Origin of the sequence: Coleofasciculus sp. D1-CHI-01 (assembly GCF_040218875.1) — a bacterium.
Classification (GTDB): Bacteria; Cyanobacteriota; Cyanobacteriia; order Cyanobacteriales; family Coleofasciculaceae; genus Coleofasciculus.
Genome location: NZ_JAVJQP010000030.1, coordinates 1 through 55147 on the forward strand (window position 1 = coordinate 1; position 55147 = coordinate 55147).

The following is a 55147-nucleotide window of genomic DNA, read 5'->3' on the forward strand; positions in this document are numbered from 1 at the left end:
GCCAAATTGGGATGCTCCCCAGGTAACTGACTAATTATCTCAAGGTATCAACCCTCAGTAAAGTGAGTATTTATGCTTATTCTTCTCAGAGACTTTTCTGTAGTCTATCGTAATACACCTTGAAGTGCGGAGTGTGGGATATAAATACTCCTCAAACCCTTACAAATGACGAATGACGAATGACGAATGACGAATGACAATCTCCGCCGTTAACTTTAATTGTCCCCACCTACTTATACCTTTTGTTTCCAATACTTAAATGCTTTGACCTGACCTAATTCTAATAGGTGCGAGTCTCTTAGGGTGAGGGTAAGAGTTGGCGGCGAGGGTTCAACTCCCAAGGCGGCGATGATTTGATCACCTAAGACTCGTCCGAGTCGTGGCGGTACAGCATTCCCTACCTGTCGAAATCCATGCCATTTCGTAACATGAAAGCGAAACCAGTCCGGAAATGAATGTAAACGTGCGGCTTCTCGTACTGAAATTACCCGTGGATATTCAGGATGAATGGGACGGGGGGAAGTATAGCTACCCCGATCATATCCAGTACCTGCTCGTAGAGTGTAGCAGGGTTTGCCCCAGTCTAGGCGTTGTAGACGACTAATTGCTTCCAATTGACCCGGTGGTGTTTGATTAAACCGTTCAATAGAGGCTGGATTGTGTCGGGTTCGCTTAGAACTGGTTAACAAGGATCGATTCCATTGGCGGGGATGGGCAAAATTAAAGGGATCGGTGATGATATTTCGTAGTTTTTCTACGTAAGGCATGGCTAATGCCTGGAGTAATTTTAACTGGGGAAGTGTCAGTTCTACCCAGTCTGAGGTTTGGAGTTCAGGAAAATCATCTAAATTCGGTAAATCCGCGATCGCATCCCGAACGGTACAAAATTCAGAGGGTGATTGCAATTGAGGCTGAGGATAGGTTAAAGGTTTAACTCCCACCTGATTTCCCAACACAAATAACCGTTGTCGCTGCTGGGGTACACCAAAATTAACCGCGTTTAGGACTTGTATCGGTTGAGTTATCTCATAGCCGGCGGCGTTAAACTCCCATTGCAACCGATTCAATAAGTCTTGGTATTTTTTCCACCCTAAACCCGGAACATTCTCCATCAGAAAATAACGAGGCTGGAGTTCTTTGATCAAGCGACAGAACTCAAAGACTAAAAGGTTCCGTTTGTCACAAACCTGACGTTTCCCCATCCCAGAGAATCCCTGACAGGGCGGTCCACCAAATACTAAGTCTATGTCCATCCTGTCGCGATCGCTCACCCGAACAGGACGTTTTTGGCGATCGCACCAATTCCGCAAGGCTTTCTGGATATGTGTTCCCGTCAACTCAGTCACATCAGCGCACAAGACATGAGTCTGGGGAAAATTAAACTTATAGACAGCCGCGTGAATCGGGTCTTTTTCCACTGCGATCGCCACATCAAACCCCGCCTGTTCGATTCCCAAGGAAAACCCACCAACACCTGCAAATAAATCAATGGCGACAGGTCGATACCCTAATTTTGCCATCCCCTCATCCGTTGTTTTATACCAAGTTGCAGTCTAATGTACAATCTTCTGCCTTTTTATCCTAACCTTCAGACGTTAGAGGTAACGTCTCCATCTGACTGATAATTTCCAATAATAAAAGTCCCAAACTCTTATTCAACGCCGCATTACTTTCAGGACAACTGTGCTGCATCAAACAGCGAGGACAACCCTGATCACAGTCACACCCTTCTGCTAACACCTTAGCTTTGAACGCAAAGTCCCAGAAGCGATGAAAAATAGCCTCAGATACCCCATTTCCTCCTGGTGTTGTATCAAACCAATACCCAATTGTAGGTAAGGTGTGTTGACGGTTGGGTTTATTCACGATTAGACTATTTACCTCCTGAGTCTCACTCAAAATTAATAAGGGTACAGCCAAATTAATTTGGTGGGTAATAGAATGTAATGCAATCTGTTCTGGCGGGCAAGACCAAAGACAGGTATAATCACTAGGAATATTCTTCCCATACTGCTGAACCAATTTTTGTTTGATTCCTTTAACCTGTTGAGTCAAATAGTTCTGAATCGGTTGATTAACTTCAATTTGCAGTACAGGTGCTTCCAGTCGAGTTAAATAAGGCTGCTCAAAATTCACCGTTTTAATCCGTTTCTGGATTTCAGCAAACCGTGTTCTGCGCCGACAGGCTGGACATTGAGCTTCTTTGACAGGTGTATGATACCGCCGACATTGGAAATTTTGGCAGGTTTTGTCGTATTCTAAACTGTAGAGTGTATATCCATTAACGTAATCGGTAATTTCTCCCCAACCCAGAATTAAACGTATTCGTCCTTCCGGAATTCTTGTTGGCAAAATCTTCGGTTCAGCCAAGTGAGCTTTGAGTTCAATCTCAGTTTCTTGTTCCGCACGAGTTAACTGCTGGGGATCTTCAGCTAGAGGTTTTAAAATTGCCTGTTGATTTTCCAAATCCAGACTTTGACAAGAATACCAAACCCGATCGCCCCAAGGTGACTGATGCTGATAAATTGCCTCAGGAAAGACTTCTCGCTGGGCGTGCTTTTCATCCAATTCCTCAAATTCTTCCCCCGTCTGTTGATCTACTAATGTCACCGTAAAATGGTTCGTTCCTCGCATTTGCACGTCTTTATGGGGATAAGGTTTCGTCCACAAGTGCTGGTGGCGAGAGAGGGATAACTGGTGTTGATTCATCAACTGAATAGCAATGTCTGCGGCAGACTGACCAAAATACTGATAGAATTTCTCCAACGGAATCCCACTCTCACAAGCCCCACAAAGTAAATGCTGTTTGAGGAAGACTTGATAGTCAGGATTACATACCGCACTTTCAACTTCACCTCTTAACAATAAATCCGGGTTATTCCCATAAAAATAATCCAAGGCGTTTTGGGCAATGGGCAGAAAAATCACTAAACCAGGGCTTTTTCGTCCCGCCCTTCCCTGACGTTGCCGTAACTGCATCAGTGAACCGGGATAACCGCGCAGTAAACAACAATCCAATTCCGGAATATCAATCCCTGCTTCTAAGGCTGAGGTTGCCAGAATAATGCTAATTTCTCCCCCACTCAGTTGCTGAATAATTTGGCGACGATGATGAGATTTCAGCGAACCATAAAATATCCTCACTTGAGATTTAAGGTAACCTTGTCCTCGTTGCTCTAAATGTTCTTGGATCTGATTTAAGAGAGATTTGAGGGAAATGCGACTATTACAAAAAACAATCCCCTTCAATCCTTGCTCTAACCAAGACAAGACAATCGCACAAGATTCAATATTGGCATACTTAGATGGTGCTAAACAGAGGGTTGTCCGCGCCGCCGTTGCTGCACCACTGTTCTCGATTAGCGATAAATTTCCCTGTCTTCCACTAAAGGTTTCGGCTAATTCCCCTGGATTGCCAATCGTCGCCGTGGCAAAGATATGTTGTAATTGAGTGGAATCTCCACCACTTTGATCGATCGCTAATCGTAATCGTCGCATTAGATTGGCAAAGTGGGCACCAAAACTACCGCGATAAGTATGGGCTTCATCAATTACCAAATAACGCAGATTTCTCAGAAACCCTTGCCACGATTGCCATTGCGGTTTAAAAAGTTTAAAAAGTTGATGGTGGAGTAAGTCAGGGGTGATACAAACAATTTGCGGCGATTGTTCTAATAATTTAATCCGTTCCGCCATGGGAACATCTCCCGTCAGCATCACTACATTAATCCGCTGAAACTTCGGGATTAGGTCAATAATGTCGTGAATTTGCCGCAACTGATCCACCGCCAACGCTTTCAAGGGAAAAATAAATAGGGCGGTGGTGCGGGGATTGATCAGACAGGTTTCCAGAATCGGGAGAAGAAACGCCAGAGTTTTGCCACTGGCTGTTGGGGTGGAGAGTAAAATATCCCCCCCTTGACGCAACGCCTGTAATGAGGCGTACTGATGGGACCACAGAGAGTAGATGCCAATGGCATTTAAGGCGTAGTGGAGAACCTTGGGTAAATCTTGGGGTAAGGGTTCCGCCTTTTCCTGGGAAGCGGGAGTAATTTCTACAGCGGTTAACTTTTCCCCGTCGAGTAGGCTTTGAGCGATCGCACGAAATGCAGGGGGTTGAATCGCGGCGATGTCGGCTTCACTGACTTGGGGGGTTGCCGACGGAGACGATGCAGGGGTTGAGGATAAGATAGGATGGCTGGGTTCAATTGACTCATGCTGTCGAATTTCTAGGTAGGCGCATTCCAGATGGGTTTCTATCTCGGCTCGTTGATCGGGAAACGCGGCGGTGTAGACGGTTAAAGCGGCTTCCAATCGTTGAATGGCTTGGCGTAGGTTCTGAATGCGATCGCCTTTATTGCGCTCTATGTAAATTAACCCCAAATAATAGTTAGTTTCCGCCCAATCCTGGGGATCATCAGCCTGAGTGAAAACCTGAGCCGCAATTTCGTAGCCAATGCGGACAATTTCCAGATTATCCGTGCGATCGCCGCCAGGAAACTGGTTAATAAACTGACTAATTCCCCGCAGGCGTCTCGCCAGATCCGGCTTGTGACGATCATCCAATTCAGCCAAACTTGCGATCGCCCATTCCTGTAGCACCAGGGCAAACGTCTCATTCAGCTTATCAGAGTTCTCTGCCAGGAACGTATGCACCACAGATACATCCTCGTTGCTGGGTAAAGTAATCAACAACAATTGGTGGAGAAACGTCTTCAGGGTTTCCCAGTTTGGATCAGCCATGATCTAAGCCAGCATTCTGCCAGCGCGTTATTCCTATCAGGTCTGCTTGTTCAATTATTGTACAGTAGGGGATAAGGAAAGCTTCGGTTAACCTTCAATCCCACCAATAGGACATCACCACCGCGTCGCGATCGCGTATAAAATTGCTATGATAGTCAGTCGATGGGACTACTATAACATTGGTTCAGCCATCAAATCCGATGCTGTTCCAGGCGTAGTCGGTTAGGGAAGCATCTCAATTCAGCACAATTATTGGTAGTGGAAGCATTGTGTCCCCTAGAATTTATGACTTATGTACGCCTCTACAGAACCCCGACAATTGAATAAGGGCGGGTTTTGCTGTTCACTTATCGGTGAGAAAGGGCGGGTTTTGCTGTTCACTTATCGGTGACAAAGGGCGGGTTTTGCTGTTCACTTATCGGTGACAAAGGGCGGGTTTTTCTGTTCACTTATCGGTGAGAAAGGGCGGGTTTTGCTGATCAGTTATCGGTGACAAAGGGCGGGTTTTGCTGATCAGTTATCGGTGACAAAGGGCGGGTTTTGCTGTTCACTTATCGGTGAGAAAGGGCGGGTTTTGCTGTTCACTTATCGGTGAATAGCTGACTTTAGTCCCTAAACCCGCCCCTACAAAGTCCCTAAACCCGCCCCTACAAAGTCCCTAAACCCGCCCCTACAAAGTCCCTAAACCCGCCCCTACAAAGTCCCTAAACCCGCCCCTACAAAGTCCCTAAACCCGCCCCTACAGAGTCCCTAAACCCGCCCCTACAGGGGAATACTTGGCTCCGAAGACAAATGACGAATGACAAATGACAAATAAAATGCGCCGCCTATCTTTTTTTCGGAATTGGACGATTGTAGTCCTACTATTGCTTTGGTGTACAAGCTGTTCATTTCAAGACTCACAAGATATCAATTTAACACTCAACGCCCAAGCCGCAGGTCGTCCTGGGCTCTACAGCTTGAGTGGCACAACTAATCTCCCTGATCAAAGTCAAATTACCGTAGCCGCAATTCGCGATTTACGGTTTCCGGATCAGGCGGTTTATCGCGATGAATCGTATTCTCCTTATTCCATTCTGGATCGTCAAGTGGTTAGAGTTGAGGACGGCAAATGGCAAGCCACGCTAAATTTATGGCAGGTAGCGCCCGATGGATATTTCCGGGAAGCATGGCAACTGGATCAATCGCCCATTGGTGACTCCTTGCAACCCTCTGCTGATGTATCATTTGTGGCATTATTTGATCCACAGGGTCAACTGCCAACTGTAGAAAATCAAACCATCCAAACACCCGAACTTGAAGGTCAACTGGTTCGCTTTACGAACGAAGGTCAGCCTTATGTTAAGGTTACTCAAAGCCAACGGATTCCTCTGCCAACGGGTCGAAAAACTCCCCCTGTGGTTAAACCTGAAGATAGGAATTGGGGTTGGGGAACGCAGCGCTATGAACTTCCATCAAAACCCCCAACGCCTGAGAATGTACGTCCGCCGACGTTGAAAACTGAACAAACAAATCAACCGCTTTTGCCTTCAGAATTTGTGCGCTGATGGGCAACAGGAGGCATTAAGTCAATTGTAGGGGCGGGTTTAGCCATTCAATTGGCTTGTCATCGATAACTGATCAACAAAACCCGCCCTTATTCCAATCCTCTGATTTTCCCAATTTCCCCAAAGTTATTCTCGTCGCTCAATCACGAGTTTCAAACGAGCAACAAGCGCCCCGATCGCACCGACAGCCGCGATGACGGGAAACAGCGTCACCCCAACGACTCCACCCACGACGCCAACGGTTAGGGGAATTTCGATTAAGATTTGATCTTCTTCGTTCTTGACGATAATCCGGCGAATGTTACCCTGATGGATCAGTTCCCTCACTTTACCCACTAAGTCATCGCCACTAATGGTGAATTCTTCGACATTGACTTGGGTTGTGGTATCAACGTCGGGTTCAATAGACTGTAACTCATTTTCTAGAGGAACGGTGTTAGCGTTAATCTCTTCGACGCTTTCTTCGGTGCGAATTGGTTCGTTCATGGTTAAGCTTCTGTATATCACTATCTTTCAGGGTAACGAACTCAGTTGCTAGAGAGTTCACCAGTTAGGTTGAATTGATTGGATGATTCGGGACTATATAAAGAAATCTCTACCGTAGAGTTTGGCACAATACATCTATAGGCACTTGACAAATAAAGGAAAAATGCACTCAAAAATCTTGGTAATGGTTTTTTTCCTGACTGGATTAGGAGTAGCGACTCCTATCCGGGCAGAAAATGCGGATCAGGTTCGCCAATTATTGGAAACTGGAGCCTGTCGCCGATGTGCTTTAGAAGGAACAAATTTGAGAGAGAAAGACTTGAGGCTCGCTGATTTGAGAGATACTGATTTGAGAGATGCGGATTTGAGAGGGGCTGATCTCAGAGAAGCCGACTTGAGACGGGCAGATTTGACCGATGCGAATCTCAAAGGGGCTGATTTGAGGGGGACTTATTTGAGATTAACAAATTTGACTGATGCGAACCTAAAACGGGCGAACCTTTGCGGTGTGATTATGCCCGATGGTGAAACCTCTGAGCAGGGATGTGAGTAAGCCCGAAAACCCGCCCGGAACCCGGAGTAGCCCGGAGTAGCCCGGAGTAGCCCGGAGTTCAAACTCCGGGCTAAAAGCTCAAGTCCATTAAAATGGACTAATACCAAGTCGCGTTCTATCATGTCTAGGAAGAGCGAAGCGTGAAGCTTTCGCTATAGCGAGGAACGAGATACGAGAATCTGGACAGATGCGCGAGCGTCATTCCGTTTCACTGCATTCTGCTCAGAATGACAGATTCTACCTTAGACTGCAACTTGGTATAACTTCAGGGAAAACCCTAAATATCCCGTAGGGTGGGCATTGCCCACCAGCCTTAATTGAGTACCATTCCACTTAAGCGCTTTCTTCGGATGGCTCAGTCTTAACTCATCTAACTTTCACCACCGTTTCAGAACCCAGTAATATTCTAGTCATTAAGTGAGAAAATCAGTTCCAGAAACACCAGCATCAATGAAAATTACCTACTTAACCTTCGCCTCTATTGTCTTGCTGGGCTTAACTGCTTGCAATAATGCCAATACAACTCCCTCTGCTAACGTGGAGAGACAAACTCAACAGAGCAATCCTAGCCCTGTGGCTAATCCTGCTAACAAGTTCCCTCTTGAACTAACTGATGTCCTAACGTATTTCCCTGTTAAGAGTTCCCTCTTGGACTAAGTGATGTCCTAACGTATTCCCCAGGCTAAGAGCATCTCAATTAGGCTTCGGGAAGCTTTCCCTTGATCACCTACGCTCTTACCTAAAAACGAGATAAAATTAAATCGGAGATCCTCTGTAACGGAATAGACCATTGCACGAACTGGGAATCACACAAAATATCGTTGATATCGTTGCCGAACACGCGCAGGGGGCGAAAGTGCGACGAGTCTGCCTAGAAATTGGTCAGTTAGCGGCGATAATGCCCGATGCGGTGCTATTTTGTTTTGATGTTTGTAGCAAAGACACTCCCTTAGAAGGGGCAACCCTGGATATCATTGAAATTCCGGGTATTGGTCGCTGTCGTCACTGTAATGCTCAAATTCCCCTCGATCAACCTTTTGGTCTCTGTGAATGCGGTAGTGTAGAACTGGATATAATATCGGGTCAAGAACTGAAAATTAAGGAAATGGAGGTCGAACCATGTGTGTAACCTGCGGCTGTTCTGATGGTGCTGAAACGACTCTTACCAACCTGGAAACGGGGGAGGTTGTCGCCATGGCTAACTCCAATCATGACCAGAGTCATACCCATACTTTACCCGATGGGACTGCGATCGCGCACTCCTCCTCATCTAGCCATTCCCATACTCACACTTTGCCCGATGGTCGAGTTATCACTCACACTCACACTCACGACTCGTCGGGGAATCACCACGATGAAGCCTCCCAGGTTCACGCCCAGGTTCACGGTACCAAAATCTCCTTGGAAGAGGATATCCTGGCAAAAAATAATCTAATCGCTGCCCAAAATCGGGGATGGTTTAAAGGGCGTAATATTTTGGCGCTAAATCTAGTTAGTTCTCCGGGGGCGGGCAAAACGACGTTATTAACCCGCACGATTCAGGATTTACAGGCAAAATTACCGATTAATGTAATTGAAGGGGATCAAGCGACGGCGAATGATGCCCAGAAAATTCAAGAAACTGGGTGTAACGTTGTCCAAATAAATACAGGCACCGGGTGTCATTTGGAAGCAGCGATGGTGGAACGGGGTTGCACTCAACTCAATCCTCCCCTCAATTCTGTGGTGATGATTGAGAATGTGGGGAATCTTGTTTGTCCCGCCTTATTTGATTTGGGTGAACAGGCGAAGGTGGCGATATTATCGGTAACAGAAGGCGATGATAAGCCGATTAAATATCCTCATATCTTCCGTGCTAGCCAAGTGATGATTCTCACCAAAATTGACCTGTTGCCTTATGTGGATTTCGATGTGGAACGCTGTATTGAGTATGCGCGAACAGTTAATCCTCAGATGCAGGTATTTCAGGTTTCGGCAAAAACCGGAGTTGGGCTAGAGGGTTGGTATGAATGGTTAAACTCTCAGTTGCAACCCTTGCAACCATTAAATTGGGATACCTAAAGCCCTGAAAGGCAACAGGCAACAGGGAAGGAATTATCGGTTCCGTTTTTGTTACAATTCTTTACTTAAAAAATCAGGGTTTATCATCGATTCTTACAGACAAAATCTAAGATTTTGATTAAAATCTTGGTGTGGCTTAAGAATATTTTTAGAATTTGGTAAATTTATGATACTTACAGAAAAAATACAACGACGGGACGTTAACCGCAGCTCATCTCATTTAGCCATAGTGTTTGCCCAAACCATGCAAACAGGACAAATTAGCTTCTCGCAGTGGTATGAGTTAATGACGGCACCGTTAGAAGATGCATTGAGTCCTGAGGCTGAGGATGCCATTACCCGTTTAATTTATGGAGTACGTCATGGATTGATCCGAGTCATCTAATATCGGTATCTGGAAAGTACGATAGAGACAGAGCATGGCGCGTCTGCCAACTGTAGAGACGTAGCAGCATTTGTCAAAATGGTAAGTCTTCATCCTCTGGCTCAGTAATCGAGAGTCGCCAAGTCGTTTTATTCTCTTCTTCTACAGGCAATTCCTCCATTACCTCCCCTAACTTCTGTTGTAGGGATTTAGTCAATTGTACCGATAAATCTAACTCAATCCCTAGTTTTTGGGTAACTTCTGCTAATTGATGAAAAGCAACTTTTTTACTGGTGCGATTTTGACTAGATAAGCGGAATCCATTGACGTTTTTCAGCTTTTGTGCTTGCATCGCCGCTTTCAACCGTTCCTTAATTTGCTGAATTTCCGTATCCAGTTGCTTCCAGCGATGCTCGATTTGGCGATATCGTAGGGTTAGGGCTTCAATATCCTCTGTGGCGGGGTCAGGTTGAGCCAGTTCTAACAGACAACGGTGAACCTGAGCTACATAGACGACATCCTTAGCGGCGTAATCCAGTTGGCGGGGGGAGAGGGGGCGTTTCCTCCAGTCGCCTGTTTGCTCCCGTTTATCAACATGGGGGGAAATGCCAAAATATTCAGTTAAGGTTTTCAGTTGATAATTGGGAACTGGGAGGCGATAGTAGGGAATGGTTTTTGCTAGTTCTAGGGTACAGGTGACATTTTTGGCTTTGCGTTTACCCAAAAATTTTCGGTCATAGCTGGCGTTGTGAAAGACTTTCTCAATCGCCGGATTGTACATAATTGTAGCAATAAACTCATCGGCGAGTTCCGGCTGATATAGCACATCGAGAATTGAGACAGACTCACCAGTGAAGTCATTTCCATCTGCCAAGACTTGGATTAAAGACAATTGGGGTGTATCAGTTTTGTAGTCAGCAACTTCCGTATCTAACCAGAGGATAGAGGCTTGAGTGCAGCGTGCGATCGCACGCTTAATGTCTTGGGCTTGGGTCAGGTATGGCATCAGTCAATCGAGCAGCTATCTTATCCTACATGCTAAAGGGGTAAAAGTGGGATGAAATTTATCGGAATTGACCTCGGTTGGACATCAGGCGCGAGTGGTTTATGTTGCTTAAGTTGGTCAGATGGACAGCTTCAGCTATTAGAATTAAACCGCAAACAAGCCACAGTTGATATCCTCAATTGGATTGACAATTGGACAGCCGCCACTGAACCCGCCCTTATCGCCGTAGACGCTCCCACGCTGATTCCCAACGCCACCGGAATGCGCCTCCCGGATAAACTTAGTCATCGGTATTTTCATCGCTACCACGCGGGTTGTTATCCCGCCAATCGCCAGCGCCCTTTTGCCCAACGCACAATAGAGTTTGGTTTGAGTTTGGAAACACGGGGGTTTATTCACGCCCCCCAGATAACGCCTCAAAGCCTGGGACGCTACCAAATCGAGGTGTTTCCCCATCCCGCGATTGTACATTTATTTGGATTAAATCGGATTCTGAAATATAAGAAAGGAAAACTGGCAGAACGTCAAGGGGAATTATTAAAACTTTATCATTTGATTAGGGAGGAATTGCCGAGTTTAGAACCCAAACTTGATGGGATTGATGGTTTAAAGGATAGTTTTTCGGAACGCTTGACTGGGGCGACGCTGAAGGAACTAGAAGATAAACTGGATAGTTTAATCTGTGCCTATATTGCGGCTTACTGGTGGTATTGGGGGATTGAGCGGAATTGGGTATTGGGTGATGTCAGTACGGGTTATATTATTGTCCCTGCACCTGTCGTGTCAACTTAAGCCACAACCCCCTCTCCCCCAACCCCTCTCCCACCGGGGGAGAGGGGAGTTCTTTTTGCATTCCAAAAAATCACTCAATAGGATTATGAATGCGATCGCACTCCCCAAACAACCCACCGCCTCCACCCAACACCCAATCCCATCCTGTCATTCTGAACGCAGCGAAGCGGAGTGAAGAATCTCTCTAATGTTGAGACTGATGAATCCGATGATGAATGCGATCGCACTCCTCCAGCAACCCGCCACCTCCACCCAACACGCGGCTATGTCATTCTGAACGCAGCGAAGCGAAGTGAAGAATCTCCTCCAATGCTGAAGCTAATCCTATCACTGAATCAGATTAGGGATACATTACAAACCCCAGCCTTATACCAAATCCGGGGAACGCTACCCCCGTTATAACCTAGTCCGCGCAGGCGGACTTTGTTTGTGTAGCTGCGATTTCAATCGCCTCCTCTTGCAGGGGGTAATAAAGGCGGATTTGGTATGACGAATGACAAATGACAATCACTGATTCCGCAGCGACTCTAACTCCTCTGGCGTGAACGGATTCTCCCCATCTTTTAACGCCTCAATCCAGCCTTGACGTTTGGCTTTTATTTTCTCCCAATAGTCTATCCAGTCTTGGCGTTCTGCTACAATATCCTCCCGGAAATCAAATTGACTTTCAGGTTGGGATTTTTCTTGTTCGATATTAATCCAATCAATATATGCCTGAAAGTCTTTAATCGCTCCCTGAGTATCACCTGTTAACGCCCTAGCTAAACCTCGGCTATCTTGATAGTTAGGACGGTCATTGTCTGAGGCAAGTTCTACCGCTTTTTCACAGGCAATTATCACATTTTGAGCATCACCATTGATACTACCAAACCAGCAGATTTGATTCCAAGCTTGAGCAGGAATTTCAACTGTGGAATCGAGGGTTTGGGCTTGGCTATAAGCGGCGAAAGCCTCCATAATTTGATCCTCATCCGCCAGACGCTGACCCTGTTCAACTAATAGAGAGGCGGTTTTTGTTTCTGGCTTAACGTCTAAGCTGGGGTCAAGTTCTCTAGCACGATCAAATGCTGTAACCGCTTCATCAATCTTGCCCTCTCGTGCAGCCGATTCTCCCTGTTTAACTAACTCTGAGGCTTCCGCTAATTGCTCGGCTTTTTGTTGAGGATTGAGGTTGAAATTGGGATTCCAGGCTAAGGCTTTGCCGAAGAGTTCCACGGCTGGCTCAATATTCCCGGTTCTGGCTTGGGTTTCACCCTGGTAAACCCAAAATTGGGCGGCGGCGGTTTTGTTGGCGGGGGTTTGGCAAACCGCTAATTTTTCTAAGTCTTGGGGGTTGAAAATTAGATGCTGATTCAACCAGTCACAGCCTCGCGCTAACAGCGAGTCTAACCCATCCGCCCGCCACACCCGGGCGGTTTTATCAACTGAGGCAGTGACAATCCGCTCTCCATCGGGGCTAAAATTGGCGCTGGTGACATAACCCTGATGCCCCTTGAGTTCGGTGAGTAGGTTCCCCTGCCTATCCCACACCCGGGCGGTATTATCAGATGAAGCGGTAACTATCCGCTGCCCATCGGGGCTAAAGTTAGCGTTGGTGACATAACCTTGATGCCCCTTAAGTTCAGTGAGCAGGTTGCCCTTTTTATCCCACACCCGGGCGGTATTATCAGATGAAGCGGTAACTATCCGCTGCCCATCCGGGCTAAAATTGGCGCTGCCGACAGGATACTGATGCCCCTTAAGTTCGGTAAGCAGGTTGCCCTTTCTATCCCACACCCGGGCGGTATTATCCAAAGAAGCGGTAACGATCTGCTGCCCATCCGGGCTAAAGTTGGCGCTTCTGACAGTACTCTGATGCCCGTTTAGCTGAACTCGTTCCTGGATATTGTCCAGAATCGTTTGCAACGCCAGCATCGGGCTAGTGGCGGGATAGTCTTTCAGGGGGCGATTTTTAACAATTTTCTGTAAATCTTGTCCCGCTTCCATGGCAGCAATTAGCGCATTGAGCGGTTGATATTCAAATTCTTTAATAGCATTCGTCCCCTCTCGTTCCAGTCTCGTTCCCTCCTGGGCTTCTTTCTGAGCGATTTGGGCGGCTTCCTGGGCAGTTCGGGCTTCGTTTTTTGCCACTTCCGCGTCTTGCAGGGCAGTTTCGGCGAGTTGCACTTGTTCCTGGAGTTGGGCTTGTTCCCGTCGTGCCGTTTCTACAGTCTTCCGGGCAGTTTCAGCGGCTTGATTGGCGGTTTCATATTGCTGCTGTGCCTGGTTTACCTTTGCCTGGGCAGTTTCCAGGTTTTGATTGGCGGCTTGCATTTGGCGCTGTGCCTGTTGCACCTGTTTCTGTGCCGCTTGGCGTTTGGCTTCGGCTTCTTTCTGTTTGGTTTCGGCGGCTTGAGTTTGGGTTTGAGCGTTTTTTAGCTTTGCCTGAACCTGCTGGAAAGTCTTCTGTGCTTGTTTAAAATTGTCTTGTGTTTTTTTATATTGCGCTTGTGTTCGATTATAGTCAGTCTGTGCTTTCGCGGCTCGACTATCTGCTTCTCGAAATTGAGCCTTTGCATTCTCTGCCTGTTCCCAAGTTTTGGCGGCAAATCCCCCCAAAGATACGAAAATTACACCAGCGACAACTCCCGTTAATACCAATCCGGCAAAAGCACGACGCACTTGGCGATTTAACTTCTGCCTCACTTTTTCGACTCGTTGGAGTTCCGCCTCGGTTAACTGACGCTGTGCTTCTGCTTGTCGGCGCTGTTGGCGTTCGTTCTCTAATTGGGCGATTAATTCTTGTAATCGCGGTTCCTGCTGCTGGCGAATAAAGGCGGCTAAGTAATCATGAACTAATTGATATCGCTGTTCGGGATTTTCCGGTAATAGTAAGACTAAGCCTGATTTGACGAATATCTGTAAGACTAAATCTAAGGATGGGGTTGGCGGATGGAGACCTAACCCCCCAGCCCCCTTCCCTGCAAGGGAAGGGGGAGCCGGAGAAGGGGGAGCCGGAGAAGGGGGAGCTAGAGAAGGGTGAGCCGGATGTCCCTCCCCTATTCCGGTTCCCTCCCCTTGCAGGGGAGGGTTAGGGAGAGGTCGGGTTACACCCTCCGCCGTCACCGTCACCGCCAACGCCTGCAAATCCCGTTCAATTTCTGCCCGTGTCTTCAGCGGGCGAGTTCCCTTCTCATCCGTCAACAAATACAACACCAACTCCGCCGCCTGTCGATTTTCCTCCCCACAATCTGCCACGACTTCATCTAAATAGCGCTGCACTAACACTTCTTTCGCCTGTTCCCCATACTGGCGATACTCGGCTAACTGGGTAATCTTCTCCGTTTGCAGTTGCGCCCCCACTACCTGCAATTCAATCGGGCGCACTTCCCCCACATCCCCAGCTAAATCCTGCACCAAGGCTTCAATTAACGCCGCTTCTAGATGAAAACTCGACCGTTCGGTTAACCGTTGAATTATCGATTGAGTATCCGCTGCCGAAAAATTTCCTAACCGATAGAGGATATTCCGACTGAGAATATCATTACCAATCACCTTCATACTGTCCAGGTAATTGCACTCTAATAAATAGTGCAAATAATCCTCCCGCAGGGAGAGAACCACCTTCACCGGGGAAATCTTCAGACATTCCCCAATAAACTCAAAAAAGCGCCGCCGTTCCCTAGCGTCGGGATAGACAAAGAAAAACTCCTCAAACTGGTCAAAAATCAGCACCGTCCGCAGATTCAACCGTTCTGTGTGTTGTAGTAGAGACGTTGCCTGTAGAGACGTTCCATGGAACGTCTCTACACCATCGGGTAATGTCCCCACCCCATTGTCTACCAACGCCTCTGCCAATAACTGTGCCAATTCCTCTTGCCAATGGGAATACACCCGCATCGTCACCGATAACGTATCCGATGTGCCAATTGCCTTCTGCTTCAAGGCTGGCACCAATCCCCCCTGCACCAAGGAACTCTTACCCACACCAGACTGCCCATGAATCACAATTAACTTACAATCATGCCGCCCAATCCGCTCAATTAACCGTTCCACATCCAACTGACGCCCCGATGCGGCAATTTCTGGGGCAATCATCTCCCCAACTCCGGGCTGAGAATAGGCTGGACTTGCCACCGTCGGGACTAACTTTGCCTCCCGTTGCGGCTGTATCCACGCCGCGCCGACAAATGCCCGTAAGCCATACTGCTGTTCAATGGATTGTCGCCTCAGTTTGATGTCAAACGCCTGAACATACCGCCGTTGCTGAAAATACCCCTGCTGCAACTGACTGAGAATATCCAGATAAAGGGCAGTGTCATACTCCGGACTGCCTAAAGTTTGGGCGCGTTCTAAATTCTCAATCGCCGCTTGAGGTTGATTTAGCCCAGAATACGCCTGCGCCAATGTGAACCGATACTGACTCTCGGCGTATGCCATCTGCCACGGTTTGTCCGTTTCCCCCGAACTGACCGCTAAACAGTCCAACGCCTGCTGCGCCAACTCCTGCGCCTGCTGCCAGTTGGCTTCTGCCAGGGCGACTTGGGCTAATATGCCATAGTCTTGGGCTAATTGATTTGACAGATTCGCTTCTTTATGATATGCAATTGCTTGTTCTGCCCACTGTTGTAATTCCTGCCACTCCCCCAACCGCCGCAGAATTCCACTCAAACTAGAGAGGGAATTTGCGACTAAATCGGGACGTTGGGCGGCGGCAAAGACGGCTAAACATTGCTGAACATACTGCCGTGCGGCTTGCCAATCCGGATGCTGGATATCCTCGATAGACGCGGCTTTTAAGGAATAGCCGATCGCTAATTCCCGTAACAGTTTTCCCTGGTATTCTACCTGCTCACAGTCTTGCCAAAGGGCGGCACTGTTTTGATAATGAATTAATCCTTGGTCTAAATTTCGATTGACTGGATGACCTGCCTGAACCACACCCCGCAAGGTTTCCACCGTCGCCGCCAATTCCGGACTCCCTTGATACTCCGCTTCTGGCAAGTCCTGCGTTGCCTGGTGAATTTCCCGACAGTGGTCTACAGTTAACTGTAACCGTCCGGCAAAAAATGCCTCGACATTTTCCCGTAAAACGGCAATTAACTCATCCCTCGGCATCAAAAAATGGGACGTAATTCCCCAACTTTGAAAATCAGGCGCATACATCAAGAAATCCTTGAATCCTTGGTCATTCACCCACAGCACCAAGGGAAAGGAAAAATGCTTACGAAACTCCTCCCGCACCTGATTGGTAGCACTCAAAAGCTGGCGGCTATTCTCCACCGCCTCCAACCCCAGCACCATCGCGGCGTCAGGTTTCTCGTCGCCTAATTCCGCCTGGATGCGAGCATAGAGGGTGCGTTCTGATGCTTTAATTTTGACCACCCGTATCTCTACCGAGGTTAAAGCTTGTAGTTGTTGGATGAGGCGCGATCGCAACTGGATATAATTACATCGGGCGAAATAGATGCGAAATTGTCCCAGAGACATCTCGATTGACCAGGCGAGTTCGTCGAGTTCGGTCTGGTTGTGGGCGATAATATCGTCGGGGGGTTGGTGGGTCATGGTGAGGGCGTTGGGCAATAGGCAAGGGATAGAGGAGCTGGGGGAGCTGGGGGAGCAGAAATTACATTTAGAGCTGATCCGAGTAGTATTGGGAGGGAATGGAGGAATTGTTTTGTTTTAACGCAGAGGTTCGCAGAGGAATTATGGGGTTTCTTGGATAGGTGAGGGGTTTTTTGGGCGTCTGGGACAGGACGGGTTTTGAACAAATAGTAGCATCAATGGTTAGGGTCGGGGCGGGTTTAGTCGCGTCTGGGTCAAAAAGAAATGATAATGGTGAAACCCGCCCCTACAAACCTGGTTTCCTCGAATAAAAACGAAGAGTTCAAGACTTTTCTCACTAATCCGGTGGATGCAGTCCGACCAAGATCAGCAGGCGTCGAAGATTTACAACTCCTGGACGGTTAAGTGCAAGTGCTGCAATGGTTGCACGACCACAGGGGGTTCGACCGAGTAGTTGAGTTAAATCCTCACTCCAATCAAAATGTTTTATCCAATTCTGCTGGCGAGGATTGAATAGGGCAATCTCTTGTCCAGTCTGTGGGTCAGGATAAACAGTGCGGGTGTATTTACGACCATTACAGCCGAAACACGCCCAGGCTAAATTTTCAGTAGTGGTTGTTCCACCGAGTTGTCGAGGCTTAATATGATCAACGGTAAAGCTGTCAGGAGAGAATTCATCTGGGCAACGGCAGTATTCGCATCGATGCTTCGCCCGTTGAGCAATTTCCTGTCTCAGTGCTATCGGGATTCGCTCATAGTCAGACGGCATGGGAAGGTTAGGAGCTTAACTGAATTTGTTGGTTTAAGCGGATCAGGTCAATATTCCTAATCTGTGCTAGTTGGATCAGGGCTTCTAATCGTTTTACTCGCTTCTCCTCTAACAAATCTTCGTAACCAATCAGTTGCTGATATTCCGCTTCACTCAGTTCACCCCATTCACAGCGATCGCGCAATCTATTTAAGTGTACCTGCTCATCTTCTGGCAGATGGTTGTCAATCACCTCTAGCAACTGGGCTTCCTGGGGACTAACTGTACTCGGCTGAGGCGGCTGTGCTAAAAATTCTAAGAGTTGCACAACCGCTATCAATTTGTCTTGGGGTAGCTGTCCAATCAACGCGATCGCTTTTTGGTGAATATCAGTAGCAGGAGCCATTGTCCATATCTAAGTCATGGTTAATTTATATTTTAGCCGCATGGTACGCTTAGATGAGGTTGGTGGGCAATGCCCACCCTACGGTAGATCAAGGATTAGAACAAAGGACGAATGACCAATGACTAATGACCAATGACCAATAACTAATCCTGCATCTCCTTCGCTTCTGCTAAAAGGGGATTGATGTCAAACCAAGATTCCTGATTCTGCCGATATTCAAACACCAATCGACTATTAATCAACTTCTCATATCCATCAATCCCACTCACTTTTTTCCGTTGTCGCACCTGACGCAATAATTCCCAATCAGCATCGGACATCACCATCACCATTTCATTGCGCCGGGAACGAATCACCGCTTCCAAGGTTTCCCGCAATAGGGGTAGTTGTTTATTCTTGCGAATCCAGGCATTCAATATACTCAATATATCCCGAACGTGTCCGCCACTAATCGCACAAAGGCGATCGAGGGTTTCTGCATTCTCGAACAGTTCGGGAATTTTCTCAATTCGTTCCGATTCATTCAGGTTGGGAAACGCCCGGACTAACAGCATTTGGCGTAATTGCTGCATTCCTTTCTCACAAATCTCGCCATCGGGATGTTTCACCGACACCATGGGTAAGACTTTCGGTTCATCGGTAAATCGTTGGGTGAGATTGCCATATTCTTTAGAAAACTTCAACCCCAAAGGCATAGTATAAACGACATGACAATTGAGTCGATTTAAACAATCCCCTTGATCGACAAACAAATATTCCGGTTGCGGACGTCCCCAATCCTTGGGGCGACTATCCAGGCGGTCAAGGTTATCCACAATCACCACCAATCCATTTTTACCGATCGCTTTTAGGGATGCGATCGCGGGTTCCAGCAATTCCTGATTTATCGCATCCACGAGTTGATTTTTCTGGGGTCCCAGATACCGATTCAACCGTTCTCGCAGTCTCGCATCGCTTTTGGTGCGGGTGGTAATTTCGCCAATACCAAAATAGAGAGAAAACTTATCCTTGTCTGAAGTCATCCCCACATCACCCAGAGAATCCCCCAGTAGCTTCAATCCGGGAATCTTCAACTTTATCCCCGTCACCTCCGAGTTCAACACCTCCAATGCACCAGCCAGAAACTCTTTCAGTCTCCTGGGTTCAACCAGGGAAATATCCTGTAAACTTTGACTAACCTGACGTGCGATCGCCAGTAGCACTTCACCAATATCCACATCCGCCATTTCTAAGTCTTGGGAGGACTCAAAATAGACCACATGGAACCCCTCTTGTTCCAGTTCCAACTTCAGCCGCAATAACTCGGTGGATTTCCCACAACCAATATGTCCAGTGAACAGGGAACAGGTAGGACTATCGGGCGAAAAGAAGCTAATATTATCCTTAAGTTCCTCAATAATCTGACCGCCACGTACTTCTGAGAAATCGATATAAAGCTTCTGATCCTCTGGATCTTGAGCAAACAGAGGTTTCCCCGGATCAGTCGCCCGATAAAAATGGCGTAAGAATTCGATGGTCATCGTTTTTAGCCCCAGTCAAGTCAGGTCAGCAAGGGTTGTCAATGATAGTATAAGAGGCTGGGCGCGACATTTTTAGGGGTGATTTGCCGGACAGGATATGAAAGGGCGCACGTCGATATGAAAGGGCGCACGTCGGTGCGCCCCTACATCAATTCCTTAATCCCCAATCGCCAACTTTTCCCCGCGAATGGAATAATCCAACAACTCCATCGGATGCATCAAGGATATCTCTTTCTCCTGCACGTTTAAATGCTTCTTAATTTGCAGCGAACATCCCGGATTCGATGACGCAATTAACTCCGCCCCAGTATTCAACAAATTCTCAACCTTTTGCTGTCCCAACTCATCAGCTATTTCCGGTTGCAGCATATTATAAACCCCCGCACTCCCACAACATAGCGCCGCATCAATGGGTTCGCGTAATGTTACCCCCGGAATTTTCCGCAATAACTGACGCGGTTGTACGGAAATTTTTTGTCCATGTAACAAATGACAAGCATCTTGATAAACCATTGTCAATGGTTTATCGGTCAGAGGTGACAACTTCGCCGTCAATCCTACCTCAGCTAAAAACTGCTGCACGTCTCTCACTTTCGCCGCAAAGTCTTGCGCTTTCTGGCGATAAACTGGATCATCGTCTAATATATGCCCATATTCCTTCAACGTATGACCACAACCTGCGGCATTAATAATCACATAATCAACATCCGTTCCCTCAAAACTATCAATCATTTGTCGCGCCAAGGCTTGGGCTTGTTCCGTTTGTCCCTGATGTTCGGGTAATGCAGCACAACAGCCTTGAGTTTTGGGAATCACCACTTCACAGCCATTCGCCGTTAATACTCGCACCGTCGCTTCATTAACGGGGGAGAAAAATAGCCGCTGTACACACCCCAAAATCACACCCACTCGATACCGCTTTTCCCCTTGCGCCGGAATCACATCTGGGAAGTTATTTTGGAAAGACTTTAAAGTAATTTGCGGTAAAATTGAATCCATTGCCGCTAAACGGGGGACTATTTGCTTTAATAATCCTGTAGACCGAACTAGCTTTTGTAATCCTAATTTTTGATACAGATAAAGTGGCGCAAGGAAAGGGCGCAGGCGTCCCGGATAAGGAAACAGATTAAAGATTAGCGCTCTAATAATCCGATCCGGTAAACTCCGAGGCTGATTTCGTTCAACCTGATGACGTGTGGCTGAAATTAACTTATCATACTGTACGCCAGAAGGACAGGTGGTCACACAAGCCAAACAGCCTAAGCAGGAATCAAAATGTTGCGTCGTCGCCTCGGCTAATGGTGCTTCACCTTTGTTAATCGCATCCATCAAATAAATCCGTCCCCTGGGCGAATCCATTTCCTTCCCAATCACTCGGTAACTGGGACAGGTGGCGAGGCAAAACCCACAATGAACACAAGTATCGATTAAGTCTTGTTTGGGAGGGTTTTTAGGATCAAAACCAGGGGATTGAGAATCATTTTGTTCCGTTTCTAACGGTGTTGTTGCTGCGCTTTCTTTGACTGAATCAGGTGTGGGAAATTTAAAATCCGTTTGCATATTTTGTCGTTTTAGGTAGATGTGCAGAAATTAATAAATTGTGCGTGAGAGGTGGGTAGGGGCGGGTTTAGTTATATTTGGGTGCAAAAGAAAAGATAATAGTGAAACCCGCCCCTACATTCGGAAAAACTAGGTTCCATCGAGAGTCGTGAATGGTCAAAACTCTATGCCGTGAAAAGTCGGATATGCTCCTGTGGATTCTGTCTTCAAATATCTCCGACAAATCGATTAGGACTTAAAAGGTTTTTCGGATCAAACTTATGTTTAATTTGACGCATAATATCTAAAGCGTTGCCACTGTATCCCCAAACATCAAGCTGTTGCTTTACACTAATTGGAGCCTCTAGTACCGTCAAAAAGCCGCTGTGAGATTGGCAATGCTCTCGCATCTTTAAAATCGTCTCAGGTTTCACTGTTTCGGGTTCCAACCGCATTTTTCCTAATCCAGTTCCAGCATGAATTAACCCTAATCCCGTTCCCGATGTGAGAGTATCCAGTACAGTTAACGTCATAACTGCTGCTGTTGGTACTACTCCTATTTTGCAAGTAATCGAGGTGGATTGGGGCATTCCCCAGATTTGTTCTGGTAATGATTGCCATAGACTCGCTTCATCGTTATCCTGATAAAGCGTGCCTTGTAATCCCAACTGTTGCCCCACCTCTAGCAAACGGGATGACTGCTCCTGTACACTTTTGGTGACGCTTTGGAAGCGTACCATTAAGCCCATACCTTGACCGATATCCAATTGTTTTACCAATCCAGAGGAGAGTAAATCGGCGGCTGTAGGGGTTAGGGCGGACGCGAGTAAGGTTTGGGTTGTTGATGCAACAGCGTCAGCGTCTCCGGTGAGTACCACTGTCCCCGATGCTTCTTGTACCGGATACAAGCGAAACGTCACCTCGGTTATAATTCCCAGGGTTCCATACGCCCCCGTCAACAGTTTCATCAAGTCATAACCCGCCACATTTTTCACCACTCGTCCCCCGGCTTTGGCGAGTTGTCCATCACTGCGGACAAAGGAAACTCCCAATAGCATATCCCGAACCCCACCATAGCGTTGTCGCCATGAGCCACTATCCGCCGTTGAAATAATTCCACCCAGAGTGGCGGATTCCGGGTAGGCGGGTTCTAGAGGCAAAAATTGATTGGTTTTCAGCAGTATTGGCTGTAAATCTGCCAATTTCACACCCGCTTGCGCCGTTACTGTCAAGTCACCCACCGCATGATCAATCACCTGATTCAGGTTTTGGGTACTAATCACCACGTTAACTGGTTTACCCACACCCGCCCAGGCTAATTTACTCCCATTCCCGCCGGGAAGAACTTGCCAGTTATGGGTATTGGCAGACTCCATTACTTGACAAAGCTGTGGAATTGTGGTTGGACAAACAAGCGTACTGGTAATCGTGTCTACGCCATAGGCTCTCTTGAGTCGCTCTTGCCATAGCGGAGGTAAAGTATCCCCCTGGTAGATGTTAGAGTCACCCACAATCGGTGTTAGAGTTTGTGCGATCGCATTCATGGGTTAGGGAACAGGGAACAGGGAACAGGGAACAGAAAATAGTTTCTAATGAGGACGCACTCCATAATGGCGATAATATCGATAATCCCGCAAAATCTGGTCATGATCGAAACATAGATTCGCGGGAATCTCCCACAGATTAAAAATATTCAAATTTTTGGCATCATCAGCGGCTTGGGGTTCGCCTGTCCCCGTAGCTAGAAACACAATACTCAGGGTATGCTTACGCGGATCGCGGTCAGGTGCCGAATAGACGTGAAACTGCTCAATTAACTCCACCTGTAAGCCAATTTCTTCCTTTGCTTCGCGAACCGCTGCGGTTTCCACCGATTCCCCGTAATCGACAAAGCCACCAGGAATTGCCCAGCCTAGGGGGGGATTTTTGCGTTCGATCAGAATAATCGGTCGCGAGGGTCGATCCATGAGTTCGACAATGATATCGACGGTGGGAACGGGATTTCGGTAAGTCACAAGTCAAGTTCGGGTAACGGGTAGCGATCGCCTTGGGTTCGTTGTTTTCAGAATACCTCTATCGGCAGAGTTAAATCTACCACGATCGCTCTTTTTTAACGTCTCCCTAGCGTGCTAATGTCGATAGGACTTGTTTTGCTGTACTATGGTCTATCCTCTATGCAGATTCCTAGATCGAGTGGTGTTTTGCTGCATCCCACTTGCTTTCCCAGTCCTTATGGAATTGGTGACTTAGGCTCACCCGCGTATCAATTTATTGATTTTTTGGCGGCTAGCGATCAGCGATTTTGGCAGATCTTGCCCGTCGGACCAACGGGGTTTGGTAACTCGCCGTATATGTCTTACTCCGCCATGGCGGGAAACCCAATGTTGATTAGCCCAGAACAACTGCAAATGAAGGGGCTACTCAAGGATGAAGACTTAGCTCATCTACCGGAGTTTCCCCCGGATACTATCGATTTTGAGCGAGCCATTCCCCTGAAAAAATCGCTCCTGCTCAAAGCCTGCGATCGCTTTAAGCGGGAAGCTTCCCCGGAACAACAGGAGGAATTCGAGCAATTTTGTCAGCGTCACGCCTATTGGCTCGATGATTATGCCTTATTTATGGCACTCCACAACACCTTTGATGATGTGAGTTGGCATTTATGGGAGCCAGACATTGCTAAAGCCGAACCGCAAGCGGTGAATGAGTGGCGAGAACGGTTACGCGATCGCATTTACTACCACAAGTACCTCCAGTTTGAGTTTTTCCGCCAGTGGTCATGGTTGAAGCAGTATGCCAATGACCGCAATATCCAAATTATTGGCGATATCCCGATTTATGTCGCCCATAATAGCGCGGATGTTTGGTCAAACCGAGAACTGTTTGCCGTTGATGAGAAAACAGGCGAACCTTCGCTGATGGCGGGTGTTCCCCCAGACTATTTCAGTGAAACCGGTCAATTGTGGGGTAACCCCATTTACGACTGGGAACGCATGGAACACAATAACTACCGCTGGTGGATCATGCGCCTAAAGATGATGTTTGAGTACGTCGATGTGCTGCGAATTGATCATTTTCGCGGCTTTGAGGCGTATTGGGAGGTTGACCAAGGTGAAACCACTGCCATGAATGGGCGCTGGGTCAAAGGACCGGGAGCTAAATTTTTCAAAGTCCTCAAGCGGGAATTAGAAGGACTACCGATTATCGCCGAGGATTTAGGTGTAATTACCCCTGAAGTTGAGGCATTGCGGGATCAATTTGGATTTCCGGGGATGAAGATTTTACATTTTGCCTTTGGTGGCGGTTCAGATAATCCGTATTTACCCTTTAACCTAGAGCGCAACTGTCTGATTTATACCGGAACCCATGATAATAACACGACAATCGGCTGGTTTAACCAGATCCCCGACTATGAACGAGAAAATGCGATTCGTTACTTAGGAGGGTTAAGTGAGGAAGGCATCAATTGGGATTTAATCCGGTTAGCCTACAGCAGTGTCGCCAATCTTGCCATGATTCCCTTCCAAGATTTCTTGGATTTGGGTACAGAGGCTCAGATGAACCGTCCCAGTACATCTGAGGGAAACTGGAAATGGCGTTATCGAGCAGAGATGTTGAGTGACCAACTGCGCGATCGCATCAGAACCCTAATTTATACTTATGGTCGGACACCGCATGATTCTTGAGGGTTAACCTGTTGAGCAAACAGACGATCAAGACCGAGGATTAGCCGCAAAAGTCATTTCCTCAACCGCACCGGGGGCGCCCATTTGTTTAGCACTTTGGTCATTAAACTCGACTAGGACGCCTCCGGCATTACCCGCCCGGACAATCAGTTGTTGATCCGCCACCCAAGTCCGCTGGGTGCCTTCGGGCAAGACGCCTTCAAATTCTGTTTTACCATCCACAACGACTCGAATCCAGGACTGCGCCTTCAAGGTGACACCAACCTGCACCGGTTTACCATCTTGGCTGGCATGACTAATTTCCGCCGATTGGTTAATATCAAGGGACTGTTTCGGTGGTCTGGGTTCGGAGTTTTTCGGTGTCGGAAACTGCTGGGCTGAGGGGGCATTCTCAACTTCAATCACTTGCACTGCCGAGCGACTCAGAATGTGAGATAAACCACTGACCGAACCAATCACCAACAGAATATAGAGCAGGTAGAGATGAAGCGGTCGCAATTGAGCAGCGGGTAAATGCCGCCAACGGGGTTTGATCAACTGGATACTCGCTCCCACCGGAAAAGCATCGGCAAGTTCTGCCCCGTTGAGTCCCAGCGCTTCGGCAAATCGCCGGATAAAGCCTCTAATGTATACAGGTTCTGGCAACTGGTCGATCTTACCGTCTTCAATCGCCCGTAAAAGCCGTGCCTGAATTCGGGTTTGAGCCGCAACTTCCTCTAAGGTAATCGACTGTTCGAGGCGAAACTGGCGTAGGCGAGCGCCGATAACTTCGAGCTTCTCAACTTGTTCCTGCTGCAAATGACTCGTATTCTCCTTCATACACGGTACTCCTTGATATCTGCTGGCACGTTTTCGTAAGGGTTAGTGAACTCGGTTGTGGAGGAAGCGGATTTCAAATTCTTCAAGATAACGGTAGTGACCACTGAGCAGTATCGGTTCACCCGGTCGTTGTAATTGAATCGGACCAATTGCCGTGCGGTGCAGATGGATTACTGGATAGCCTAGCAGGTCAGCAACTCGACGAATTTGACGGTTTCTCCCTTCTGTCAAGACAATTTCTAAAAGTGTTTTATCGGGTTGCTGCTTGAGTACTCGAACTTGAGCAGGTAAAGTGGTTCTACCCGACAAGTCCACACCCTGACGCCAAGCCGAGAGAATTGATTCAGAAGGATGACCCTTGACCCAAACCCGATACGTCTTGGGAACGTGATGGCGAGGATGGGTAAGTTTATAGGTCAGTGTTCCGTCATTTGTCAGAATTAACGCTCCTGTAGATTCCATGTCCAACCGTCCCACCGGATGGATGCCCTGACCTTGTCTAATCGTGCTTGGCAGTAAATCAAGAACTGTACGACGCTTCTCAAGAATGGTATTACACACCCGATCATTCCGACAAGTAGAGACTACACCCACAGGTTTATTGAGCAACAGATAAATTGTCTGAGGACGATTACTGGGTTTGAGCCGTTGACCATTAACTTCAATCAAATCCGTTTCCGGATTCGCTTTTTGCCCTAGCTGCACCAGAGTACCATTTAGCCGAACTTGTCCGGCTACGATCATTTTCTCAGCTTGACGCCGTGAGGCGATACCCCACTGTGAAATAATTTTTTGTACTCTTTCCTCCATGGCTTGACTACCTGTGTAAGCTAGTTCGTCTCGACCCAGATCGTGCTGGTTCCAAGTTGAGTTCCATCCTTATGGTATCCAGCAGGAGTTGGGTTTAAACCTCTCCGGCTTTTAAGGTGGCTAGAGAGAATCAGTCTACTTCTAGCCCTGACCAGAATAGACCATGTACAAATATTACAAGAATGCGGAGAATTGCAAGCGTTTGGTTTTTTTACCTGCTCATTGCCTTGCTCGGAGACTATCCCCGTTGTGTCAGAATACAGGATTGACCCGAAATTGTGGCAATGGGCGTTAATAAATCAAAAGCTGGGACAGACAAAGGCAGCCGGATGATTAGCACAGTGGTATCCCCCGCCGTGCAATTATGGCTGCGATCGCAGGTGGATGCCGTGGAAACACTACAGTTTAAGCTGATGGGTCGCGATCGCCAAATTCTTCGAGGACACATTCCTACTGTGTCTATTGCGGCTCGTCGTGCTATCTATCAAGGACTGCACCTGTCGCAAATCCAGCTAGATGGAACAAATATTCGCTTCAATCTTACTCAGGTGTTTAAAGGCAAACCCTTACAACTCCTAGAACCTGTCCCAGTTACGGGTCAACTTATACTGCGAGAGAGCGACCTGCAAGCCTCTCTGGACGCTCCCTTATTATCAAATGCTTTAACCGAATTACTGAATACCTTTATTAATTCTTATAATCCACCGGATCAGTATCCACCTCTAAACCCGTCTACCATAAGTTGGCAGCAGATTAAGATTGATGGGCAACACCTCACCCTCAAAGGAACAGTGACACACCCAGAGACTCAGGAAATCCTGGTTCAGATTGATGCCGGGATTCAACTGGTAACGCCTCAACATCTGCAACTGCACCCCCTCCAGATTCAACTTAATGCTCATGCGATCGCATTGGAGCCGTTCACGATTGATTTAGGCTCAGAGGTTGATCTCAAAGAACTCACTCTAACCCCAGGACAGTTAATGTGTCGTGGCTGTCTCAGAGTTATACCCTAATGGGTGTTGGGGGAGTTATCAGTTATCAGGTATCAGGTATCAGTTATCAGGAGATGGGGAAGCCAATGACGAATGACCAATGACAAATGACCAATGACAGTGTTTTACTCTCAGAGAAGCTGTGGGACTGTTAAACTTGACGGGAATTCGCCGTACAGGTAGACCGATCCCGAAAGTCAGGATTTAGTTACCTGTACAGCAGTTGGGTAGTGGTTGCGAGATTAAGTTACTGTGAAAGTTGATACAAAACCGTCCATCCGATTGGTTGAAGATGCCACCCAAGACGTCATAGATTGGGCAGCTACCATTGAGCATTCAGACGCCACCTATTTTGAAAAAGCTCAAGCCATAGCCGGACGCTTGGGGGCGCATTACCGTTCCGATGGGTTAACCGAAATTGGCTTCTGGACCCCTCGGTTGTTGGCGCAGGTGATGCGGAAGATGGAAATCTATCTGGAAGTCTTAACCCCCCTTGAGCCGATTGATTGTCGGGTGGTTGAGCAAACCGTCTCCTTTCGTCGCGATCGCCTATTCTTAAAACAAGAAGGGGAATACCATTGGGGTGTCATCGCTGGGATGCGTCCCGGAAACCGGGAGCAGATGGGATCATTCTACTGGCTGCGCTTTGTCGATCAACAAGGGAACCTACAAGCGATTCGAGATACAATTCCCTATTCCATGCCTTATGGGGTGTTCGGACCGGCTGAACTGTATGATATGGCAAGCTTACAGAAACAACGAGCTGATCTGGATTACTTCAAAGCCACCAGCGTCCGCTCTGATCCCCTAACCTTTCCGCGTGTGCCAGCCCCCCGGAACATTTTACAGCTTCATATTGGCACCGCCTCTAAAGAGGGAACGGTTGAGGGATTAACCCGTATTTATCGCCAAATTGCCAGTAAATTAGCTGGAAATCTTCCCTTAACCCCAGCCGAAGAAAACTACGTGGGTTACGATGCCATTCAGCTACTCCCCATGGAACCCACGATTGAGTATCGAGATGAATACAGTCCAGAAAGTGAATTTTTCGTCTGTATTGCCGAAGATGAAGATGACCTGCAAATTAAACTGAGGAAACCCCATACCCAGGATTGGGGCTATGACGTGCCAATTTTGGGATCGAGTGCTACAAATGCAGCGCTTTTGGGTAGCTTGCGCCCTGATGAATTGGTAGACTTTATCGCCACCCTGCATAATTTTCCCACCGGTCCAATTCAAATTATCTATGACCTGGTGTATGGTCATGCAGATAACCAATCGGAGTTACTCCTGCATCGCCAGTTCCTCAAAGGTCCGAATATGTACGGTCAAGACTTGAACCATCAGTTACCGACAGTACGGGCGATGTTTTTGGAAATGCAGCGGCGTAAAATTAATACGGGCGCTGATGGGGTGCGTATTGATGGGGGTCAAGATTTCCGCTTCTTTAATCCTCTGTCTGGACTGGTGGAATATGATGACGCCTATCTGCTGGCGATGAGTGATGTGGTTCAGGATATTGAGGGACATCAACGACTCTTATTTACCATTTTTGAAGATGGTCGTCCCTGGCCCGCTGAAGGATGGGAAGAGATCTCGACGTACCGGGAATTAATTAACCTGAAACCGGAATCGTTCCAATGGGGACCCCTGATTTTTGCCCATAACACCCCAGCCTTAGAAAAGTTTTGGGATCGCAAATGGCGTCGGGTGTGTGAGGTGATCTTTGAAGGGGATCATTGGATCACCGGTTGTGGTAATCATGATACGGTGCGCCGGGGCAATCAAATCCCGCTAGATGCCCAGATTAATTGGAATTTAGGCAGTACGCTGCCAGAAGTATTAAATAATGCTTACGATAACCAGGCGGTGACGCTTTGGGTGTATGGGTTCAGTCCGGGATTGCCCATGGACTTTATCAATGCGACAATGCACGCCCCATGGATGTTTTTCCGCAATACCGATGAACGCTATGGGGTCAAGGTGGTTTCTGAAGAAGTTGGGTTCTTGGATTGGCAAGTGACGCCAGAACTCTATGATGCGCCGGAAAGTTTCAGTCGGTTGAAGTCCTTGGGATTTAGTCAGCTAGAGGAATTGCGGGAGTTTGGCAGGGCGCTGCAAGTTGCCATGACTGAAAAGGATTACAATCTTGCCGAGGTTGTCCAGGCTTGCCAGTTCTGTTTGGGAGACAATACGGATCAGTGTGATATTGAGCCGCTGAAAAAGTTGAATAAGCCAGAAATGGTGAATTTCTTGAAAGGGTTGACCCTTGAAAAGCTCAAGTCATTCGCGTTGATGTTCATGGAAGACTGTTACGAACTGTGTAATGTCTCTCACTATGAGGACAAGCTTGATGCAGCAAGAACAGATTATAACATGAGCTTGCGTCGTTTCCGCCATGCTCATCCCTGGTTAGGTCACAATTTAGCTGGAATTGATCGATTCAATAAAATCAGTGATGAGGAACGGACGGTATATTACGGGGTTCGCAGTAATCCTGATGATCATGATCAACAAATCGCCATAGTCGCGCACATGGGGGGAGAACCGATGAAGGTTACTGTGGGAGACTGGCTGCAATTGGATATGAGCGAATGGCAAGTCGCGATCGCGTCTCCGGGTTTGGATAGTGGTGATCACTTAGCAGATTTACGCTGCTTTGAGTTAGCCGATTCTCAAGCGGTGCTGTTAAAGAGAAGCCCTAGCGACTAGAAGTCGCAGCTAAACAAGCAAAGTCCGCCTGCGCGGACTAGCTTATAAAGGGGGTGGCTAACCCAGATTTGGTATTAACCACACGCCCAGAAACGTAGGGGCGCACCGACGTGCGCCCTTTACCGACGTGCGCCTATCCTCCATAGCGACAGCTCTATTTTATTGCAAATTGTAAAATCACTATGATATACTCTATGGAAATCATAAGTCTCCTTGTGGGTATTCATCAGCAATAAATTAGGACTTCTGCACCAAGCTTGCTTAAGCTAGGGATACGATATATCGTGTCCCTAAAAATGCTGGTTCAACGGTAATTTTTGACTTATAACTTATTACTTCTGGTAACTTTGATTTTTGATTTGTTAATAGAGACAAACGTTTAATGATAACCAATCAAATCCACTTTCGCAACCTAAAAGGAGATATTTTTGGCGGGTTGACGGCGGCTGTTGTTGCTTTACCCATGGCGTTAGCCTTCGGAATTGCTTCAGGTGCTGGCGCTGCGGCGGGGTTATGGGGGGCAATATTAGTTGGATTTTTTGCTGCCTTATTTGGGGGTACACCGAGCCTGATTTCTGAGCCAACTGGCCCAATGACGGTTATTTTAACCGCTGTAATTGCTGGACTTCAAGCGGATAATCCGGACAATTATCTGCCCCTGGCATTCACGGTGGTGATGATGGCAGGAGTCTTTCAAATTATCTTTGGGGTATTACGATTAGGGCGATATATTATCATGTTGCCCTATAACGTCATTTCCGGATTTATGACCGGAATTGGCGTGATTCTGATTTTTCTGCAACTGGCTCCTTTCTTGGGACAAGAAACTCCTCCAGGGGCTGTCCTGGGTGTGATTCAAAATCTGCCGACTTTAATCACGAATATCGATCCTTGGGAAACAATTTTAGGAGCCATCACCTTAGCGATTCTTTTCTTTTACCCGTCTCAATTTAAAAAAGTGATGCCGCCTCAATTGGTGGCTTTAGTGATTGGGACAGCCATTTCGCTGATTTTGTTTAGTGGTGTTGAGATTCGCACAATCGGCACGATTGGAGAAATTGCACCGGGTTTACCTGAGCTACAAATGCCTGCTTTTACGCCAGGAAATGCGCGGTTAATGTTCGTGAATGCGATAGTATTGGCGACGGTAGGTTCTATCGATTGCCTATTAACCTGTCTCGTGTCTGAAAGTCTAACTCGACAAGACTGCAAGTCCAACAAAGAGTTAGTTGGTCAAGGTGTTGCTAATTTAATTACGGGTCTATGTGGTGGGATCGCCGGGTCTGGAGCAACCACAGCAACGGTGGTGAATATCCAAGCAGGTGGACGCACGGCATTATCGGGTATTTGCCGTGCTTTAGTGCTGTTCATCGTGGTGTTGTGGGCAGCACCTTTAACCTCTACAATTCCCCTTGCTGTCTTAGCGGGAATTGTTTTAAAAGTTGGGATTAATATCATTGATTGGGGTTTTCTCCAGCGAGTTCACAAAATCTCTTGGAAAGCAGCGGGGATTGTCTATGGTGTGGTACTACTAACGGTGTTTGTGGATTTAATGATCGCTGTAGCCGTTGGCGTATTTATCGCGAATATATTAACCATCGAAAACCTATCAAAATTACAAGCAAATGCAGTTAAAGCGATTACTGATGCGGATGATCAGATTGTTCTCACTGATGAGGAAAAGCAGATTTTAGATGTGGCGAATGGGCGAGTTTTACTGTTCCATCTGAGTGGACCGATGATTTTTGGTGTCGCCAAAGCCATTTCCAGAGAACACAACGCCATTGCCAATTATGATGTTTTGATTGTCGATTTAGGTGAAGTTCCTATCCTGGGCGTAACGTCTTCCTTGGCGATCGAAAATGCGATTCAAGAGGCGATTTATGAAGGACGAGAGGTGATTGTTGTTGGCGCAACTGGGAAGATAAAAAGTCGGTTAGAAAAGTTAGGCATTGCTGGCTTAATTCCCGGACATCACTGGATGGGCGATCGCTTGACAGCACTGCAAGAAGGTTTAGCTATAGTTCGTGAAAAACAAGGCTTCAGCTATGAGGAAAAGGGAGATCAGTTCACCAGTTCCCAGGCTTAAGAGTTTCTAGTTTGCGCTTTAGCGCTTTAAGCTGAAGCGCTGACTAATCAATAAAAATAGGAAAATCTGATATCGGGATATAAAATCTAATGTAGGGGCGGGTTTAGGGATAAAATTAATGGAGCCACCGATCATCTTTCCACAAAACCCGCCCGACTCCACCTTTCACCCCGACATTTTTAAGGTGCGATCGCACTTAGCAATCAGATGGGTTTTGTGATCGGGTTTCAGGTTCATAGGAAAATCTGATATCGGGATATAAAATCCAATGTAGGGGCGGGTTTAGGGATAAAATTAATGGAGCCACCGATCATCTTTCCACAAAACCCGCCCGACTCCACCTTTCTTAGCAATCCGGTAGGTTTTGTTGTCCGGTTTTGGATTAATTGCCGGTTTTGGATTAATTGATTGTCTTGCGGTGGGGGAATGGGCGGGTTTTGTTGTTCCTTTATCGGTGACTAGCTGGATTGATTCCCTAAACCCGCCCCTACATCTAACTTTTTGGACTTTGGACAAACAAATTAATTCCGGGAGGTTGGAGGACTGAGGATCATTAGTTGATCGCCTCCGTCACTTTCATACATCATCACAACAGGTGGACTTAATGTGCGATCGCGTTTATCGGGCAAAGCTGGAAAGATGTAAAAATAACCGTCGCGATCAATGAGTAAGCGCCAGACTATTGGGGTTTCTGGATTACTGGTATCGGTGAGTTCTTTACCCAAAAGTCGTTGATATAAATCTTGGTCGCCGATAATCCGGAAACCGGACGGATTAACCAGAGGATTGTCCAGTTTACGTCCCAGGGATACTGTGTTGTCTGGGGCAACTACGGTGATAATCGGTAGGGTTGAGGTTTCGTTAACTGCATCTATCCAAGCATCGGTATCGGCTTGCCATTGGGCTAGCCAAAATAGTGCGGTTAATGCCCATAATACAATCACAATTTCGACAGTGAGAGAGCCTAAAAATTGCAGGGAATTAAACTGAGTTGAACTAAAGTTAACCAAGGATTGTATCCCTTGGGATAGCCATGCATTGGGGTGTTGTCTGGCGTAATTGCGGAGAGGCGATCGCACTCTTTTGGTGAGCGTGGTGAGACTCGCCATCACCGGATGTTGAATCAGCCAGAGGGTGAGGTGAATCGCCGTAGCCGTGAGAATAAGCGCGATCGCGGTTCGGATAATGGCGAAGGGAGAACCAAACAGGGCTTGGAATGCAGCGATATAGAAGGATTCAAAGGGTAAGTTGAGGGTGGAAACCTCAATATTAAAAAAGCTAAAATATGCCCAACGGTATGTCCAACCCGTAAAGTACAACCCCGCACCGAGTAAAACGACGAGACTGGTAACTTTGCCTAATAGGTTGGGTTCGTTAGGATCAGGAGGAGTGGAAACCACAGACTTTTTCACAGCGCTATTCAATTCAATCATATTACGGGTATGAGAACTATCATCAAAGGGATGAAAACGGCACTGAATATCATTACCTTGACTCTACTGGTTTCAAGTCCTGGAGTCATCGGGTATGCTGAAACCACGATGAGCAAACCCAGAGAGATTGCTCAAGCCAGTAACCAGCAAGCCCAATCGTTACCCGTGGCGTTACCAGACGATGCTTTGGTGTGGCCAAAATCCGGGAGTTCGATCATTGGTCAATTGACGGCGCTGAGTGAACAGGGGTTAACGATTTCTAAGAATAATTTCTCGCAAACCTTATCCCTGAGTGAAGTGAACCGGATAAAATTCCAGGGGGATGTGTGGATTCGCGATCGACAGGGGCGAAGAGTAAGAAAGTTTCGCTCAGAAGACTCCTCTAAAACGAGACAGGAAGTTTGGCCAAGAGTGCCGATTTGGGCGTTTCAACTGCAAAACCCAGAAACAGCGAGTCTCAGGTTAGGGACTGTTTTAAGCCGTGAGGATTTACAAGATATTCTCTCGATTTCTAAAGATAGTGTCTATATCGTGGATGCGATTGAATTTGACTCGTCGGGGCAAATGATGACGATAAAGGCAACGCCAATTGACCGTTAGACTATAGAAGGTTGGGTGCTATGCGGCAAATTTTATCGGGTGTTTTAGCCATCAGTCTGGGCTTGGTTCCTGTAAATGTGCCATTGATGGTTCAACAGAGTTGGGCGCAAACACAGGATTTAGAGGCAGAATGGAGGGCGCTTGTAGACCAAGCTGATCAGCATACAGAACGATGGCAATATGAACAGGCAATAGAAACCCTCCAGCAAGCCTTAGACTTAGCACAAACACTGAAAAATAGACAGCAGGAAGCCTTAGTATTGCATGACATTGGTTTTAATTATTATCGACTTGATCAGTACCAGCAAGCCCTAGATTCTTACAATCAAGCCTTGTCCATTCGCCAGGAAATTGCTGACAAATCTGGGGAAGCTACTACTCTCAACAATATCGGTGAGATCTACATTATCATTGGATCAACCAAAAAAGCGTTAGAACACTTGAACCAAGCTCTTCCCATTAGTCAAGAAGTGGAAGACCACTCTGAGAAAGCTCATATTCTTGCTAACATTGGCAGAGTCTATTTTATCATTGGACAAACCCAAAAGGCGTTAGAATACTACAACCAAGCCCTGCCCCTTAGTCAAGAAGCACAAGACTGCTCTGAGGAAGCTAATATTCTCACGAAGATCGGCAGCATCTATAGTTTCATCGGGCAAACTCAAAAGGCGTTAGAATACCTCAACCAAGCCCTGCCCATTAGCAAAGAAGCAGAAGACCCTTTCCAAGAAGCTACTACTCTCAATAGTATTGGCAGGATTTACAATTATATCGGACAACCACAAACAGCATTAGAATACTACAATCAAGCCTTACTTATTAGCGAGAAAGTAGGTAGTTTTTTCTTGAAAGCTACGACTCTCAACAATATTGGTTCAGTTTACATGATTATAGGTAAACGGCAACAAGCATTAGAATACTACAATCAAGCCTTTACTCTTTATCAAGAAGTGGGTTATCGTTCCGGGGAAGCCACTACTCTTCAGAATATCGGTATGGTTTATTATGCAATCGGGCAACCAAAAACAGCATTAGGATACTATAACCAAGTCCTACCTATTAACCAGGAATTGGGCTATCGATCTCTGGAAGCTAGCACTCTCAATAGTATCAGTGTGGTTTACCATACCATCGGAAAACCAGAAAAGGTATTAGAAGACTACAATCAAGTTTTACTCATTAGCAGGGAATTAGGTTATCGGTCTTTGGAAGCAACTACTCTCAATAATATTGCTTCAATTTACTATGATATTGGGCAAACGAAAAAAGCATTAGTATACTCCTATAAATCCTTAACTATTGCTCAGGAAGTAAATAACCGTTACGGGGAAGCTGTAACTCTCAATAGTATCGGTCAGATCTACAACCACATCGGACAAATAGAAAAAGCATTAGAATATTACAATCAAGCTTTACTCATTAGCCAGGAAGTTGGTTATCGCTCTTTGGAAGCAATTACTCTCAATAATATCGGTCAAGTCTACACCTACATTGGGCAATCAGAAAACGCTTTAAAATATTTAAACAAAGCTTTAACTATTAATCAGAAAGTGGATAATCTTTCTGGGGAAGCAATTGCTCTAAATAATATTGGTTTGGTCTACCATAATATTGGGCAGCTAAAAGAAGCTTTAAACTATTTTAATCGAGCTTTACTCATTAGTCAGGAAGTAGATAACCGTTCAGGGGAAGCCACCGTTATCAATAATATTGGTTTGGTCTACCATTACCTTAAGCAACCAGAAAAGGCATTAAAATACTACAACCAAGCTTTACCCATTATTCAGGAAGTGAACAACCGCTCCATGGAAGCTACAACTTTCAATAATATCGGTGCATCCTACCATGAAATCGGAGAATTCCAACAGGCATTAGAATACTATAACCAAGCCTTGTCCATTCTCCAGGAAGTAGGCTATCGATCCATGAAAGCTACAACTCTCAATAATATCGGTGTAGTCTACCATGACAACCGACAATTCCAACAGGCATTAAAATACTACAACCAAGCCTTACCCATTCTTCGGGAAGTGAACAACCGTTCTGGGGAAGCCACTACTCTTACTAATATCGGTCTGGCTTACCGTGATATCAGGGAACCACAGCAGGCGATTGTGAATTTCAAGCAAGCTGTTACCATTAGATTAGGGTTGCGTCGAGGTTTACAACGAGAAAATCGACAGTTATTTTTACAAAGTAACCGAGGTTCTGCAATTGCTCTCACTAACCTCTTGATTGAGCAAAATCAACCCGAACAAGCTTTTGAATGGCTCAATCGTTACAGCACCGCCGAACTCGCTGATTACACCCGCCTAATTGATGCCCAAGTTAGTAATCCCCAAGCCCAACAAGCGCTTGAGCGGTGGAATCAAAAAAATCAACAATTAGAATTCCTCCATCAGCAATTACAAGACCAATTTTCTGAGGAACTTTCCCGCCACTTTCGTCAATTGGAAGCAGAGGTAAACCAAGAAGCTGAAGAAATCTCACGTCAGTATCCGGAAGTTGCCGAACTCCTAGAAATCACTCCTGATGATATTGATCAACTTAAAGCTAGTATTCCCAATGGTACAGTAGTTATTCAGCCGATGCTGCTGAATAATAGAAAATATTTTCCCAATAGCATCGCTATTTTTATCCTGACGAGAGACCAACCCATCACGGTTAAAAAAGTTCCCGTCGATCCGGATAAACTAGATACCTTAATCACTGACTACCGAGAGATATTGCAAAACCGTTATGCCATAGGCTTCCGCGACAGGGGGAGCGAACTCTACGACTTATTAATTCGTCCCATTGAAGACCAAATCCAGACATTATCTCCGACGCAACTTGCCATCATCGCCACAGGTAAACTACGCTATATTCCCTTTGAAACCCTCTACAACCGAGACACAGGCAAATTCTTAATTGAAGACTATCCCATTAATTATTTCACTCGCTTAAGTGTCAATTCCCTGCAATTGACAGACACCGGAAATTCTCCATCTTTACAGCGTGGAGCGTTAGGATTAGGGAATCCCATCCCGGAAGAACCCTATAATTTACCCGGTGCAGAAGCCGAAATCAAAAATCTACCCAACCTCCTACCTGGAAGTGAAATCTATCTGGGTAACGACGCCACTGCCGAAAGATTCAAATACCACGCCTCTCGCTTTCCAGTTATCCACCTTGCCACTCACGGCTGTTTTGAAGCCGATGGTTGTTGTCTAGGAGAAGAGGAAGACTGTAATGGTGTGCGTCGTATCGATATGGAACCCAACACCCTCCTATTTGCCGATGAACCTTTTAACATCGCTAATGCTGCGCGATTAGGCATGAAAAATACAGAACTTCTTGTCCTCAGCGCCTGTCAAACCGCCTTGCGAGAAGAATCAGACGGGCGAGAAATTGCAGGTATTGCCTACTTATTTGAACGGGCAGGTGCTAAAGCAGTGATGGCAAGTTTGTGGAATGCTGAGGATGACACAACATCGGAAATTATGACCCAGTTTTATCAAAATCTCAACCAAGGGATGAGTAAAGGAGAAGCCCTGCGTCAGGCAAAACTTGAACAGGTTGATCGTCATCCCTTCTATTGGTCTCCATTTATTTTAATTGGTAATGCCCAATAAGTTAAGTAGGTTCGTAGTGAGAGCTTTAGCTCTCTCCAGCTAGGCGTTAAAGCACTAAAGTGCTTACTACAAACACAGTCCTATTTTAATCCTGACTTTTCACGGTATCTGGTGCAACGTGAGTGTGAATTGTGTAGGGGCGGGTTTTACAGATAACATGAGAGCACCCAACTGATAACTTGACTAAACCCGCCCTTATCCAGTGGCTTTTAGCCTACTGCATAATCAGTCATTTCACGCATGAAAGGAGGATGAAACCCTAGCACAATATCATGTTTTGGTACACCCAAATCGACTAATTCTGCCGCAATATCATGCTCCGTTGAATTGTAAAAAATCCAGATTTTCTCATTCCGAATATCCAGATGCATTAAACAATGATGCACCCAGCGCCTATGGTGCCAACCGAGATGCACAATTTGATAGTGATTTCGCTGCGTATCAAAGATTGTCTCTACCTCAAACTCACCATAAGCTGGCTTAACTTCTGCATAATCCATCAACAATTGCTGCACAATTTGCTGATATTTGATTACTTTATCCGTTAGTTCTGCCATTGTACAACTTCCTCCACGTCAACATTGTAAACCATCAGTTTTACCGCATTTTCTTGCAGCATTGATGCGGGAAAATCAATTTTAAAGAAGCTATTATAGGTTAGATCTGGCACAGCTAGATAGAGAATGCGCTCAGGTTCTTCACGACGCAATGCCGCCCGATAGTTAATAAACTGAGTGGGTGCTGTATGAAACTCTGAAATTGCTGATGCACTCGCTAAAAAACTTTTGACTTCAACCGCGATTTTCTCATCGCCTCGCTCCGCAGCCAGTAATCTTTCTGCCCCCAAATCAATTTCCATCTCCACTCCACCAACTTTAATTCTAAGCGGATCATGAGTCACATTCCATCCATCCTTAATAAGAGCAGTCTTAACAACTTGATGAAACCGATCTTTAGCCACAACAGACGAGCCGAATCTAAAAGTGTAATTCAAATTTATCACACCAACTTGTCTCGTGTGATCTGGCGTAACACACCTAATTTAGTGGATTAGGATTGTAGGGGCGCATGGCGTGCGCCCATCAAACCGTCGGCTATCAACTGTCAAATTTATCCCAACTTTTTAGCTGTATCAGTTCAGATCCAGCAGATCGCCCCAGACCACAACACTGCTCCTGATCGCGAATCGGGAAATCTGCTATTTTTAGCAGAAATGACAAATTTCTTGCACCGAGGAACTGTTCATCCTTCATCGCTCTCCCACAACAGCATAGAGTTACAGCGATTGTGACGGGTTGCATCCCTAGAACCCCTACCTACCCCAGAGGTTATCTGCTACCAAGCAGAATGAGTAAGGGTACGGCAATGCCGTGCCCCTACTGGTAACGAACTATCTAGATCATCTAAGCTAGGATTACTATAGTAACGTTTGCGGCAAAAACAAAATGAAAGGTAACTTAGTACCCAAGCCGATTCAATATCCTATTTCTTATCCTCAGGGGAATGATGACTGGGATTTGTCAGTTTACAACCGTAATGGTCAACGAATTCTCGATATTGAAGTTAAACCTAAACTCAATACATCACCAGACTGGGCAGCACAATTCCGCCGCAATATTCTCGCACACGGAACGTTTTACAAAGCTCCCTATTTCCTGATGGTTTTTCTCGATCGCTTCTACTTATGGACGGGTGCTGATGCCCAATCCGATCAGAGCCAACCCACTTACTCCATTGATGCACGCCCTATTCTTCAATCGTACTATGAAGGCGCTGGAATCACGGCTGAACAAATCAGTCGTCAGAGTTTAGGATTGATTATTGAATCATGGCTTTGGCAAATAATTCATTCTGATAAATATGCCACAGATATTGATGAATCTCAACAATGGTTAGTTGATTCAGGGCTATATGAAGCCATCGCTGGAGGTAAGTTTGATTATGAGGTTATGACGTGAATGTTTATGTCGAAACTAACTTTGTCTTGGAATTTGACTTGTATGAGCAATAGTCATGAATGTATTTACAATTGGTCATTCTAATCACACCATTGAGGCGTTTATCGCGCTCATCGAGTAACACGGGGTTACAGCCATTGCAGACGTGCGATCGCATCCCTACAGAGAAAAGCCGTAAAAATAATAGTAAATTTATAGTTAATACATCACATCTCAAACACGGTTGATGAATACATTTCGCGTTGGTATTGCAGGACCAGTAGGTTCCGGAAAAACCGCTTTATTGGATGCTTTGTGCAAGGCGATGCGGGCATCTTATCAAATTGCTGTTGTCACCAATGATATTTACACCCAGGAAGATGCCCAGTTTTTGGTAAACTCTAAGGCATTAGAGCGCGATCGCATCCGGGGTGTGGAAACGGGAGGTTGTCCCCATACGGCGATTCGGGAGGATGCATCCCTGAATTTAGCCGCAATTGAAGAGTTAGAACAGAAGTTCACCCCCTTAGATGTAGTCTTCTTAGAAAGTGGGGGGGATAACCTAGCCGCCACCTTTAGCCCAGAACTCGTCGATTTGACGATTTACGTGATAGATGTCGCCGCTGGTGACAAGATTCCCCGCAAAGGTGGACCCGGAATCACTAAATCGGATTTATTGGTGATTAATAAAATAGACTTAGCGCCAATGGTTGGGGCTGATTTGGGTGTTATGGAACGAGACGCCAAAAAGATGCGAGGTGATAAGCCATTTGTCTTTACAAATTTAAAGACTCAGGACGGATTAGCAACCGTGATTGATTTTATCAAGCTCCAGATGGGGGTGTCTTGACAAAGGCGGTTTAATTTGCTAGTAAATCCGGTGAGAGAACCGGAGATAAAAACATTCAGTAGTTAGCCTCTCCCTATCCTACCCTCATCTATCGCCTGTTAATGGTGAGGAATGATACTTGATTAGATTTTATGTAGGGTGGGCAAGACTGTTCCAGGATAGAATAAGCTTTTCTACGAGCAGGTAATTGCTCAAAATGAACTTTACTCCTTACTGGTAGATTAATTACCAAAGTATTTTCTTGCGTATTTTTACCAGGTTCCTCTTAATTTAGTGAGTAAAATATCCGAAAATATTCCCTATTGCTCTCGAATCTACAAAGCTAAACTGAGACAAAGTTTAGGCTGAAGTCAATGTTAAGTGATTTAGAACTCTGGTTATCCTTAAACGCCCGACGGTATGTCGATCTTTGCCAACAACCCCAGATTGATATCGAAGACATGGCATTTTTAGAGAATTTTAGAGTTTTGCAGAGAATAGTTGTTTCTCAACGGCAGACACAGGATGCTCGATTACCCGATTGGCAGCAGCTATCAACAGAACTAAATCGATCAGCATAATTTGTAGGAGTACAACATTATCCATCCGTATCAAGTTACAGGATAGCGGAGGTGAAAGCCCCCGCGCTTTAATCGGCTGAGTGTCAATAGACGGGTATTCTAGGGGCTGCTGAATAAGTTTCCCACCTAAGAGGGATAACGTTAGCCTCAATCCAGGTTACATTTGTTTACAAAGGCAATTATAGATAACTAAAGCGGAGAATTGCACTATGACAAACCCATCAAATACACCAGCACCCGAAACCATTACCAGTCCCGAAGAACGCAATGCTTGGAAATTTGGCTTTAGCCCCCAAGCCGAAATTTGGAATGGTCGTCTAGCCATGCTAGGCTTCATTATTGCCCTATTCGTTGAATACTTTTCGGGTCAAGGAGTTCTGCACACATTAGGAATCATGTAAGCCTATTTGATGTCTCTAAGAGACAGCGCAGGGACACGATATATCCATTGGTTTGACATCTTCCTAACCCTCTCCTTGTCAAGGGGAGGGCATTCTAATGGCTTTGGTTTTCCCCCCTGGGATCGTTTATTTAGGGTTTGCTGCACAACTCCAAAACCCTTATCTATCAAGGCTTTGAGCAGGATTGACATTGGCTCATCTTCAAGGACATAAGGTAAAACCCTTTCATACCCTTGCACCGCTATCAGGGAAAATGTATCATTGCTTCCCCGGCTTCCCCGGCTTCCCCAGCTTCCCCTGCTCCCCCTGCTCCCCCAGCTTCCCCGGCTTCCCCAGCTTCCCCTGCTCCCCCTGCTCCCCCAGCTTCCCCGGCTTCCCCGGCTTCCCCCGCTCCCCCTCACCACACCACTTATTCAGCAGCCCCTAAGTAGAGTAACCGTTAAGGGTGTATCCCCGTGGTGTAATCATCCAATCTCCGTGAAGACGGGTACTTTGATTGCCAATGAGTACAGTGGTCAGCATGTCAATGGGAATATCGAGTAATTTGTCAAGTGTGGAAAGCGTGATTTCTTCATCCTCTCGATAAGCCGATCGCACGATCGCGACTGGGGTTTGGGGAGAACGGTATTCAAGTAAGATACGATGGGCGATTGTCAGTTGTTCGATGCGGGTGCGCGATCGCGGATTATATAAAGCAATGACGAAATCGGCTTGGGCAGCAGCATTCAGCCGCTTTTCAATTACATCCCAAGGCGTCAGCAGGTTACTTAAACTAATCGCACAAAAATCATGCATCAGGGGCGCACCCACGCGAGACGCTGCTGCTTGCAGGGCGGTAATTCCGGGAAAGACTTGTACCCTTGGCGTCTTCCCATCCCACCCTTGGGCTTTTAGTTCCTCCAACACTAATCCCGCCATCCCATAAATCCCACAATCCCCCGATGACACAACCGCCACCGTTAATCCCCACTGGGCTAACTCAATCGCCCGTTGCGCCCGTTGGCGTTCCTGGGTAATTGGCAGAGATTCAATAATTTGTCCGGGATGCAGAATCGGGGAAATTAAATCAATATAGAGAGAATAACCGATTACCGCATCAGCCTGAGAGAGTGCCGTTTTTGCGGCTGGTGTTATTTGGTCTAACTGTCCGGGTCCCATACCCACCAACAACAGTTGTCCAATTCTACCCGTATACTCTTGTTGTGCCACCGCAATCGCCACTGTTACCGCCCCCGGCTGATCATCCGCCCGCACAATTTGTTTTTTTACCAGTAGGTTCGTAGTCGGTACGTTAGTGCCAGAAGCGCTAAAGCGCTGACTACAAGCGCTAAAGCGCTGACTACATACTAAGGCGGCGGCTTCTGCTACGCTGGGACTACCCACTGCCTGATTCACCACCGTTGATGGCGTAGGCACCGTTACCGATCGCAATACCTCCGCCGCAAAGGTTCGCAGGGGAAAATCATGGGCTTGACAAAATTCCACCAATCCCACTTCCGAGGCTTTAATATCAATGGTGGCAATTCCCGCGATCGCACCTAGGGCTAGATGATACCGTTGACAGGTTGGAATTATCGCCGTTTCGATTAATTCTCTGGATGTTCCCCGTTCACAACCAATCCCCACCCATAATACCCGTGGATGCCATTGCACCTTGGGTAAATCAGAGTCTGGAGAAAAGCGACGCTGAGTAAAACTAATCCAAATCCGGGCATTAATTGGTTTGGGATTGGCGGCGTTAGCATCAACCCTCTGTTCGCCAGCATCGAAAACAAACGGATGTCCTGGGGGAAGGTGCTTCTGCCACAACCTAGAACCCACCTCTTGTATTACCTCAACCTGTTCACCTTTAGCTACGGCGGCGCTAACACCCGTCCAATCTCCCTCACCCCGTTGCCAACCGAAGGGAATGCCTACCATATCGACAGCAGGTAAATTTAACCCTGTAGAACCCCCAGTTAAAATAGGAGTCGCCCCTAGTTGCAGGGCAATCATCCGCGTCAGTTGATCGGCTTTCCCTTGATGTCCACTGCATAAACTAATCACAAACTGCCCAGTTTCATCGACGACGATAACCCCTGGATCAGAGGATTTATCCTTTAAAAGCGGGGCAATAAGGCGCACCACCGCCCCCGTTGCTAATCCAAAAATAAAAGCGCGATGATTTTGCCAGAGGGAGGCGATATGGGATTTAAGAGAACCCTGATAGAACGATGCTGTGGGACTATTGTTCTGTTCAGAGGGATGAAGAGACTCAGGAAGCCACAACGTCGCCCCGGCGGTATGGCATAGAGGCTGTAGGGTTTGGGCGGCGGTAGGAGTGGTTGCGATCGCCACTAGGGGATGAAAGTCTTGAAATAGCAACACAGGTCTTTAAAATATCGATTCAATAATATCAGTTAGTGGTCATCCATATTAACTTATTAGCTTAGATTGTCATCCTTTTGTTATGCCAAAAAAACATAAATTCTTCAAAGTCCCCCTTTTTAAGGGGGATTTAGGGGGATCTAAACGTTGAGTGCTAATCCGGTTATTGACAAATACAGTAGTTGTCTGAGAGACTTACTTCATAATGGGAAAATGTGTCCGCCTGTAGGGTCGAATTTCATCCCTATTCAACAGAACTTCTTATCCTCTAAGTAACTCCCTTAATTGTCCTGACTAGGAGCAAAATCTCTGAATCAGTTAAATACGCCCGGAAAACGGGATGCTGCTGACAGGGATTGACGACTCCTTATGAATCGACAGGCTTTGATCGTTGGGATTAATACTTACGATACTCAGCACCTGAAAAACTTGACATCGCCGGCGAAGGATGCAGATGCGATCGCGCAACTCCTGATTGATCGCGGTAATGTCCAACTCAGGCTGCTTCCGGCTTTTAACACTCCTGTCGATGTAACCACCCCGATTCGAGTTACCCTGACTCAACTTGAAGCCGCATTAGTCCAACTCTTGTTACCAGAAGGAAACACAATTCCCGATACGGTTCTGCTGTATTTCTCTGGCTATGGACTCTGCAAACACCAAGATAGACCAACCAGTTTCTTAGCCACCAGCGATATTAACCCAAATCGCGGTAACTGGGGATTATCTCTGTCATGGCTGCGTGGTTTGTTGCAACAAAGTCCAATCAAAGAGCAAATTATTTGGTTAGATTGCTATTGTAACGATGAAGGATTTGACCTCACCCAAGCTGATCCGGGATATCGGGGTCAGGGATACAGTCGTTGTTTTATCGCCACCTGTCAGTCACAAAGGGATGGGGAGAGGGGAAAATGGGAAGACAAGGAAAACTTGCAAACACGACAACTGAATCCGACTGAATCGGATAAATATAGTCAGTTGGCGTCCATTCTATTATTAGGACTCGATTCCAGCAAGCATCTCCCTGGCTGGGTGACCAACTATACCCTGACCGATTTGATTCATCAATTGTCCCCACCCCTAATTTTTGCTAACGCTGGAAAACCGATTTTTTTAATCCGTAACCGTGAAACTGATCCAGAATCTTTACCCGCTTTACCCCCCAGCGCACCTGAACGGTTTTGTCCTTATAAAGGGTTAGCCTATTTTGACTACAAAAATGAAGACCCCCAGTATTTTTATGGGCGAGAGACAGTAACAGATGAACTCCTCGAACATATCCGCATCAACAATTTCTTGGCGGTAATCGGAACCTGTGGTAGTGGTAAATCTTCGCTAATTCGTGCCGGACTTTTGCATCAGCTTCAACGGGGACAACGCTTATCTGGAACTCAGGAATGGCTAACTTTAATTTTTCAACCCGGTGAACATCCTCTGCAGAATTTAGCCCGATCCTTCATCAATCCCCATAACCCAGAACGCGAGTATCAGTTTGCCCAAACCATGAAACTGATTCAAATGGGGGCAGTAGGATTAGGAATTGTAGTGCGGACAATGGCTGAAAAGCAACGGTTAGTGCTGGTGGTGGATCAATTTGAACAGGTGTTTACTTGTTGTCAGGATGAAACCGAACGACAACAGTTTTTTGATTGTTTGTTGGGTGGACTAGAACGTACCGATAATCAACTTTGTCTGGTTATCGGGATGCGAACGGATTTTTTAAGTCATTGTGCAAATTATCCCAAATTAATACAAAAAATTCAGGCGCTGATGGTGACAGTGACGCCAATGACCAGGGAAGGATTGAAAACCGCTATTATTAAGCCAGCCCAGCAAGTGGGTGTAGAGATTGAGTCAGATTTAGTCACTCAACTACTCTTAGATTTAGAGGATGCTGCCAGTTTACCGTTACTCCAGTTTCTGTTAACTCAACTGTGGCAACGGCGTCCAGTGGATCGATTAATGGTAGCCGAATATTATCGTTGGGGTAGGCTGGAAGGAGCAATCGAAAAACACGCCAACCGCGTTTATCAATCGTTGTCGGCTAATGAGCAACAAATTGCCAAAGACTTTTTTTTGGCGTTAATCCAGTTAAGTGAAAATGGTCAAGTTACGGCGCGACAAGTAGACCCGTCTGAGTTAATTCTGAGTTTTCAAGTAAAGTCTAGAAACCGATTCAAATCTGTAGAGACGTGCCATAGCACGTCTCATACTAGGTCTGGGAACACAGCGCCTTGTAGAGACGTTGCATGCAACGTCTCTACAACAAATAGGGTAAACCATTTCATTGGCGATCGCCATTCCACGAAAGCGGTAACAGCCGTAATGCAAAACTTAATCGATGCTGGCTTAATTGTTACTCACTCCGGACAATGGAACCAAACCCTGGTAACGATTGCTCACGAATCCCTAATTCAGCATTGGTCAAAACTCCAGCAATGGGTCGAAGAAAAACGCCACGGGATGAGACTCCAGCGCCAAATTGAAGCGGCGGCGATTGAGTGGCAAACTCAAGGAAAACCGAACCGAATTTTATCGAAATTAACCCTAACTGAGGCAGAGTATTATCGAGATCATCTCAATTTATCTACATTAGGACAAGACCTGATTCAGCAGAGTCTCCAGCACAAACGAACGCGACGAGGTTTAGCTAGGGGAGGATTAATTTTCGCGATCGCGCTATTGAGTCTGACCAGCGGGATGGGGATGAGCCGATGGTATAAAACGGCACAGATGGCTCAACGGGAACACTTGTATAAAAATGCCGCTACTGTCCAAAATTTGCTCCCGGTGGAACCGATTAAGGGATTATTACTGGCAATTGAAACAACGGGTCAAAGTTATGCTAAATTTCAGCACGTCGATCAGCGGATTGCGTCTAGTCTTTGGTTAGCCATTGAGGTAGCGAGAGAACGCGATCGCTTAGACCACGAATCAGCGGTTAATGCTGTCGCTTTTCATCCTGATAATCAAATCTTGGTCAGTGGAACGGAGGATGGTTTAGTTCATCTGTGGACGCGACAGGATAATTTAATTCGTCAATCCTTACCCGGACATAAAGATGAGGTGACAGGAGTAGCTTTTAGTCCCCAGGGACAGGTGATTGCTAGTAGTAGCCAGGAGGGTAAAATTCGCTTGTGGACGGTTCCAGGTCAACCCCTGGGTCAGCCGTTTTTTGGACAAGATTGGATCACCTCAATAGCTTGGAGTCCAGACGGTCAATTTCTAGTCAGTGGTGGTAAAGATGGAACCGTTCAGGTGTGGAATCGCCAAGGTAATCCCATCAGTCAACCGTTTATGGGACATCAGGGAGTCGTTTTTACAGTGGCGTTTAGTCCGGATGGAGAAACCATTGCTAGTGGTAGTGGGGATGGTACTATTCGCGTATGGAATCGTCAGGGTCAACTGTTGGGTAAACCGTTTCGGGGACATGAGGGTGTGGTTTTCGACCTGGCGTTTAGTCCCAATGGTGAGAGAATTGTCAGTGGGGGACGAGATGGGACGGTACGCTTATGGAATCGTCAAGGTGAATTGATTGGTGAACCGTTTCGAGGACATCAGGGAGTCGTTTTTGCGGTGGCGTTTAGTCCGGATGGGAAAACGATCGCCAGTGGTAGTGGGGATGGTACAATTCGCTTATGGAATTCTCAGGGTCAACCCTTGGGTCAACCGTTACGGGGACATCAAGGTGCGGTGCGATCGCTGGCGTTTAGTCCAGATGGTGAGAGACTTGCTAGTGGTAGCCAGGATAAAACAGTACGCTTGTGGGATGTGCGGATTTTACCAGAACCGCAAGATTGGCAAACTGGGCTGCGGGTGGCGTGCGATCGCCTCGAAAATCATCCCGTTTTTGAACGTTCGCATCCGGAAGTAACCCTATCTCGTGATATTTGTCAAGCTAAAGGATCAAGAACTCATCGTTAAGCCTCAACCCCTACTATCATGTCCGGTTAAATCCTGACTGCTCCCCCGGCTCCCCAGACGCGCCATGGCGCGTCTCTACATTGCTCCCCCAGCTCCCCCTCACCACAAAACTTATTCAGCAAGCCCTACTTATGCGATCGCAAAAATCCCGCTATTCGCTGCACGGCTGTTTCTAACACGTCAGGTTCATGCACCAAAGCAAAGCGGACATATCCTTCCCCAGCTTTACCAAATCCTGCCCCCGGTGAAGCCGCCACTCCAGTTTCCTCAACTAACCGACTGCAGAATTGAATCGAATTCTGATCCCAAGGTTGGGGTAATTTTGCCCAAACATACATCGTCGCTTGGGGAAGTGGCACCTGCCAACCGATACGGTTTAACGCCTGCACAAACGCATCCCGCCGTTTCTGAAACGTAGTCACCATCGCTTGCACACCATCTTGATTTCCTTGTAGTGCCGCGATCGCACCATTTAAAATTCCGCGATACTGGTTAAAATCCACCACTGCCTTAATTTGGCGCAGTGCCTTAATCAGTTGAGCATTTCCAATCGCATACCCAATGCGAAAGCCGCCCATATTATAGGATTTAGAAAAAGTAAAAAATTCAATCGAGATTTCTTTATCGGGGTCAGCTTGTAAAACTGAGGGCGCTAGGGCGTTAAGATTGGCGGGTGCTGTGCCATCTGGGGAAAATACCAAATCAGCATAGGGGAAATCGTGAACCAGAACCACGTCATGCTGACGACAAAAAGACACCGCTTTCTGGAAAAACGATAACGGTGCGATCGCGCTGGTGGGATTATGAGGATAGTTCAGCACCATCATCCTAGCTTGGGCAAGCACAGAAGCGGGAATCTCTTCAAAAACGGGTAGAAACTGATTTTCTGCCAACAGCGGCATCGGATAGATTTGACCCCCTGCCAAATACACCCCACCGACATGAGACGGATAACCTGGATCAAGCAATAAGGCAAAATCACCGGGGTTAAGAATCGCTAAAGGTAAATGTGCCGTTCCCTCTTGAGAACCAATCAGAGGCAGAACCTCCGTTTCTGGGTCAACCGGAACACCAAATCGTTGGCTATACGCCTTAGCTACCGCCTGACGAAACCCTTGCGTCCCATGAAACAGTAAGTAACCATGAGTGCTAGGGTCATGCAGCGAGGTTTCAATAGCGGCAACGACATGATCCGATGCCGATAAATCAGAAGACCCCAAAGATAGGTCAATAATATCTTGACCCAAGGCTTTAGCTTTTGCCTTCGCCTGATCCATATCCGCAAACACATTGGCTTGCAGGGGTTGTAAACGTTGAGCAAACTGCATGATTTAGTTAGTTGACTTCAGGAAGCCGAGGTGTAGGGGCGGGTTTGACAGATAACATTTTGCCACAAACCGATCACTGGACTAAACCCGCCCTTAAATAATTCGTTAGGGAATCGGGAATTTTAAATCATAATTTGTAATTCAGACGGGGCGGGTTTAGTGACATTTTGGCGGCAAAAAACGATAATGGTGAAACCCGCCCCTACAACCGACAAGACTCAAAGCTCGTTGTCTATCATTTCCTGCAACTTTTGCTTACCAATAGCACCTTCGTGAAACTGAGCAACCTCTCCATTTTTAAAGATTAAGAGTGAGGGGACTCCTTCGACGTGGTACTGCTTCACCGTCACGGGATTTGGATCAACTTCCATTTTAGTCACTTTCAGGCGATCGCTATAATTCTGTGCCGCCCAATTCACCGAGGGCGAGACGAGGCGGCAAGGTCCACACCACGTTGCCCACAGATACACTAGCACTGGCTTGTCGGCTTTTAAGACTTCGGTTTCAAAGTCCTGATCGGTAATCTCAATTACTTTGCTCACAACACCTTCCATAAATACAAATGACTACTTTATTATGTAGAGACGTTGCCTGCAACGTCCCTACACGAGTCGGTAGTCTACCGAGGTCTTGGGTTGCCGCGACCTGGCTAATCGACGGCTGATGCTTACAAATTGTCGATTTGTTTTCGCAGTTGTTCCAATTCGTCGTCAACTTCGGATTTGGGGGCAGCACCTGAGTCAGTTTTCTGCTCTGATGTACCTTCTAAAGCTGGCTGAGAGACAGAACCACCGGATAGCTGGGCTTTCATTGCCGTCAACTCATCATCAACATCACTCCCCGATTCCAGGGCAGCAAATTGACTTTCTAAGTCAGCACCACCCAACTCATGAGCCGCTTGGGAACGGGCTTCGAGTTCCATCACTTTGTCTTCCATCCGCTCAAATGCTCCCATCGCCGAGCCAGTGCCCAAACGACCAATGGTGCTTTGTAACTGCTCGTTTGCCTTGGCAGCACTCACCCGCGCCTTAAGCATATCTTTCTTGGTCTTCGCCTCAGAAATTTTACTTTCCAAGGCAATCAGGTTACGCTTCAGGGTGTCTACTTGAGTCGTTTGCTGTTCAAGCTGACCTTTGAGGGTAGCGGCTGTATCAGCGAGGTTTTTTTTACGCTGGAGTGCTTCCCGGGCGAGGTTTTCATCCCCTTTTTGCAGGGCAAGTTGGGCGCGTTGCTGCCAGTTATTGGCTTCGGATTGGTTTTTATTGTATTGTTGCTCGGTACGTTTTTGGGTGGCAATGGATCGGGCAACGGCTTGGCGCAGTTGTACCAGATCTTCTTGCATGTCAATAATGGCTTGCTCCAGAATTTTTTCTGGGTCTTCAGCCTTGCTAACCATATCGTTAAGATTAGCTCTGACAACTCGGCTCAGGCGATCGAATAGTCCCATGACGCTGTTTATCCTCTCGGAATGTACAAACTAAGTATCAAGCAGGCTCTACGGTTGGGAATCTGCTTAGGGGGTCAACTTTGTGGAATAGAGGCTCTCCTGCCTTTTGGAGAAAGCACTGGGTTAATGTAATTGAAACACTCATTTATGGTATTCAGACAGGAGGCTATTTATCTAGTGTAAAAACTTCCAGCTCAATATTGCTAGGACATCGGTCAAGAAACCGGGTTTCTTTGGGTGAAAGCTTGATATTCGTTGTCATCCTCACCAGAAACCCGGTTTCTCATAATACTTGGATGTGCCATGGCACGTCTGTGGGCACCCATTAGGATTTATCCAGATCAGAACGCAGTTTTTCCAGTTCTGCCTCGATCTCCGCATTGCCACCTGATCCGGCTTGAGCGGACGGTAATTTTGCCGATTCCGTTGTGCCACCTAGGTTGGCTTTCATCGAGGCTAATTCTGTATCAACGTCACTGCCACTTTCTATGGCATTAAATTTCTTTTCCAAGTCATCGCCACTAGAGAGTTCGGCGATCGCCTCTGATCGCGCTTCGAGTTCATGTACTCTGTCTTCCATGCGCTCAAAGGCACTCAGAGTCCCGCCTGTGTTGAGATTTCCTAACATCTCGTTAATCTTCTCTGAGGCTTGAGCCGAACGTGCTCTGGCAATGAAAAGGTCTTTTTTCGTTTTTGCCTCCGAGATCTTACTCTCTAGCGTCTTCATATCTTTTTTAAGTTTAGTAACAATCTCACGCTGCTGCCCCAGTTGCCCCTGGAGAGCTTGAGCCGTTTGCTGATAAGTTTGTCGCCGAGTTAGGGCTTCTCGTGCCAAATTATCGTCCCCTTTCGACAGTGCCAGTTGAGCGCGGTTGTACCATTCTTGTGCCGTTGATTCAGCTTGGGATGCTTGGCGTTCTGTACGTTTTTGGGACGCGATCGCTTGAGCGACAGCCTGCCGCATTTGGATTAAATCGTGCTGCATATCGTCCACAGCTTGTTCCAGAATCTTCTCTGGATCTTCGGCTTGTCCAATCAGGCTATTCAGGTTGGCGCGAATCACTCGCCCGATGCGCTCAATCAATCCCATAGCAGCTCTCCATTGTAGTTAGGGGTGGGGAAAACTTTAACCCTATGGTATCTCAGGCTTCTTTGTCTGATGTATTATGTCATTGCCCGTTCCCCATTCCCCGTTCCCCAATCATTCAGGTTTATAAATCGATGCCGAAAGTCCTTGTTGTTTAAGCCTCTCGATGAGGGTTTTGGCTTCTGACTCTAGTTTAAAGGCACCCATAGCAATTCTTGTCCCTGCGGGTACATTCACCACGTAGGCGTCAGGGACAATAGTTTGGGCTGTCTCCAACACACTACTATCGCTAGAATTAATCAGCACATAATAGAACTCATCACTCAGATTCGAGACGGCGTTGTTGGGATTCAGTGCAGCCGAGGTGGATGTATTCGCTTTTTCTGAGGACTTATTCGTCGATGATTCGGGTTGAGCGGGTGAGGAATTTGGTGTCACCGATGGCGTCGCCGTTGGAGGTGGTGGGGTAGGAGGAGTTAAAAGGGCTGATGGTAAATTTGAGGCTGGATTCGGTAACTGGGGTAAAGGTAAGACTGAAGCCGTGGGTGGAGCCGCTGCTGGAGGCGGTGAATTGGGGATGGGGGCGATGGGTGAAGCACTTGGACTAGAGGTTGGATTGGCTTGCAGATTAGGAAGTGTATTGATATTAACGTCTGGGAATTCATCATCACTGGCAAGATTAGGTTGATTTACGCCGAGTAATTCACTTTCCCCACTAGCCGTTGTTGCTGTTGAATTCTCCACCGTTGTGGGTGTCTCAGTTTCTAAGAAATTAAGTCCTAGGCTAGTCCGAAAAATATAGGTCAATGTCGCACTCGAAACCAGCAACAGCAAAATCGAACCGACACCGAGGGGAGTGAGGATTCTATTCGATGAGGGTTTTTGGGATTCCTTTGGGGTTTCCTGTTCGGCTAATGTTTGCCGTAGTTTTTCTGAGGATTCTAAATAGTCTTCTGGCTGAGACTGATCCGTTGTTGGGACAACTAATTTACCGTCCTCTTCTAGGGATTCCTCTAGGGTTGGGAAGTCAGTAACGCTTTGCTCCTGAGTCTTCACCAAAGGGGCTTCCTGGCTAGGTAGGGGAGGAAACAGGGGTGGAGTGGGTTCATTGTCTGGGGATTCCCTCTTTTCTGGTGTGGGAGAACCATTCACTGAAGAGGATTGCCGATCAATGTCTCCGGGAGAACTCGTAGAATCGGCGGCTGGGGCGATAGAAATAGGAGATGCTGTTGTCGGCTCAAGCTGATTGACTCCCGATTTCGGTTTGGCGTAACGTCCCGGTAGTTGGGGAGATGTGATACTACGTCCCCGTCGTTGGCGTCGATAGCGGGCTAATTCGGCTTCGAGTTGCACGTCTAGGCTACCTAAAGCCGTCTGCAAAGCAGGGTTAATCGACAGGGGGGAGGAAGGAGTTGATGATTTAGCTGAGGTTTTTTGGCTCATGAAGGGAACTTCCGTTTAATCCGGCAGGGTTGAGTTAGAGGCTCGTTGTGATCACGAAGACAATAGTTAAGGATAGTGTTGGTTTAGGATAACTGTATAGGAAAGCATAAATACTCATGCTGAAATCTCTTAATCATATAGTAGAAGCACTGGATAATCAGCCGTTTTGGCAAGGTCAAAAGCAATTTCAACAGATCCGCGACTGTTGGGCTGAGGTTGTGGGTGCAGATAGGGCGCAGCAGACTAGACCCCATTCACTATCCCGGAATATTCTTTATGTTGCCACGTCAAGTTCGGTTTGGTCTCAAGATCTGAGTTTAAATTGCCGTTCTATTTTGAAACAGCTTAATGCTCGCTTGTCCACGCCGATAGAGACTATCCGTTTTTCGCCGGGATGGTGGTATCAAGAGCAAACCTTACCCCAGACTGAGGAATCGGAACACCCCAGCCTTGTGGATGAACCGGAGGTCTCATCGTCTGCCGATCCGCCTGTGGAACAGCCTACACCCCAAACGGCATTTGAACAGTGGGCGGCGAAAATTAAGGCGCGATCGCAGAACTTACCCCTTTGTCCCCAATGCCATTGTCCGACACCGCCAGGAGAACTGAAACGCTGGCAGGTTTGTGGGTTGTGTGCGACTAAGCAATGGCAGGGTTAGTCGCTCACCTGGCTCCGGCTTATGAATCGTGACTTGTCAGATCGGTTTAACTTATCATCCTCAGTTTAATTTTCCGCTGAAATTTCGTAGCAAACTATACATTAGGTCTATCCTTTGGGCTTGATCCCCATGGGGTTTCACCAAAAATTTACCAAGTTTCTGACCAAGCTTAATTGATTGTTTTGTTTCTTTGCGAAAATGTGTCTATATATAAAGCAATTATAAAGAAAAAATAAAATATCAATAGTTTAAGTAAAAAATAATGCAAATTGAGAAGATATAGGCAGCTAATTAAACGTTCATTTTTTAAGACATCCAATGAAAACCTTCAAATGCTCAACGTCTGCTTGTCAGTTTTGTCGCTATTACCAACTTGAAGGACGGCGCGGCGGTATGTGTCAGCAACTTGGCGTACCTGTTAAAGCCAATTGGAAAGCTTGTTCCTTAGCCCTACCACCCTTTGCGCCCTCGTGGGAAAGTTTTGAGCAAATATGGCTTGATGATCAACGGCTGTTGAGAGAAGATTTAGCTACAACCTGCTCACAGAGGCATTCCCAGCCGACACGATCGACAAAAGTTCAGACATCAAACCCTGAAAACGTGGCAACTAAAGTTGCTCTTGTGTGATTTCCCTTTTATACAGCTCGGCTAGAGTATCGGTTGGTTAGAGGTTACTTACAGTCTTGATCAATTGAACGCATTCAGATCAGTGAAGGCATAAAGCTTACTCTTAAGTTTTATCGTTTTAGTGGATTTCCTTTTAATTAATCTTTGATAACCCAATCTTAATCTTTGAGAAAATTTATGTAGGGGCGGGTTTTACCATTATCGTTTCTGATTCACCCATAAGTGATTAAACCCGCCTTTGTGTAGGGGTGGGTTTTACCATTATCGTTTCTGATTCACCCATAAGTGGAGCTTGCTGCACAACCTAGAAACCCTGAGCCATCAATACTTTGAGGCTTATGGGCAGTGGATAAAGTGCAAGGAAATGGGGTAGCATCCTTCATAAGTATGGCATCACCTTGCTCAGGGAAAATGTACCCTTGCTCCCCCAGCTCCCCCAGCTTCCCCAGCTTC

The 55147-nt window shown here is 46.7% G+C and carries 43 protein-coding genes; 20 read left to right on the forward strand and 23 right to left on the reverse strand.

Annotation, left to right across the window (positions count from 1 at the left end):
• Nucleotides 1–233: 233 nt before the first annotated feature.
• Complete coding sequence (locus RIB93_RS06135; RefSeq protein ID WP_446371289.1) at nt 234–1520, reverse strand: DNA cytosine methyltransferase; 1287 nt, start codon at nt 1518–1520, stop codon at nt 234–236.
• Between the two features lie 61 nt (nt 1521–1581).
• Nucleotides 1582–4743, reverse strand: coding sequence for a DEAD/DEAH box helicase (locus RIB93_RS06140; RefSeq protein WP_446371291.1), 3162 nt, complete (start codon nt 4741–4743; stop codon nt 1582–1584).
• Nucleotides 4744–5549: 806 nt separating this feature from the next.
• Here RIB93_RS06140 and RIB93_RS06145 point away from each other — a divergent pair.
• Nucleotides 5550–6290 carry a hypothetical protein gene (locus RIB93_RS06145; RefSeq protein ID WP_446371293.1) on the forward strand — a complete coding sequence of 247 codons (741 nt, stop codon included), beginning with the start codon at nt 5550–5552 and terminating at the stop codon, nt 6288–6290.
• 126 nt (nt 6291–6416) lie between these two features.
• Here the strand turns inward: RIB93_RS06145 and RIB93_RS06150 are convergent, their stop codons facing one another.
• Nucleotides 6417–6776 (reverse strand): DUF4342 domain-containing protein, encoded by a 360-nt coding sequence (locus RIB93_RS06150; RefSeq protein WP_044210663.1) that lies wholly within the window; start codon nt 6774–6776, stop codon nt 6417–6419.
• 163 nt (nt 6777–6939) lie between these two features.
• On the opposite strand from RIB93_RS06150, the gene RIB93_RS06155 reads away from it, so the two are divergent.
• From RIB93_RS06155 to RIB93_RS06170, 4 genes are all read left to right on the forward strand, one after another.
• Nucleotides 6940–7329, forward strand: coding sequence for a pentapeptide repeat-containing protein (locus RIB93_RS06155; RefSeq protein ID WP_446371295.1), 390 nt, complete (start codon nt 6940–6942; stop codon nt 7327–7329).
• Between the two features lie 790 nt (nt 7330–8119).
• Nucleotides 8120–8458 carry a hydrogenase maturation nickel metallochaperone HypA/HybF gene (locus RIB93_RS06160; protein WP_446365075.1) on the forward strand — a complete coding sequence of 113 codons (339 nt, stop codon included), beginning with the start codon at nt 8120–8122 and terminating at the stop codon, nt 8456–8458.
• The gene (gene hypB, locus RIB93_RS06165; protein WP_446371297.1) at nt 8449–9390 is read left to right on the forward strand and encodes a hydrogenase nickel incorporation protein HypB; all 942 of its coding nucleotides are present in this window, start codon (nt 8449–8451) and stop codon (nt 9388–9390) included. Before RIB93_RS06160 ends, hypB begins: the two co-directional genes overlap by 10 nt.
• A gap of 166 nt (nt 9391–9556) precedes the next feature.
• Nucleotides 9557–9775: a hypothetical protein gene (locus RIB93_RS06170; RefSeq protein ID WP_446371299.1), complete on the forward strand. Its 219-nt coding sequence runs from the start codon at nt 9557–9559 to the stop codon at nt 9773–9775.
• A gap of 73 nt (nt 9776–9848) precedes the next feature.
• Here the strand turns inward: RIB93_RS06170 and RIB93_RS06175 are convergent, their stop codons facing one another.
• Complete coding sequence (locus RIB93_RS06175) at nt 9849–10760, reverse strand: ribonuclease D (protein ID WP_446371301.1); 912 nt, start codon at nt 10758–10760, stop codon at nt 9849–9851.
• Nucleotides 10761–10811: 51 nt separating this feature from the next.
• Here RIB93_RS06175 and RIB93_RS06180 point away from each other — a divergent pair, with 51 nt between their 5' ends.
• Both RIB93_RS06180 and RIB93_RS06185 read left to right on the forward strand, forming a co-directional pair.
• Nucleotides 10812–11552, forward strand: a complete 741-nt coding sequence (locus tag RIB93_RS06180) for a DUF429 domain-containing protein (protein WP_446371303.1) — start codon at nt 10812–10814, stop codon at nt 11550–11552.
• A gap of 171 nt (nt 11553–11723) precedes the next feature.
• Nucleotides 11724–11954 carry a hypothetical protein gene (locus RIB93_RS06185; RefSeq protein ID WP_446371305.1) on the forward strand — a complete coding sequence of 77 codons (231 nt, stop codon included), beginning with the start codon at nt 11724–11726 and terminating at the stop codon, nt 11952–11954.
• Between the two features lie 105 nt (nt 11955–12059).
• On the opposite strand, the gene RIB93_RS06190 is transcribed toward RIB93_RS06185, so the two are convergent.
• From RIB93_RS06190 to RIB93_RS06220, 7 genes are all read right to left on the reverse strand, one after another.
• Nucleotides 12060–17096, reverse strand: coding sequence for an nSTAND1 domain-containing NTPase (locus tag RIB93_RS06190; RefSeq protein WP_446371307.1), 5037 nt, complete (start codon nt 17094–17096; stop codon nt 12060–12062).
• A 337-nt stretch (nt 17097–17433) separates the two neighbouring features.
• Nucleotides 17434–17865 carry an HNH endonuclease gene (locus RIB93_RS06195; RefSeq protein WP_446371309.1) on the reverse strand — a complete coding sequence of 144 codons (432 nt, stop codon included), beginning with the start codon at nt 17863–17865 and terminating at the stop codon, nt 17434–17436.
• Nucleotides 17866–17872: 7 nt separating this feature from the next.
• A complete protein-coding gene (locus RIB93_RS06200; protein WP_446371311.1) occupies nt 17873–18250 on the reverse strand; it encodes a hypothetical protein in 378 nt (125 codons plus the stop codon).
• Nucleotides 18251–18393: 143 nt separating this feature from the next.
• The gene (locus RIB93_RS06205) at nt 18394–19770 is read right to left on the reverse strand and encodes an ATP-binding protein (RefSeq protein ID WP_446371313.1); all 1377 of its coding nucleotides are present in this window, start codon (nt 19768–19770) and stop codon (nt 18394–18396) included.
• Between the two features lie 156 nt (nt 19771–19926).
• Nucleotides 19927–21330, reverse strand: coding sequence for a (Fe-S)-binding protein (locus RIB93_RS06210; protein WP_446371315.1), 1404 nt, complete (start codon nt 21328–21330; stop codon nt 19927–19929).
• A 206-nt stretch (nt 21331–21536) separates the two neighbouring features.
• Entirely contained in the window at nt 21537–22853 is a 1317-nt protein-coding gene (locus RIB93_RS06215; RefSeq protein ID WP_446371317.1) for an FAD-binding oxidoreductase, read from the reverse strand.
• Nucleotides 22854–22898: 45 nt separating this feature from the next.
• Nucleotides 22899–23324 carry an NUDIX domain-containing protein gene (locus RIB93_RS06220; RefSeq protein ID WP_446371319.1) on the reverse strand — a complete coding sequence of 142 codons (426 nt, stop codon included), beginning with the start codon at nt 23322–23324 and terminating at the stop codon, nt 22899–22901.
• A 159-nt stretch (nt 23325–23483) separates the two neighbouring features.
• Here RIB93_RS06220 and malQ point away from each other — a divergent pair, with 159 nt between their 5' ends.
• On the forward strand, nt 23484–24992 hold the full coding sequence (gene malQ, locus RIB93_RS06225) for a 4-alpha-glucanotransferase (RefSeq protein ID WP_446371321.1): 1509 nt from the start codon (nt 23484–23486) through the stop codon (nt 24990–24992).
• A 27-nt stretch (nt 24993–25019) separates the two neighbouring features.
• Here the strand turns inward: malQ and RIB93_RS06230 are convergent, their stop codons facing one another.
• Together RIB93_RS06230 and RIB93_RS06235 are read right to left on the reverse strand one after the other, a co-directional pair.
• A complete protein-coding gene (locus tag RIB93_RS06230) occupies nt 25020–25811 on the reverse strand; it encodes a helix-turn-helix domain-containing protein (RefSeq protein WP_446371323.1) in 792 nt (263 codons plus the stop codon).
• A gap of 42 nt (nt 25812–25853) precedes the next feature.
• Complete coding sequence (locus RIB93_RS06235; protein ID WP_446371325.1) at nt 25854–26621, reverse strand: pseudouridine synthase; 768 nt, start codon at nt 26619–26621, stop codon at nt 25854–25856.
• Nucleotides 26622–26905: 284 nt separating this feature from the next.
• On the opposite strand from RIB93_RS06235, the gene RIB93_RS06240 reads away from it, so the two are divergent.
• The 3 genes from RIB93_RS06240 to bicA all read left to right on the forward strand — a co-directional run bounded on the left by RIB93_RS06240 (nt 26906) and on the right by bicA (nt 32417).
• Entirely contained in the window at nt 26906–27637 is a 732-nt protein-coding gene (locus RIB93_RS06240; protein WP_446371327.1) for an LmeA family phospholipid-binding protein, read from the forward strand.
• A gap of 231 nt (nt 27638–27868) precedes the next feature.
• Entirely contained in the window at nt 27869–30328 is a 2460-nt protein-coding gene (gene gghA, locus RIB93_RS06245) for a glucosylglycerol hydrolase (RefSeq protein ID WP_446371329.1), read from the forward strand.
• 382 nt (nt 30329–30710) lie between these two features.
• A complete protein-coding gene (gene bicA, locus RIB93_RS06250; protein WP_446371331.1) occupies nt 30711–32417 on the forward strand; it encodes a bicarbonate transporter BicA in 1707 nt (568 codons plus the stop codon).
• Nucleotides 32418–32938: 521 nt separating this feature from the next.
• Here bicA and RIB93_RS06255 read toward each other — a convergent pair.
• Nucleotides 32939–33850, reverse strand: coding sequence for a hypothetical protein (locus tag RIB93_RS06255; protein ID WP_446371333.1), 912 nt, complete (start codon nt 33848–33850; stop codon nt 32939–32941).
• A gap of 9 nt (nt 33851–33859) precedes the next feature.
• Between RIB93_RS06255 and RIB93_RS06260 the strand changes: the two genes are divergently transcribed.
• Nucleotides 33860–34450 carry a hypothetical protein gene (locus RIB93_RS06260; protein ID WP_446371335.1) on the forward strand — a complete coding sequence of 197 codons (591 nt, stop codon included), beginning with the start codon at nt 33860–33862 and terminating at the stop codon, nt 34448–34450.
• A gap of 20 nt (nt 34451–34470) precedes the next feature.
• Complete coding sequence (locus RIB93_RS06265; RefSeq protein ID WP_446371337.1) at nt 34471–38064, forward strand: tetratricopeptide repeat protein; 3594 nt, start codon at nt 34471–34473, stop codon at nt 38062–38064.
• A 209-nt stretch (nt 38065–38273) separates the two neighbouring features.
• Here the strand turns inward: RIB93_RS06265 and RIB93_RS06270 are convergent, their stop codons facing one another.
• From RIB93_RS06270 to RIB93_RS06280, 3 genes are all read right to left on the reverse strand, one after another.
• Complete coding sequence (locus RIB93_RS06270; RefSeq protein ID WP_446356880.1) at nt 38274–38621, reverse strand: element excision factor XisI family protein; 348 nt, start codon at nt 38619–38621, stop codon at nt 38274–38276.
• The gene (locus RIB93_RS06275) at nt 38609–39025 is read right to left on the reverse strand and encodes an element excision factor XisH family protein (RefSeq protein WP_446371338.1); all 417 of its coding nucleotides are present in this window, start codon (nt 39023–39025) and stop codon (nt 38609–38611) included. The genes RIB93_RS06270 and RIB93_RS06275 overlap by 13 nt, the downstream gene beginning before the upstream one ends.
• A gap of 136 nt (nt 39026–39161) precedes the next feature.
• Entirely contained in the window at nt 39162–39365 is a 204-nt protein-coding gene (locus RIB93_RS06280) for a hypothetical protein (RefSeq protein WP_446371339.1), read from the reverse strand.
• 144 nt (nt 39366–39509) lie between these two features.
• Here RIB93_RS06280 and RIB93_RS06285 point away from each other — a divergent pair, with 144 nt between their 5' ends.
• From RIB93_RS06285 to RIB93_RS06300, 4 genes are all read left to right on the forward strand, one after another.
• Nucleotides 39510–40022 (forward strand): hypothetical protein, encoded by a 513-nt coding sequence (locus RIB93_RS06285; protein ID WP_446371341.1) that lies wholly within the window; start codon nt 39510–39512, stop codon nt 40020–40022.
• 226 nt (nt 40023–40248) lie between these two features.
• Nucleotides 40249–40851, forward strand: a complete 603-nt coding sequence (gene ureG / locus RIB93_RS06290) for an urease accessory protein UreG (protein ID WP_446371343.1) — start codon at nt 40249–40251, stop codon at nt 40849–40851.
• A 353-nt stretch (nt 40852–41204) separates the two neighbouring features.
• Nucleotides 41205–41411, forward strand: coding sequence for a hypothetical protein (locus RIB93_RS06295; RefSeq protein WP_006105544.1), 207 nt, complete (start codon nt 41205–41207; stop codon nt 41409–41411).
• A gap of 209 nt (nt 41412–41620) precedes the next feature.
• Nucleotides 41621–41812: a chlorophyll a/b-binding protein gene (locus tag RIB93_RS06300; RefSeq protein ID WP_006105490.1), complete on the forward strand. Its 192-nt coding sequence runs from the start codon at nt 41621–41623 to the stop codon at nt 41810–41812.
• A gap of 423 nt (nt 41813–42235) precedes the next feature.
• Here the strand turns inward: RIB93_RS06300 and cobJ are convergent, their stop codons facing one another.
• Nucleotides 42236–44179: a precorrin-3B C(17)-methyltransferase gene (gene cobJ / locus RIB93_RS06305; protein WP_446371345.1), complete on the reverse strand. Its 1944-nt coding sequence runs from the start codon at nt 44177–44179 to the stop codon at nt 42236–42238.
• 369 nt (nt 44180–44548) lie between these two features.
• Between cobJ and RIB93_RS06310 the strand changes: the two genes are divergently transcribed.
• On the forward strand, nt 44549–48103 hold the full coding sequence (locus RIB93_RS06310; RefSeq protein WP_446371347.1) for an nSTAND1 domain-containing NTPase: 3555 nt from the start codon (nt 44549–44551) through the stop codon (nt 48101–48103).
• 125 nt (nt 48104–48228) lie between these two features.
• Here the strand turns inward: RIB93_RS06310 and RIB93_RS06315 are convergent, their stop codons facing one another.
• The 5 genes from RIB93_RS06315 to RIB93_RS06335 all read right to left on the reverse strand — a co-directional run bounded on the left by RIB93_RS06315 (nt 48229) and on the right by RIB93_RS06335 (nt 53408).
• Nucleotides 48229–49431 (reverse strand): LL-diaminopimelate aminotransferase, encoded by a 1203-nt coding sequence (locus RIB93_RS06315; RefSeq protein WP_446371349.1) that lies wholly within the window; start codon nt 49429–49431, stop codon nt 48229–48231.
• A gap of 218 nt (nt 49432–49649) precedes the next feature.
• Nucleotides 49650–49973: a thioredoxin family protein gene (locus tag RIB93_RS06320; protein WP_446371351.1), complete on the reverse strand. Its 324-nt coding sequence runs from the start codon at nt 49971–49973 to the stop codon at nt 49650–49652.
• Nucleotides 49974–50098: 125 nt separating this feature from the next.
• Entirely contained in the window at nt 50099–50878 is a 780-nt protein-coding gene (locus RIB93_RS06325) for a PspA/IM30 family protein (RefSeq protein ID WP_446371353.1), read from the reverse strand.
• Between the two features lie 325 nt (nt 50879–51203).
• On the reverse strand, nt 51204–51968 hold the full coding sequence (locus RIB93_RS06330) for a PspA/IM30 family protein (RefSeq protein WP_446371355.1): 765 nt from the start codon (nt 51966–51968) through the stop codon (nt 51204–51206).
• Nucleotides 51969–52079: 111 nt separating this feature from the next.
• Entirely contained in the window at nt 52080–53408 is a 1329-nt protein-coding gene (locus tag RIB93_RS06335; RefSeq protein ID WP_446371357.1) for a hypothetical protein, read from the reverse strand.
• 116 nt (nt 53409–53524) lie between these two features.
• On the opposite strand from RIB93_RS06335, the gene RIB93_RS06340 reads away from it, so the two are divergent.
• Complete coding sequence (locus RIB93_RS06340) at nt 53525–54067, forward strand: DUF721 domain-containing protein (protein WP_446371359.1); 543 nt, start codon at nt 53525–53527, stop codon at nt 54065–54067.
• Nucleotides 54068–54385: 318 nt separating this feature from the next.
• The gene (locus RIB93_RS06345) at nt 54386–54694 is read left to right on the forward strand and encodes a hypothetical protein (protein WP_446371361.1); all 309 of its coding nucleotides are present in this window, start codon (nt 54386–54388) and stop codon (nt 54692–54694) included.
• The last annotated feature ends 453 nt before the right edge of the window (nt 54695–55147 follow it).

Bases quoted from the DNA above. Each gene is read 5' to 3' on its own strand.
- malQ (WP_446371321.1), top strand. From the start codon at position 23,484: ATGCAGATTCCTAGATCGAGTGGTGTTTTGCTGCATCCCACTTGCTTT.
- RIB93_RS06135 (WP_446371289.1), bottom strand. From the start codon at position 1,520: ATGGCAAAATTAGGGTATCGACCTGTCGCCATTGATTTATTTGCAGGT.
- RIB93_RS06270 (WP_446356880.1), bottom strand. From the start codon at position 38,621: ATGGCAGAACTAACGGATAAAGTAATCAAATATCAGCAAATTGTGCAG.
- RIB93_RS06300 (WP_006105490.1), top strand. From the start codon at position 41,621: ATGACAAACCCATCAAATACACCAGCACCCGAAACCATTACCAGTCCC.
- RIB93_RS06210 (WP_446371315.1), bottom strand. From the start codon at position 21,330: ATGCAAACGGATTTTAAATTTCCCACACCTGATTCAGTCAAAGAAAGC.
- RIB93_RS06345 (WP_446371361.1), top strand. From the start codon at position 54,386: ATGAAAACCTTCAAATGCTCAACGTCTGCTTGTCAGTTTTGTCGCTAT.
- RIB93_RS06280 (WP_446371339.1), bottom strand. From the start codon at position 39,365: ATGCAACCCGTCACAATCGCTGTAACTCTATGCTGTTGTGGGAGAGCG.
- RIB93_RS06155 (WP_446371295.1), top strand. From the start codon at position 6,940: ATGCACTCAAAAATCTTGGTAATGGTTTTTTTCCTGACTGGATTAGGA.
- RIB93_RS06330 (WP_446371355.1), bottom strand. From the start codon at position 51,968: ATGGGATTGATTGAGCGCATCGGGCGAGTGATTCGCGCCAACCTGAAT.
- RIB93_RS06235 (WP_446371325.1), bottom strand. From the start codon at position 26,621: ATGGAGGAAAGAGTACAAAAAATTATTTCACAGTGGGGTATCGCCTCA.
- RIB93_RS06340 (WP_446371359.1), top strand. From the start codon at position 53,525: ATGCTGAAATCTCTTAATCATATAGTAGAAGCACTGGATAATCAGCCG.
- RIB93_RS06335 (WP_446371357.1), bottom strand. From the start codon at position 53,408: ATGAGCCAAAAAACCTCAGCTAAATCATCAACTCCTTCCTCCCCCCTG.
- RIB93_RS06240 (WP_446371327.1), top strand. From the start codon at position 26,906: ATGGGCGTTAATAAATCAAAAGCTGGGACAGACAAAGGCAGCCGGATG.
- ureG (WP_446371343.1), top strand. From the start codon at position 40,249: ATGAATACATTTCGCGTTGGTATTGCAGGACCAGTAGGTTCCGGAAAA.
- RIB93_RS06285 (WP_446371341.1), top strand. From the start codon at position 39,510: ATGAAAGGTAACTTAGTACCCAAGCCGATTCAATATCCTATTTCTTAT.
- RIB93_RS06180 (WP_446371303.1), top strand. From the start codon at position 10,812: ATGAAATTTATCGGAATTGACCTCGGTTGGACATCAGGCGCGAGTGGT.
- RIB93_RS06205 (WP_446371313.1), bottom strand. From the start codon at position 19,770: ATGACCATCGAATTCTTACGCCATTTTTATCGGGCGACTGATCCGGGG.
- RIB93_RS06215 (WP_446371317.1), bottom strand. From the start codon at position 22,853: ATGAATGCGATCGCACAAACTCTAACACCGATTGTGGGTGACTCTAAC.
- RIB93_RS06195 (WP_446371309.1), bottom strand. From the start codon at position 17,865: ATGCCGTCTGACTATGAGCGAATCCCGATAGCACTGAGACAGGAAATT.
- RIB93_RS06170 (WP_446371299.1), top strand. From the start codon at position 9,557: ATGATACTTACAGAAAAAATACAACGACGGGACGTTAACCGCAGCTCA.
- RIB93_RS06315 (WP_446371349.1), bottom strand. From the start codon at position 49,431: ATGCAGTTTGCTCAACGTTTACAACCCCTGCAAGCCAATGTGTTTGCG.
- RIB93_RS06190 (WP_446371307.1), bottom strand. From the start codon at position 17,096: ATGACCCACCAACCCCCCGACGATATTATCGCCCACAACCAGACCGAA.
- RIB93_RS06200 (WP_446371311.1), bottom strand. From the start codon at position 18,250: ATGGCTCCTGCTACTGATATTCACCAAAAAGCGATCGCGTTGATTGGA.
- RIB93_RS06230 (WP_446371323.1), bottom strand. From the start codon at position 25,811: ATGAAGGAGAATACGAGTCATTTGCAGCAGGAACAAGTTGAGAAGCTC.
- bicA (WP_446371331.1), top strand. From the start codon at position 30,711: ATGATAACCAATCAAATCCACTTTCGCAACCTAAAAGGAGATATTTTT.
- RIB93_RS06140 (WP_446371291.1), bottom strand. From the start codon at position 4,743: ATGGCTGATCCAAACTGGGAAACCCTGAAGACGTTTCTCCACCAATTG.
- RIB93_RS06265 (WP_446371337.1), top strand. From the start codon at position 34,471: ATGCGGCAAATTTTATCGGGTGTTTTAGCCATCAGTCTGGGCTTGGTT.
- RIB93_RS06295 (WP_006105544.1), top strand. From the start codon at position 41,205: ATGTTAAGTGATTTAGAACTCTGGTTATCCTTAAACGCCCGACGGTAT.
- RIB93_RS06260 (WP_446371335.1), top strand. From the start codon at position 33,860: ATGAGAACTATCATCAAAGGGATGAAAACGGCACTGAATATCATTACC.
- RIB93_RS06145 (WP_446371293.1), top strand. From the start codon at position 5,550: ATGACAAATAAAATGCGCCGCCTATCTTTTTTTCGGAATTGGACGATT.
- RIB93_RS06325 (WP_446371353.1), bottom strand. From the start codon at position 50,878: ATGGGACTATTCGATCGCCTGAGCCGAGTTGTCAGAGCTAATCTTAAC.
- RIB93_RS06150 (WP_044210663.1), bottom strand. From the start codon at position 6,776: ATGAACGAACCAATTCGCACCGAAGAAAGCGTCGAAGAGATTAACGCT.
- RIB93_RS06175 (WP_446371301.1), bottom strand. From the start codon at position 10,760: ATGCCATACCTGACCCAAGCCCAAGACATTAAGCGTGCGATCGCACGC.
- hypB (WP_446371297.1), top strand. From the start codon at position 8,449: ATGTGTGTAACCTGCGGCTGTTCTGATGGTGCTGAAACGACTCTTACC.
- RIB93_RS06310 (WP_446371347.1), top strand. From the start codon at position 44,549: ATGAATCGACAGGCTTTGATCGTTGGGATTAATACTTACGATACTCAG.
- RIB93_RS06255 (WP_446371333.1), bottom strand. From the start codon at position 33,850: ATGATTGAATTGAATAGCGCTGTGAAAAAGTCTGTGGTTTCCACTCCT.